Origin of the sequence: Xanthomonas dyei, assembly GCF_002939865.1 — a bacterium.
GTDB classification, from domain to species: domain Bacteria; phylum Pseudomonadota; class Gammaproteobacteria; order Xanthomonadales; family Xanthomonadaceae; genus Xanthomonas; species Xanthomonas dyei.
Genome location: NZ_MDEE01000006.1, coordinates 1 through 57232, shown reverse-complemented (window position 1 = coordinate 57232; position 57232 = coordinate 1). Strand labels below are relative to the sequence as shown.

The following is a 57232-nucleotide window of genomic DNA, read 5'->3' as shown; positions in this document are numbered from 1 at the left end:
AGCACCAGATTCAAGCGCCCCGGCAATGCGCGCCCGAGCGATTGCGCCGTCTTGCGCCCCATCAGGATCGGCTTGCCCATCGTCAGCGCCTTGAAGCGCTTGAGATCGTCCGGCAACTTCCACGGCAGATCGTTATCGCGTCCGATGGCGTTGTTGCGGTCGAAGGCGACGACCAGAATCAGCTTCATGTGTCTGGAGATAGCTCGTTATAGATTTTCATTGCCGCATGCCGAGCAAGCATCCCCAAGAAAAAAATCGCAATGTAGGCCAAGGCAATCGCGCCCAATGCTGGCTGCGATTGCTCGCTGAGCATTCTCGTCAAATCCAGTCGCTCACCTTTATACAAGGCAACTCCAAAGAAGCCGATGGGCGCAATGAGAACGATGCTTGTCAGATTGACGAAGAGACTTGCTTGCATCGTCATCAGCGAATCGGCAAGTTTCTCTCGTGCTTTGTTCGAATTTTTCGTCATGACGCTCCTCCTCTTTCGATGAAAATCAGCATGCGCAGCCTGTGTCTCATCGGTCGAGATCCGGCTTACACCGCCACCGGCGCCTTGATCGCCGGATGCGGGTCGTAGCCTTCGATGGCGATGTCCTCGAAGCGAAACGCAAACAGGTCTGTCACTTCGGGATTCAGGCGCAAGGTCGGCAATGCGCGCGGGGTGCGCGTCAGCTGCTCGCGCGCCTGTTCGACGTGATTCGAATACAGATGCGCATCGCCCAGCGTATGCACGAAATCGCCCACACCCAGGCCGGTGGCCTGCGCCACCAGATGAGTCAGCAGCGCATAGCTGGCGATATTGAACGGCACACCCAGGAAGATGTCGCCGCTACGCTGGTAGAGCTGGCAACTCAGTTTGCCGTCGACCACGTAGAACTGGAACAGGCTGTGGCACGGCATCAATGCCATCTGCGGCAGCTCGCCGACGTTCCAGGCGCTGATCACCAGCCGGCGCGAATCCGGGTTGCGTTTGATCTCATCGACCAGCCATTGCATCTGGTCGATCTCGACGCCGTCCGGGCCGGTCCAGCGCCGCCACTGCTTGCCGTAGACCGGGCCAAGGTCGCCATTGTCGTCGGCCCATTCGTCCCAGATGCGCACCTGGTTGTCTTTCAGATACCCGATGTTGGTATCGCCCTGCAAAAACCACAGCAGCTCGTGGATGATCGAGCGCAGATGCAACTTCTTGGTGGTGACCAGCGGAAAGCCGGCATTGAGATCGAAGCGCATCTGCCAGCCGAACACGCTGCGCGTACCGGTACCGGTGCGGTCGGACTTTTCGGCGCCGTGTTCCAGCACATGCTGCAGCAGATCCAGATACGGCTTCACTTCGCCGCCTCCACCGCTACGGCGGTGGGCACTACCGGCTGCAACACCGGCGCACGGCGCGACATCGCCAGCAAGACCAGGCCCACCGCAATCAACGGCAAGCTCAGAATCTGGCCCATCGTCAACCAGTTGAAGGCCAGATAGCCGATCGGCGCATCCGGCACACGCACGAATTCCACGATGAAGCGGAACACGCCATACAGCAGCGCAAACAGCCCCGACACCGCATAGCGCGCGCGCGGCTTCATCGAGAACGCCCACAACACGACAAACATCACCACGCCTTCCAGCGCGGCTTCGTACAGCTGCGACGGGTGACGGGCGAACCGATCCAATGCGCCGGCGGCGTATTGCGCGTGAATCTGCGCTGGTGCGATATCGGCCAGTTCCGGCGCATGCGGGAAGATCACGCCCCAGCCGGCCTGCGTGAACTTGCCCCACAACTCGCCGCCGACAAAATTGCCGAGCCTCCCGAAACCAAGGCCCAACGGCACCAACGGCGCGACAAAATCCATCACGTCGAAGAAGTGCAGGCGATGCTTGCGCGCCCACAGCCAGCAGGCGGTCAACACACCCAGCAGCCCGCCGTGGAAGCTCATGCCGCCTTCCCACACCTTGAACAGGATCAGCGGATTGGCCAGGAAGGTCTCGAACGCATAAAACAGCATGTAGCCGATGCGGCCGCCCAGCACCACGCCGAGCATGCCGTAGAACAGCAGGTCGGAAAAACCGTCCATGTCCACGCCGGGCAGACGGCCGCGCAGGATGCGCGAGCGGCCCAGCGCCCAGGCCGAGAAGAAAGCGGCCAGATACATCAAGCCGTACCAGTGCACCTGCACCGGGCCAAGCGAGAAGGCGATGGGGTCGATGGCGTGCAGATAGATCATGCGGACCGCGTATCACAAAAAAGCGAGGCGTCTATTCTGACACCTCGCACGCCTTCAGCCTAAGAGCTGGGGCCGATCGGGCAGCTCGTCTTCATTCTGCACGTCGGCGCCGCGCGGGAAATGCGCGACCAGCAGCTCGGTTACCGCCTCGATGCCGGCCAGCACCGCCGCCTCATCCTGGCGCTCGCGCAGGAACTGCTGCATACGCCGGCACACCTCCGCCCACTGCGCCTCCGGCACCTGGCTGCGCAAGCCGCGGTCGGCAACCACTTCGATGGCGTGGTCGGCCAGCAACAGATAGATCAGCACCCCGTTATTGGCTTCGGTGTCCCAGGTGCGCAGCTGCGCGAACGCCTGATCGGCGCGCTGGCGAGCGGTGTGGGCGCGCCACAGCGCCCCGAGCGGCAGGTCCGCCTCGACCGCCACCATGATCTGGCCGGTATGGCTGCGCTCGCTGGCGGCCACCGCCGCCGTGATCGCATCCATGCAACTGGTCGGAAACCTGCGCTGCGCCGACGGCGCGAAAAGATGCCTGAGCCACCGCATTACCAACTCCCCGAGGCGCCACCGCCTCCCGATGATCCACCGCCGCCGCCCCAGCCGCCACCGCCAAAACCACCACGGCCACCGCCCCCGAATACTCCGAATCCGCCACCGCCCCAGCCACCGCCGCCGACAAAGCGCCCCGGCGAGCCGGAGACCAGGCCCGCCAGCAGACCGATGACGGCTGCACCGGCGCTGGCGAACAGCAACGAGGTAAACAGCAAGGCGGCGCCCCCGGCCGCGACGCCGGTCAGCACGGCGCGCAGCGGACGCGGCAGGGCGCCGAGGATGCCGCGCGCCACCATCGCGACCACAAAGCCGATAAACAGCGCCATGATCCAGCCGCCCCCACCTGCCCCATTGCCGACGCCACCCTCGGCGTGCCCGCTGACCGGTTCCGGGAGAGCTTCTCCTTCGATCAGGCCCGCCAGCGTCGCGGTCGCATCGCGGATACCGCCGCCGTAGTCGCCCTCGCGGAACCTCGGCGCCAGGTACTCCTGGATGATCCGGTTGGCCACGATGTCGGGAATGGCGCCTTCCAGGCCATAACCGGGCTGGATGCGCACGCGGCGATCATCCTTGGCCACCAGCAGCAGCACGCCATCGTCCACGCCCTTGCGCCCGATCTTCCATTGATCGAACACGCGCTGGGTGTATTGCTCGATCGTCTCCGGCTGGGTGGTCGGCACGATCAGGATCTGCAGCTGCGCGCCCTTGCGTTGCTGCAATGCCAGCGCCTGCTGCTCAAGTTGCTGGAGCTGCGCCGCATCCAAGGTGCCGGTGACATCGACCACCGGCGAGCGCAGTGGAGGGATGGCTGCAGGATCCTGCGCCAGCACCGAGGCGGGCAGCAGCAGTAGCGCCATGATCCAAAACACCCACAGGTGCGTTTTCCGCATTACCAACTCCTTGATAAGTACCGACAGTGAATCAGCACTGACACTTAAAGCTTTGCTAATAAAACGTAGCGAGCAGTCGTCAGGTGGGTGTGGACGGCGCGCTCAGAACCGGCGTGGACGAGTGGACCATGGCGCACCGAGCACCGGCCGCGCCCGCCTGGCGGTGAGCACAGTCGTTGTGTTGGCCGCTCTTGGCTTTCCCTTCTCCCTGCGGGGAAGGTGCCCCGAAGGGATAAATGAAGGAACGAGCGAAGCTACGTGCAGTGTCGTTACACGACGGCTTCGTCCCTCACACCCACACCGCTCCTGAGGGAGAGGGACTTGATGCTCCGCATTTGAACGTTGGTTGATCACGCAGGCGATAGGTTGCTTGCCATCGCACACGTAGCGATTGCCTCGACATGCCGTGCAGCACACCGCGCAGTAGTTGAGCCTGCGCAGGTGCATGTATTTACTGAGCCGGCTGCTGCTGTGGCGGTTGTTGCTGCGGCGCTTGCTGATTGCCGAAGTCCACCTGCGGCGCGCGCGAAATCTGCGCTTCGTTTTCCACGCTGAAATTCGGCTTGGGCTGGTAGCCGAAGATCTTGGCGGTGATCACCTGCGGAAACGAGCGGATATAGGTGTTGTAGTCCTGCACGGTCTGGATGTAACGGCCGCGGGCCACGGTGATGCGATTTTCGGTGCCTTCCAGCTGCACCTGTAGATCGCGGAACGACTGGTCGGACTTGAGCTGTGGGTAGTTTTCGCTGACCACCAGCAACCGCGACAGCGCACTGCCCAGTTCGCCCTGCGCCTGCTGAAAACTCTTGAGCGAGGCTTCATCGTCGGCATTGACCTGGATCTGCCCGACGCGTGCGCGCGCATTGGTGACTTCGGTCAGCACCTGACGCTCCTGCTGCGCATAGCCCTGCACGGTGCGTACCAGGTTGGGAATCAGGTCGGCACGGCGCTGGTACTGGTTGAGGACTTCCGACCAACCGGCTTTGACGCCTTCTTCTTTTTGCTGGATCGCGTTGTACCCGCACCCCGACAGCGAGGCGGTCAGGAGCAGCAATACCAGAGCACGCATCAGGACAGACATGCAGGCGATTCCGTTGAAAGAGAGCCGCAGCATGCCACGCGCCAGGTCAAACCCGCATGCACATGCGCCTGCCAGGCGTGCGAGGGGTAGTGCGCCTCGAAACGACCGGCAGTCCCTGATGAGCAACCACGTCGATCTGCGGTCCGTGGCGACGGCGCTCGCACCCTGAGGCGAGCCCGTCGACGCATGGCGCCGCGTATTGACAGGCCATGCGTGCCGCGCGAGCTCGCGCCCCTCTCCACCCCGAGTGCACCAAGCGCAAGTTGCCAATCTCGTGTGTTTGCGCAACACGTGGCGCGCGCCTGATCGAGCAAGACATGTCAAGCCCTGCCGAACGTACCTGCGCGCTGTTGCCAAAGCAGGAGATCGCCCGGCGGCGGGCCGTCCGCATGTCTGCGCGATTGATCAGGATGTGATGCGCAACCGGCTGACCGTCAAGATCGCACCCGTCTCAAAACACCCGCGGCAACAGAATCAACCCCCAGCACAGCAGCACATTGATCAGCAGCAGAAACACCGCTGCCGATCCCATGTCCTTGGCGCGGCCGGCGAGCACGTGGTGCTCGGGGCCATAGCGTTCGATCACCGCTTCGATGGCCGAATTCAACAGCTCGGCGGCCAACACGATCAACAACGGCGCGATCAGCGCGATGCGTTCCAGCGGCGACTGACCGAGCCAGATGCCCAACGGAGCCATCACCACGGCCAGGCAGACTTCCAGCCGGAATGAGGATTCGTGCAGCCAGGCTGCACGTAAGCCCTGCCACGACCAGACCGCGGCCTTGAGCATGCGGCGCGGTCCGCGCGGCACGTGTCCCAATTGATCGGCCATGCGTCAGTGCTTCCGGCCGCGAGGGCGCGTCAGGGGACAAGAAGAACGCATGGCATGATCGCTGCTGGGGAAAGTGCGAATCTTGCACCGTGACGCTGCGCATCGCCAGCCACGGCGTGGTTTGCCCTCAGCTCGCAGACTGCTGCACCATGGGCAGCCCGCTCTCTCGCTGCAGGTTTCCGTATGACTCGACGCGTCTTGCGCACACTGCTGTGCACCCTCGCACTGCTCTCCGGCCAGGCCATCGCGCAGGCCCATCAGGCCCCACACGCCGCGCCTGCGGTGCCCGCACAGGTGTCCAACGCGGCCTGGGAAGACGACATGCAGCGCTTTGCGGCCAGCGATGCGCGCCAGCCGCCGCCCAGGCACGGCATCGTGTTTGTCGGCAGTTCGTCGATCCGCTTCTGGGACACGCTGGCGCAGGATTTCCCCGGCAAACCGGTGATCAATCGCGGCTTCGGCGGCTCGGAGGTGCGCGACAGCACCTGGTACGCCGACCGCATCGTGATTCCGTATGCGCCACGTCAGGTGCTGCTGTATGCCGGCGATAACGATCTCAACAGCGGCCGCACGCCCGAGCAGGTGCGCGATGACGTGGTGGCGTTCGTCGCCCGCATTCGGCGCGATCTGCCCAAGACGCGCATCAGTTATCTGTCGATCAAGCCCAGCCCCTCGCGTGCGCAGTTGCTGCCGTCGGTGATCGCCGCCAATCGCCTGATCAAGGACGCACTTGCGCCGCTGCCGCGCGTGGATTTTGTGGATGTCTACACGCCGATGCTCGATGCCAGTGGCAAGCCGCGCCCCGAACTGTTTCGCGAGGACATGCTGCATATGACTGCAGACGGCTATGCAATCTGGCGTAAGGCAGTGGCGCCGGTATTGGAGCAAAAATAAGGATCAACGGAGCGACTCGGTGGAACAGCCCATGCCGACGCTATCGAGCGGCGACAACGCGCCTGGCAAGCACCAACCGACCTACGCCACCACCACCGCCACCGAAGTCCCTAGACCTGCCTCGCTGTGCAGCTCGATCCGCCAACCGAAGCGGTCGCACAGCCGCCGCACGATCGACAGGCCCAGCCCGGTGCCTTGCGGGCGCGTAGGGTCTGCGCGGAAAAACGGCTCGAACGCGCGTGCACGTGCCTCCTCGCTCATGCCGATACCGGTATCACGCACCACGATGCGGTCCTGGCTGACTTCCACTTCGATGCTGCCGGTGTTGGTATAGGCGCAGGCGTTGCGCAATAGGTTGCTCAGTACCACCCGCATCACCCGCGGCGGCGCGAACATCTGCAGGCTGCCCTCGCCGACCATGCGCAAGGAAACCGGCTTGTCGCCGAGCAATTCGCGGGCGCTCTCGACCTCTTCGCTGGCTAGCTCAGCCGCGTCGAAGGTCTCGCTTTGCGGATCGATCTCCGCTTCGCGCGCCAGGATCAGGAACGCGTCGATTACCGCTTCCATGTCGCGGCCGGCACGCTGGATGCGGCGCAGGCTTCGCTGGGTACGCTGCGATAGCTCGTCGTCGGCCAGCGCCATGTCGCTGGCCACACGGATCACCGTCAACGGCGTGCGCAGTTCATGACTGGCATCGCGGGTGAAGTTGCGTTCGCGCGCGACGTGGTCGCTGACCCGCTGGCCGAGCACGTGCAATGCGGCGGCCAACTGCCGGGTCTCGCCTTGCAACTCTGCCGGCAACCGCTCCGGCGATAATTCGTCCACATCCGGGTTGCGCGGGTCCCAGTGCGACACGCGTCGCGCGAGCCAGCTGATCGGCGACACCAGGCGCTTGGACACGCGGTAGGTGAACCATGAAACGCCGTAAACGCCCAGCAGCACGATGATCGCCGGCACCACGCCGAACCACAGCGTCAGATGCGCGGCCCGCGAGCGCGGAAATACCAGATACAGGCGTCCTTCGGGGCGTTGGTCCACATAGACCAGCGCATCGGCAGCGGCCACCTCGCTGAACCCCGGCGACAGGGTTTGCAGCGCGCGCGGCGCCGCATCGGCGGCGGTGCCGGCAGGCGAGAAATACCCTTGAATATTGCGCGTATTCGGCGGCCGGTTGTCCGGCGCGCTCTTGTGCATGCGCCAGAAGTGCACGGCCTCATCGGCCAGCACGGTGCGCACCAGGCTGTACTTGATCACGAAGGAAATCAGATACCCGCCTAGCACGATCGCCAAGCTCGCCAGCGCGACCTGCAGCAGGAAGGCGAGACGTATTTTTCGCGGGAGCCCGTGTGGCATTGCTGCATCCAGGGGAGAGCGCCGGATTATAGGCAACGCTTCCGTGAGTCCGTCGTGCAGCCAGCCGGCCGCACGGGAGAACGAGCGGCGCGTGTGCGCCTACAGGATCGGCCGGCCGCCAGTCGGCAGCCGGCCGGCGACATCAGGCCATCGGTTGGGCGATGTCGGCAATGCGATAGCCGGCGCTCTGCACGGTGTGCAGCAGCGGGCGATCGAACGGCTTGTCGATGATCTTGCGCAGGTTGTACAGATGGCTGCGCAGGGTGTCCGAGTCCGGCAACCCATTGCCCCAGATTTCGCGTTCGATTTCCTGGCGTGTCACCACGCGCGGCGATTCGCGCATCAGGATGGTGAGCAGGCGCAGGCCGATCGGCGAGAGCTGCAGCTCGGTGCCGGCACGGGTGGCGCGCATGCTGACCGGGTCGAGCACCAGGTCGGCGACCTTGAGCACTTCCGAGCCCACCTGACGACGCTCGCGGCGGATCAGGGCACGCAGGCGCGCTTCCAGTTCCTGAATCGCGAAAGGCTTTGTCAGGTAATCGTCGGCGCCGAAACCCAGGCCGGTGAGCTTGTCGTCCAGCGTGTCGCGGGCGGTCAGCATCAGGACCGGAGTGGACTTGCGTGCGTCGTTACGCAGACGGCGGCACACTTCGATCCCGTCCAGGCGTGGCAGCATGAGGTCCAGCACGACCACGTCGTAGCTGTTCTCGGCGGCCAGACGGTAACCGTCCAGTCCGTCCTGCGCATAGTCGACCTCGAAGCCACGGCCTTCCAGGTACTCGCCGATCATTTCGGAGATATTGCGGTTGTCTTCGACGACCAGCACGAGGCCGGACGTTTCCTTGGTCTGACGCATGGACTTTCCTCGGTCTTCAGCTTTGTGAAACATGCCGGATCGGCGGTGGAAAGCACGTGAAGACCAAATAACGTTACATGACGCGCCTGGTTCAGCGCGCCAGCAACGGGCGCAGCGCGGGCCACACCGTTTCCAGCACCTTGGGCTGCGCCGCTGCGGTCGGGTGCAAGCCGTCGGCCTGCATCAAGCCAGGCTGCAATGCCACCTTCTCCAAGAAGAACGGCACCAACGCGGTGTTGTACTGTTTGGACAGGTCGGCGTAGGCGGCTTTCAGGCGCTCGCGGTAGGCCGGGCCGTAGTTCGGCGGCACATCGATGCCCAGCAACAGCACCTTGGCGCCGGCCTGCTGGCTGAGCTGGATCATCTTTTCCAGGTTGCCCTTGAGCTGGGCCGGGGTCAGCCCGCGCAGGGCATCGTTGCCACCCAATTCGATCACCACGACGCCGGGGTGGTGCTTTTGCAGCAGGCCAGGCAGCCGGGTCAGTGCGCCCGATGTGGTCTCGCCGCTGATGCTGGCATTGACGACCGGCGGTGGCGTCGCCATGTCACGTTTCAGGCGTTGGTCCAGCAAGGTGACCCAGCCGGACTGCACCGGGATGTTGTGCGCAGCGCTCAGGCTGTCGCCAACCACCAGGATCGGTGCGGTCGCAGCCGGACTTTTGGCAGAGGCAATTCCCGGCGCGAGCAGGGACAGTGTCAGCAGCCACAGGGCCAGCGCGCCATATCGCAGTGTTCTTTCACGCATTCGGAGATTCCTCATCGACAGTCTGGCCCCCCGCTCCAGCACCCGCACCGCCATCGACGTCCGCGAGGTCGGCAAATCCGTCAGTGGACCGGAGGGAACACTCCACATCCTCGACAACGTCAGCTTGACGGTCAGTGAAGGCGACAGCATCGCCATCGTTGGGGCGTCCGGTTCGGGCAAGACCACCCTGCTCGGCCTGCTCGCCGGGCTGGACCTGCCCACCCGCGGCAGCATTGCGCTGTCCGGCCAGAACCTGGGCCAGCTCGACGAAGAAGCGCGCGCGGCCCTGCGCGCGCGCGAGGTCGGCTTCGTGTTCCAGAGCTTCCAACTATTGCCGGCGCTCACCGCCGAAGAGAACATCGCGCTGCCACTGGAACTGGCCGGGCGCGAAGATCCGGCGCGGGTGCGCGAGGTGCTGGAGGCGGTGGGCCTGAGCGCACGTGCGCGGCATTATCCGCGCCAGCTGTCCGGCGGCGAGCAGCAACGTGTGGCGCTGGCGCGCGCGTTCGTGGCCAAGCCGCGCATCCTGTTTGCCGACGAGCCGACCGGTAGCCTGGACCAGACCACCGGCGCGCAGATCAGCGACCTGTTGTTCGCGCTCAACGCCACCAGCGACACCACCCTGGTACTGGTGACCCACGACATGACCCTGGCGCAGCGCTGCCATCACATCTACCGCATCGACAGCGGCCGCCTGCACGCGCAACCCGGTTCTGCCGCATGAACGTGCTGCGGCAGGCCGCGCGTGCGGTACGGCGGGAATTCCTGGCAGGCGACCTGCTGACCGTGTTCGCCGCGCTGGTGCTGGGCGTGGCGGTGATGACCGCAGTGGGCACCCTGGTGGACCGGGTGACCCTGGCACTGACCTCCAGCGCAGCCGAAGTGCTGGGCGGCGACCTGGGTGTCACCGGACGCCAGGAGATCCCGGCCGACTTCACCGACGAGGCGCAGCGACGTGGGCTGCAAAGCACGCGCATGGTCAGCTTCCCGAGCGTGTTGTTTCATGGCGAGGCCAGCCAGATGGCCAATATCCGCGGCGTGGGGCCCGGCTATCCACTGCGCGGTCAGTTGCTGGTCTCCAAAGGCGCTAGCGACCCGGAAGGCACCCCCGCCACCGCACCGCCGCCGGGCCAGGCCTATGCCGACCCGCGGCTGCTGGAAGCCCTCGGCCTGCGCGTAGGCGAACAGCTGGAGTTCGGCGCCGGCCATCTGACCATCACCGGCGTGCTGCGCGCCGAGCCGGACGCCTCCGGTGAGTTGATGCAGCTGTCGCCGCCGTTGCTGGTCAACCGCGCCGACATCGAGGGCGCCGGCCTGCTGGGCCCGGGCAGCCGTGCCTCCTATCGCTTGATGTTTGCCGGTGCGCCGAACGCGATCGCCGACCTGCGCGCCTGGCTCAAGCCGCGCGCCAGCGAATACCGCCTGGTCGGCATCGAAGACACCCAACGCGGCATGCGCGCCGCGTTCGATCGCGCCGGGCGTTTCCTGGCCCTGTCGGCGTTGCTGGCGGTATTGCTGTCCGGCGTGGCCACCGCACTGGCAGCCAATCGCTTTGCGATGCGCCGCATCGACACCGTGGCGGTGCTGCGCTGCCTGGGCGCAAAACAGCGCGACATCCTGGCGATGCTGTCGCTGCAGTTGCTGTTGACCGCCATCCCGGCCTGCCTGGTCGGCATTGGCTTGGGCATGCTGGCGCAGGAAGGCCTGGTGCAGGCGCTGGGCAGCCTGATCCCGAACCGGCTGCCGTTGCCGCAGGCCACCCCTGCGCTAGCGGGTGCGGGCATCGGCCTGGTGCTGTTGCTGGGCTTCGGCCTGCCGCCGCTGCTGCGGCTGCGTAACGTGCCGCCGATGCGCGTGCTCAACCGCAGCTTTGCCGCGGTGCCGCCGAGCTCCCTGCTGGTGTATGCGGCCGCGTTGGCCGCCACACTGGCGCTTACTGTCTATGCCACCGGCAACCTGGTGCTGGCCGGCTGGGTGTTGGGCGGCCTGGCCGCGCTGGCGGTGGTGGCGATGCTGCTGGGGCTGGGATTGCTGACGTTGCTACGGCCGATCCAGCACCGCCTGCGCGGGGCCTGGAAGCTGGGTCTGGCCTCGCTGACGCGCCGACGTGGGTTGAGCGTGGTGCAGTTGGTCGGTCTGTCGCTGTCGTTGTGCGCGCTGTTGCTGCTGGCGGTGGTCGGCCCGGGCCTGCTTGGCCAATGGCGCGACCGTTTGCCTGCGGACACGCCCAACTACTTCCTGATGAACATCCAGCCCGAGCAGACCGCGCCGGTGCTGCAGACCTTGCGCGGCCTGGGTGTGGACAACGCGGCGGTGGAGCCGTTTTCCACCGGGCGGCTGATCGCGATCAACGACAAGCCGCCTGTCCGCGGCGACCGCGACCCGCAGGACGATGGCGACGGCGACAACCGCCCGGTCAATTTTTCCTGGCGGCATGCATTTCCGCCGGCAAATACGCTGTTGCAGGGCAAGTTCTGGGCAGCCGAGAGCACCGCAGCGGAAGCCTCGGTGGAAGAAGGCTGGGCACAGCGCTATCAGCTCAAGCTCGGCGACCGCATCACCTTGTTGCTGGGCGAACAACAGCGCAGCTTCACCGTTACCAGCATCCGCAAGGCCGATTGGGATTCGTTCCGGGTCAACTTCTTCCTGCTGCTCAACCAGGGCGCGGTGGGCGATGCGCCGTACAACCTGATTTCTGCCTTCCATCTGCCGCCCGGTAGCGCACCCAAGCTGGCGTCGCTGAGCCGCGACTACCCCAATATTTCGGTCCTGGATATCGATGCCATTCTCGGCCGCGTGCGCGAGGTGATCGACCAGGTGGCGCAGGCCGTGCAACTGGTGATGGGCTTCAGCCTGCTGGCCGGCGTGCTGGTGCTGCTGGCCGCGTTGCAGGCCACCGCAGGCGAGCGCCGCTACGACAGTGCGGTGCTGCGCACCTTGGGTGCGCGGCGCGGGCAGCTGCGTGGCGCCGTGCTGGTGGAATTCGGCGCGTTGGGGCTGCTGGCCGCAGGCCTTGCGGTGACGGCCGCCGCCGTCATCGGCGCGGTGGTCGGGCAGCAGGCGTTCGACATCGCACTTGCGCCGGATTGGCCGCGGTTGTTGCTGGGTGGCGCGTTCGGGCTGGCGTTGAGCCTGCTGGCAGGCTGGTCGGGCACCCGGCGCATTCTGTCCACACCACCTGCGTTGGCGTTGCGCACCGAATAACGCCCGCCATAGAGGCGGCCAAGCGTTGGCTATCGGCTGAGTCGTCCGCCACCAGATGCGCTCCATGGCCCACTGTCATGGAGCGCTGCGCCTTACGACGCGATCGGCATCGCCGACGTCGCGCCGCATATACCTGCAGCGCATAAGCACCTTGCCAATCGTACGTTCGCAGCGGCGGCACGACTGCCTAGAGTGACCAGTCCGGTCGCCGTTCGGGCGGCCTTTAGCTGTCGTCGAGGTGCCACCGTCATGGCTAGCGTGAGTTCTGCAGCGCGCGTGCAATCGCCGCGCAACGATGCCGCCGCCGCGCAGGCGTCCGGCGTGCGAATCGTGCCGTTCGACGCGCCGCTGGGTGCGGAAGTCCTGGGGCTGGATCTGTCGCAGCCGCTGGATGCCGCAACTTTTGCGCGCATCCACGCCGCGCATCTGGAGCATCACGTGCTGGTGTTCCGCGATCAACGCATCACGCCTGCGCAGCAGGTGGATTTCAGCCGTCGTTTCGGGCCGTTGCAAATCCATGTGCTGCGCAACTTCCAGTTGCCCGGGCATCCGGAAGTGCTGGTGGTGTCCAACATCAAGGAGAACGGTGAGCCGATCGGGCTGGGCGATGCCGGGCATTACTGGCACTCGGATCTGTCTTACAAGGAAACGCCCAGCCTGGGCTCGCTGCTGCATGCGCAGGAACTGCCCAGCGAAGGCGGCGACACCTTGTTCGCCAATCAGCATCTGGCCTGGCAAACGCTGCCCGAGCCGCTCAAGCGGCGCGTGCAGGACCTGCGTGCCGAACATAGTTATCTCGCCAAATACGAAGCGCTGCGCGCACGCAACCCGTGGCGCCCGGCGCTGACGCCCGAGCAGATTGCCGAAGTGACGCCGGTGCAGCATCCCATCGTGCGCACGCACCCGGAAACCGGGCAAAAGGCGCTATTTGTCAGCGAACACTTCACCACCCGTATCGTCGGGCTGCACGACGACGAAAGTACTGCGTTGCTGCAGACATTGTTCGAACACAGTACCCGCGATGCCTTGGTGTACCGGCATCAATGGCAGGCGCACGACATGGTGTTCTGGGACAACCGCTCGGTCATGCATCTGGCTGCCGGCACACCCGACCACCTGCGCCGCCGGCTCAACCGCACCACCATCGAAGGCGATGCGCCGTTCTGAGCGTGCGCCTGTCCCCTCCTCCCCCTTTCGACTGGAGCGCCGCATGCGTTTGAACGTCACCTCTCACGCACCGTCGCAGCGCCGCACAGTCTCGAGGCGCGTCGCGGTGTTGCTGCTGGCAGCACTGCCGTTGCTGCTGAGCGCCACCGCGCAGGCAGAAGGAAAGCTACGCATCGCCAAGCAGTTCGGCATCGTCTACCTGCTGCTGGATGTGGCACAGGACCAGAAGCTGATCGAGCAACAAGGCAAGGCCGCTGGCGTGGACATCGATGTGCAGTTCCTGCAGTTGTCCGGCGGCGCGGCGGTCAACGATGCCTTGCTCACCGGTTCGATCGATATCGCAGGCGCAGGCGTCGGGCCGTTGTTCACCATCTGGGACCGTACGCGTGGCCGGCAGAATGTGCGTGGCGTGGCCTCGCTGGGCAATTTTCCGTACTACCTGATCAGCAATCACCCGCGCATCAAGAGCATCGGCGACTTCACGCCGCAGGACCGTATTGCGGTGCCGGCCACCGGCGTGTCGGTGCAATCGCGGTTTCTGCAACATGCCTCGCAACAACGCTGGGGCGACAAGGGCACCCATCAGCTGGATCCGTTGCAGGTGGCATTGCCGCACCCGGATGCCGCCGCAGCGATCATCCGTGGCCGCACCGAAATCACCGCGCATTTCGCCAGCCCGCCGTTTCAGGAACAGGAACTGGCGCGCAACCCGGCTGCCCATATCGTGACCAGCTCCTATGACATCGAAGGCGGCCCGTCGTCGGCCACGGTGTTGTACGCCACCGAAAAATTCCGCCGCGACAACCCCAAGACCTATCGCGCGTTTGTGGCCGCACTGGATCAGGCGGCGAAATTCGTCACCGCGCACCCGGAGCAGGCGGCGGATATCTTTTTGCGTCGCAATGGTTCAAGCATCGATCGCGCGCTGGTCCTGCAGATTCTCAAGGACCCCAAGGTGCAGTTCACCGTGGCGCCGCAGAACACGCTGAAGCTGGGCAAGTTCATGCAACACAGCGGTGCGATCAAGCAGGCGCCTGCCAAGGTGGGCGATTATTTCTTCGATGATCCGCTGATTGCAGGCGGGAGCTGAGCGATGAGCACACCCTTGCTGCAAGTGGATCATGTCAGCCTGGAGTATGCATCCGCGCAGCGCGTGGTGCGCGCAACGCATCGGGTGCGCTTCGATGTGCATGAAGCCGATCGTTTTGTGCTGCTTGGGCCGTCGGGATGCGGCAAGTCCACCTTGCTCAAGGCGGTGGCCGGCTTCGTCAGTCCGCGCGAAGGACAGATCCGTCTGGACGGGCGCACAGTGACCGGACCAGGGCCGGATCGAGTGGTGGTGTTCCAGGAGTTCGATCAACTGGCACCGTGGAAGACCGTGCGCGAGAACGTGATCTTCGGCCTGCGCGCAGCGCGCAAGCTCAGCCGCGCCGAAGCGCGCGAGCGTGCCGACGAAAGTCTGGCGCAGGTCGGGTTGAGCGCGTTTGCAGAGGCCTACCCGCACACCTTGTCCGGTGGCATGAAGCAACGCGTTGCCATTGCCCGCGCACTGGCGATGCGCCCGCGGGTGCTGTTGATGGACGAGCCATTCGCTGCGCTGGACGCGCTGACGCGCTCGCGCATGCAGGAGCAGGTGCTGGAACTGTGGGAACAATTGCGCTTCACGCTGTTGTTTGTCACCCACTCCATCGAGGAAGCGCTGGTGGTCGGCAACCGTGTGTTGCTGCTGTCGCCGCATCCCGGCCAGGTGCGCGCCGAACTCAACGCGCACGCGTTCGGGCCGCACAGCGCCGGGAGCGTGGCGTTTCAGCAAACCGCGCAGCGCATTCACCGCTTACTGTTCGACCTGCCCGACGCCACGCTCGACAACGACAAGGTGGCGCCGTTGCGTCGCCCGGCCATGCGTCAACGCGAGGCACTGCCATGAGCCGCAGCCCTGCCGCCAAGCTGCCACCGCTCCCGCCGGTGCGCGCCGAGTACGAACTGGCCGTCCAGCCGCTGGACCCCGCACTGATCGCCACGGCCGCGCCTGCGCGCTGGCATGCGCCGCCATGGCTGCGCAAGGCGCTGGTGCTGGCGGTGCTGGTGGCGGTATGGGAAATCGCCGCGCGGGTAGTCGGCGACGATCTGATGCTGCCCAGCGCATGGCAGACCGCACGCGCGTTTTTTGAGGGGCTGCTGTCGGGCGAATTGCTGCGCCGCGTGGGTGCCTCGCTAAAGGTGCTGGCGCAGGGGTATGTGCTCGGCGTGGTGCTGGCCTTCGTGCTCACCGCCCTGGCCGCCTCCACGCGCTGGGGCCGCGATGTGCTCGGCACGCTGACGGCGATGTTCAACCCGCTGCCAGCCATCGCGCTGTTGCCGCTGGCCTTGCTGTGGTTCGGGCTGGGCACCGGTAGCCTGGTGTTCGTGCTGGTGCATTCGGTGCTGTGGCCGCTGGCGCTGACCACCTACGCCGGCTTCCAGGCGGTGCCTGAGACCCTGCGCATGGCCGGCCGCAACTACGGCTTGCGTGGCCCACGCTACGTGGCGCAGTTGCTGATTCCGGCCGCGCTGCCGGCGATCCTGTCCGGCCTGAAGATCGGCTGGGCGTTCGCCTGGCGCACCCTGATCGCGGCCGAACTGGTGTTCGGCGCCACCTCCGGCCAGGGCGGCCTGGGCTGGTACATCTTCCAGAACCGCAACGAGCTGTACACCGACAAGGTATTCGCCGGCCTGGCCATGGTGATCGTACTGGGCCTGCTGGTGGAAGGCGTGGTGTTCCAGGCCATCGAACGTCTCACCGTGCGCCGCTGGGGGATGCAGCGCTAGCAGGGTGAGCGTGGGAGCCGCGACGTGAGGTCAGTCGTTTTGCATGGCCCTGTTGCAGACCAGCGTATCCCCCGGGCCTCCGACCACCTTAGCCTGCGCCCGGCGCATCGAAACGGTCGCGTGCGCTTAACGGCACTGGCTTATGCTGCCGGCCCCTTTCCTGCCGTCCGCCGTCATGCCTACCGCTTTCACTGCCTACCTGTACCCAATCCTGCTGTTACTCGCCAGCAACGTGTTCATGACCTTCGCCTGGTACGGGCATCTGAAGTACAAAAGCACGCCGCTGATGATCGCGATCCTGGTCAGCTGGGGCATCGCGTTTTTCGAATACTGCCTGCAGGTGCCGGGCAATCGCCTGGGCAGCGCGGTGTATTCGGCGCCGCAGCTCAAGGGCATGCAGGAAGTGATCACGCTGCTGGTGTTCGCCGGCTTCTCGACCTTCTACCTGGGCCAGTCGCTGAAGTGGAATCACTGGGCCGCATTCGGGCTGATCCTGGTGGCGGCATTTTTGATGTTCAAGGAATAACCGCGGTCTAGCCCGTAGGAGCGCACCTGGGCGCGACGGGCATTACCAGGAAGGCCGCGTCGCGCCCGGATGCGCTCCTACGACGTTCTTGTGCGTCATTCATCGGTTCGACACGAGGTGATCAGGTTGCTGGTGTTTGCCGGCTTCTCGACCTTACGTCGCTGAAGTGGAATCACTGGGCCGCATTCGGGCTGATCCTGGTAGCGGCATTTTTGATGTTCAAGGAATAACCGCGGTCTTGCCCGGAGGAGCGTACCCGGGCGCGACGGGCGTTACCGGGAAGGCCGCGTCGCGCCCGGATGCGCTCCTACGAGAGCCGGTGGTTAGTTCGCAGCCTCCACCCACTGCGCGAAGACCGCGTCGAGTTGCGCGTCCTTGACCGGCTTGCCCTTCTGCACGGTGTCGGCCTGTTCGAACATCGGCATGATCATCGCCATGCCATCGGGCCTGGTTTTCAGATGCAGGCCTGGCGGGGTATCAAGGAAGGTGGCCCAGCGCGTGCGCACCTTGGCCCAGTAGCCTTGCGTGGCTTTCCAGTAGGCGTAGGCCGGCGCAAAGTCGACCTCGGTGGTCTTCCGGTAATCGTTGAAGCCGAACTCGCGCGCGATGGCCTGCTGGCTTCCATCGGGATTGCGCACCACCTTGGTGTTGAACTGTTCGTGTGTCCAACCGTTGGGCGTGAGCGTATGGCGATTGATCACCGACAGCGCGTTGTAGTCGCTGCGCTTGGTGTATTCGCGGCGCGGCAACGGACGCCAACTCAGGTCGCTGGTCCAGGTGGGGTGACCGTCGGCGTAGTCCCAGCGCCCGGTGCCGCAATAACGCGGCGCATCGCTCACCTCGAACACGCATTGCGTCCATGCACCTGCAGTCTTCGTCGCCGACACAGCGCGCACCTGCCAGGTCTGATCGGAGCTGAATTCGAAACGCTGCGGCGCTTCGTAGACCCAATCCTGCCGCCAGTGCTTGGTCACATGCTTGGTCTTCTCGTCCACCAGCAGGTGCTGCAGCACGATCTTGCGTGGCGTGTCTTCCACCACAATCACCACCTCGTTGGCAGCGCTGCGCATCGCCGACGCGCGCTCGTAACCGGGCTTGAGCAACACGGTTTCGTCGAAGGCGAAATCCACCGCGTATTCGCCCTGCATCGCCAGGATGCTCTGGCGATCGCGATCGGGCTCTGCGGCCGCAGTGGCGACCACCGGTAACAGGCTCAGCATCGCTGCAGGAAAATACGGGAACAGTCGGCTCATCGGAACTCTCGGTCGTGGTCGTGGGAACGTCAGCGGCGCAGGCGCAGCAGCGACGTGGTCATCTCGGTGGGATCGGTACCGCGCGAGGTGGCCTGCGCAGCGCGCGAGGCGGCAGCGCGTGCGCAGCAGCAATCGTCCGCTGCCACACGCCCGTCGATGCCTTCTTCGCGGGCCAGGCGCGCGGCAACCTCGGCGCCCAGCGCAGACACGGTCGCAAGACTGGCAACCAGCGGCTGCTGGCGGTTGGCAGTGGACTGCAGGCGCAGCGCGCTCAAGCGCCAGCTCTCACCGCGCAGGCGTCCGGCCAGCCGACGCCATAAGCGTTCGCCGACACCCAGGCCGTGCGTCTCCGTCGGCAGTGGCGGCAAGCGCGAGACCAGGCGATCCCAACTCAAAAAATCGCTGTCCGGCAACAGATACAGCCGCCAGCAGCATTGGCCGTCGGCATCGAAAAACCAGATGCTTTCGCGCACGCCATCGCTGTCCACCTGGCGCGAGGCGGCGGCATCGACGGCGTGCTGCCAGCCATCGAGTTCATTGCCCAGCGCTGGACGATACAAACACAGCACCGTGCCCAGCGCCGACAACTGCGGTACGCGCGGCAATGCCGCGCGGCTGGCACCTGCACCCGAGGACAACGGCTGTGAGCGGGCGATAGGCATGGCGGCTACCAACTCACTGCCAGGCTGACCGACGCGGTGCGTCCGGCGCCGGTAAACCGATCCAGCACCGTGCTGCTGGCCAACGTGCCGTTGGGCAGCGCATTCCAGTCCACGTAGCGGCGGTCGGCCAGATTGAAAATGCCTGCAGTGACCTTGGCGCCGGGTGCGAATTCCCAATGGCCCATCACATCCAGCGTGGCGTAGCCGGCCGGCGTGTAATAGCTGTCCAGCTGCGGGCGGCGCTTGCGTGCGACAACGGTGCCGATCAATTCCGCACCCCAGCCATCGCTGTCGAAGGCGACGCCCAGCGTGCCGCGCAACGGGTCGACCGAATTCAGTGGTGTGTCGTCGGTGAGGTTGTCGCCTTGCGAATAGGCCACCGCGCTGTTCAACGACCAGCCTTGCCAGCCGGCCAGCGCGCCCAGATCCAGCCCGCCGCGCGCTTCGGCGCCCTTGATCACCACATCGTCGACATTGCGCGACTGGAACAGCAGTAAACCCTCCGCGTTGGTGCCGGCTGGTGCGTACGATTCGATGAAGTTGCGGTAGTCGGTGTAGTACACGCTCACCCCCAGATAGCCCACCGCATCGTTGAAGCGCAGCCCCAGCTCGCCGCCGCGACTGGTCTCCGATTTCAACTCCGGGTTGGCGATGGCGGTGTAGCGCGCCTGCAGATTGGTAAAGCCGATATTGACGTCGTTGTACGGCGGCGCGCGAAAGCCGTGCGCATAGTTGGCATACGCCGACCAGGCTGGCGAGAACCGCCACACCGCGCCGAATTTCGGCGACACCTGCGTCTGGTCGATGGTGGCCACCGCCACGCCGGGATTGTCTTCGCGGAAGATGTCGTCCAGCTGCGGCGCAAGACGGAAATAATCCACGCGCACGCCTGGGGTCAGCGACAACCTGCCATCCAGCAGATCGATTTCGTCCTGCGCATACAGACCGAGCTTGGTGGTTTCGCTCTTGGGGAAATCGCGCACCGGAAACACGTCCTGGCCAACGCGGCTGCTGACCGCGCCATTGGCCAAATTCACCGAATACCCGTCGCGCTTGGCGCGCGTGTCGGTCCAGGTGCCGTCCAGGCCGTAGGTGATGTCGTGGGTCAGCGCCACGGTTTCGATGCGCTTGTGCGCATTGACCAACAACCCGTACACGCGCTGGTCGAAAGTGTGTTCGTTGTGGCGGCGCGTATTGTTGCCACGTAATTCATCGGTGCGTTGCAGGCTCTCGCTGTCCTGGCGATAGAGCTGCCATTGCAGATCGTCGGCCAGCGCCGTGTCCAATGCATCCAGCTCATGCCGCAGCGACACCCGCGCACGGGTCTGATGATCGCGGCCGTCCTGCGACAGGATGCGCAGCGATGGCGTGGTCACACGCGGGTCGATGCCGCTCAGCGCTTCGATGCTGCCATAGTCCTCGTTGCCTTCGACGGTGAGCTTGAAACGTTGCTGCGCGTTCGGTGCGTAGACCAGTTTGGCCAGCACGCTGCGCCCGTCGATGGTCTGCGGATTGGCCGCAGTACGCGTGAAGTCGCGGCTCCGGTTATCGCCCTGGTTTTGCGCTTCCTGGCCCTGGCGATGCGCCACGGCGACCATGCCGCTCCAGCGCTCGCCGCCGAATGCGGCGGTCGCACCGGCAAACAAGCCATTCCAGTCGCCTTCGTAACCGAACTTCAGCCCGACATAGCTGCGCTTGTCGGCGCTCAGATAATCCGACGGGTCCTTGGTCACAAACGCCACCACGCCACCCAGCGCATCGGAGCCGTACAGCGAGCTGGCCGGCCCACGGACGACCTCCACCCGCTTGAGCGTTTCGAGGTCGACAAAATTGCGGTTGGCATTGAGATAGCTGCCGAAGGCGAAGGTGTCCGACACCGGCACGTTGTCCACCAGGATCGCGACGCGGTTGCCATCCAGCCCACGAATGCGGATGCCGCTGGCGCCGGCAAAGCGGCCGCTGTTGCTGGTCACCGACACCCCGGGCGTGTAGCGGAACAAATCCTTGAGCTCGCGCACCAGCTGGTTATCCAGTTGTTCGCGGTCGATCACATCCACCGTGCCCGGCACATCGATCAGTGCGCGCTGGGTACGCGTGGCGGTGACCTGCAGGCGATCGAAGTCGTGCACCTCACGCGCAGCATCGCCGCCGGCGTCCGAGTCGGCAGCATAGGCACACAACGGAACAGCAGGCAGCGCAAGCGAGAGCGCGACCACCAGCGGATGCAGGCGAATCATCTAGGAACCTTTGCGGGAGAACCCCGGCAGCGCACGCTGCGGCATGCCGCATGCGGCAACCGGGGGTGGAGAGGTCGGCGGTGGGCAGCGGCGGCATGCCCACATCGATCGTAGTGTGCGGCTGCCGGTCGGCACGGCCGCACTGCGCAGCGCAACATCGGCTGCGAAAACGCAATCACTGCGTGGCGCGATTGGAGCAGTTGCGCGGCGCGTCTGCCTCAAGGCCGCTGCCGGACGACCCGCATCGGGTCGCCCGCATCGGCTCGGCGCGACTTACTTGGTCAAAATGAGCTTGTCGTTGCTGGTATGGCGCAGGCGATAGACGCGGTCGCCATGCTGGATCAGCACTTCGCGGCGCCCCTTGAGCAGCGCCTGGCTGCTGATGAGGTCTTCGGCAGGCACAACACGCGGCACGGCGCGGTCGCGCAGGTTGACCGGTTCGGAGCGGAGCAGCACGGGATGAGCGGTCATGATCGGGTTCTCCATTCGGTTGGCCAAACAAATAATAACCATTCTCATTTAATGATCAAGAGCCATTCTCATTTGGATCGCTCGATCTTTGCATCGCTTCACAGTTATCGATTGACGCAACCAATCGTTTTTGCTGCACGACTCAGCGCGTCGCTGTGTCCACCCGCTCCCAGCCCGCCGCATCCACCTGCGCCAATGTGTCCAGCGCACCGAGATTTTCTTCCAACTGAGAGACCCGGCTTGCGCCCAGGATCACCGTGGACACGTGCGGGTTGCGCAGGCACCAGGCGATGGCCAGCCGTGCCGGGGACTGCCCGAGCTCGGCAGCCACCTCACAAAACGCGCGGGCCCGCTCGAGACGGCGCGATTCGGGCGTGCCCAGTACTTCGTCCTGCAGCCAGGCGTTCTCCGGCTGGCCCAGGCGGCTGTCGGCCTCCACGCCGCCATTGTATTTGCCGGTCAACAAGCCCGACGCCAGCGGCGACCAGATGGTGGTCCCCAGCCCGGCCTCGCACAGTGGCGCGTACTCGCGCTCCAGCCGCTGCCGATGCAGCAGGTTGTACTGCGGCTGCTCCATCGCCGGCGCATGCAGGTGTTCCTGCTCGGCGATCGCGATGGCCGCACGCAACTGCTCGGCGCTCCACTCGGAGGTGCCCCAGTACAGCACCTTGCCCTGGCGAATCAGCGCGTCCATCGCGCGCACGGTTTCCTGGATCGGCGTGTCCGGATCGGGCCGGTGGCAGAAATACAGATCCAGATAGTCCACGCGCAAGCGCTTGAGCGCCGCATGGCAGGCGTCGGTGACGTGCTTGCGCGAGAGCCCGCGCTGGGTCGGGCGCGGGCTGTCCACCGCACCGAAGAACACTTTGCTCGACACGCAGTAGCCATCGCGCGGCAGACGCAGATCGCCGATCACATCGCCCATCACCTCTTCGGCGCGGCCGCGTGCGTAGACCTCGGCGTTGTCGAAAAAATTGATGCCGTTGTCCCAAGCAGCGGCGATCAGGTTGCGCGCCTCGCCGCGCCCGATCTGCTTACCGAAGGTCACCCAGGCCCCGAACGACACGGCCGACAATTGCAGCCCGGTGGAACCCAGACGACGGTAAAGCATGGCGATCTCCTGCGACCTCCAGGGCACCTGCCCCGGACCGGTTTGCGCAGTTTACCGGGCCGGGCGCCTGCGCAAGCCTGTGCCGGCCTTCTGAATGCCGCTCGCCTTGCCCGCCGACACCCCCTGCTCTAGGCTTCATCGTTTTGCCGTTAGCAGCCCGGGGAATGGAATGGTCGAAGGTTTGGGAAGGATCGGTTTCGGCCTGTTCGGTCTGGCGGTGCTCATCGGCATCACCTGGCTGTTTTCGACCAACCGCCGCGCGATCGACTGGAAGCTGGTCGGCACCGGCCTGTTGCTGCAGATCTCGTTCGCCTCGCTGGTGCTGCTGGTCCCGGGCGGGCGCCACGTGTTCGACTCGCTAGGCAAGGGCTTTGTGAAGGTGCTGAGCTTCGTCAATGAAGGCTCCACCTTCATTTTCGGCAGCCTGATGAACATCGAAAGCTACGGCTTTATTTTCGCGTTTCAGGTACTGCCCACCATCATCTTTTTCTCCGCGCTGATGGGCGTGCTGTATCACCTGGGCGTGATGCAGGTGGTGGTGCGTGCGATGGCCTGGGCGATCACCAAGGTGATGCGCGTGTCTGGCGCAGAAACCACCAGCGTGTGCGCCAGCGTCTTCATCGGCCAGACCGAGGCGCCGCTGACGGTGCGCCCGTATATTCCCAAGATGACCCAGTCCGAATTGCTGACGATGATGATCGGCGGCATGGCGCATATCGCCGGCGGGGTGCTGGCCGCATACGTGGGCATGCTCGGCGGCAGCGATCCTGCGCAGCAGGCGTTTTACGCCAAGCATCTGCTGGCCGCCAGCATCATGGCCGCGCCGGCCACCCTGGTGGTCGCCAAGCTGCTGGTGCCGGAAACCGGCACGCCGCTGACCCGCGGCACGGTCAAGATGGAAGTGGAAAAAACCACCAGCAACATCATCGATGCGGCCGCGGCAGGCGCCGGCGATGGCTTGCGCCTGGCGCTGAACATCGGCGCGATGCTGCTGGCCTTCATTGCGCTGATCGCCTTGATCAACGCACCGCTGACCTGGCTGGGCGAGGTGACTGGCGCCGCTGCAGCGCTGGGCCGGCCGACCAACCTGTCGACGATCTTCGGTTACGTGCTGGCGCCGATCGCCTGGGTGATCGGCACGCCGTGGGTGGATACCACCACGGTCGGGTCGCTGATCGGCCAGAAAGTGGTGATCAACGAGTTTGTTGCCTACAGCGAGCTGTCACGGATCGTGAAGGGCGAAGTGCCTGGCGTGGGTCTGAGCGCCGAAGGCCGCCTGATTGCCACCTATGCCCTGTGCGGCTTTGCCAACTTCAGCTCGATCGCGATCCAGATCGGGGGCATCGGCGGGCTGGCGCCGGAACGTCGTCACGATCTGGCCAAATTCGGCCTGCGTGCGGTGCTCGGCGGTTCGATCGCCACCTTCATGACCGCTACCATTGCCGGCGTGCTCTCGCACTTCGGTTGAGGCGGCGCGGGTTCATCGGTGTCACGGTCTAATCGCCGAACGCCATGTTTCATTCGAGTCATTCACGCAAGCAGGTATTTATGAGTTCGGTCGTCGTTGTCGGGTCTTTCAATGTCGATCACGTGTGGCGCTGCGATGTGCTGCCGGCGCCGGGTGCCACCATCGCCGGCCGCTACAGCACCGGCCCGGGTGGCAAGGGGTTCAATCAGGCGGTTGCGGCCACACGTGCTGGCGCCAAGACGCATTTTTTGTGCGCGCTAGGCGACGATGCAGGCGGCGCGCTCGCGCGCGCGCTGGCCGCGCACGACGGCTTCACGCTGATCGCCGAACTGAGCAATGAACCCACCGGCACCGGCGGCATCTATGTCGATGGTCACGGCCGCAACACCATCGTGATCGGCGCCGGCGCCAACTCGGTGCTGAGCACCGGGTTCGTCAAGAACCAGCGCGCGCTGGTCGCCTCGGCACGCGTGCTGCTGGCGCAGCTGGAATCGCCGGCGGAAACCATCGAATCGGCGCTGGCCCTGGCTCACGAATGCGGTGTACTGACCGTGCTCAACGCCGCCCCGGCCAATGCACCGACCTCGATCAGCCTGCTCAAGCTGGCGGATGTGCTGACCCCGAACGAAACCGAATTCGCCGCCCTGCTCGGCCGCCACGTCGGCGAGCGCATCAACGCCGACGATGTGGCCGCATTGGATGGCAACACGCTGCATTCGCTGTGCCGCAAGCTGCTGCCGGGCGGCACCGTGGTGGTGACGCTGGGCGCGGTCGGCGCCTTCATCTCGCACGCCGAAGAACAGCTGCGCGGCGATAGCGCCGCGCATTACCGCGTGGGCGCAGAAAGTGCGCAGACGGTGGACACCACCGGTGCCGGCGACGCCTTCAACGGCGCGCTGGTGGCCTCGCTGGCGCAGTCGCCGGGTGCGAGCTTCATCACCCACGTGCGTTTTGCCACCCGCTACGCGGCGCGCTCCACCGAAGTGGAAGGCGCCGCTGCATCGATGCCGCAGTTGCTGCCGGACGCCGGCTAACCGCCTGCGCCGATGGTGGCATCGGTTTGCGTTCACTCGCCCCACCCCGCCACACCTGACCGCCCGTCACCGTGACCGGCCTGCATTACGACAAGGAGTGTTCGATGCGTCGTTGTTCCCTGATCCCGTTGGCTGCACTGTGCGCCCTGCTTGTCCCGCTGGCGGCCGCTGCACAGCGCTGCGACTGGAACGGCGCTGCCAGCGGTGCCGACCGCGCAGCGGTGACCATGTCTGCAGACAGCCTGCAACAGGCGATCGCACCGCACTACGACGATGCCGAGCAGGAAGACGGCGCCGCGCTGGCGCGCACGCTGCTGCAGCGTGCGCAGTCGCCGCAGCTGCCGGGCAAGCTGGACGGCCGCTGGAAGGTGCGCTCGATCCAGGTCGACCAGCGGTTCGCCTATGCCTACCCGTATTTCAAGGCCGAGATCAGCCGCGATGCCTGCGGCTATCGCTTCAGCAAGGTCAGCGGCTCGCAGCGCCGCAGCGGCACGCTGTATCCGCTGGCCAAGGACAGTCGCGAGTTCGCATTCCTTGGTGCCAGCACGGTCAACGACGAACCGGAAGGCCGCTACGCGCCAGGCAATATTTCCGACGGCACCAACGGCAACAGCGTCGGCCGGCTGGTCGCACTGGGGCCGGACGAACTGCTGCTGATCCTGGACGGCGGCGCCAAGGGCTTCGAGCTGTATCAGCTGATCCGCTGATCCTGGAATCTTCGGCCCGGCCGCGTCAGCGCGATTCGGCGGGCGCATGCGCTGGCTTGCTGCAGTCTAAGTCCGCGTTCGCTACTGCATGCGTCCTCCGGCAGCGCCCGAGTTGGCAGCAGCGGCAACCGCGGCGACAATGCGCGCATGCAGATCGGCCCTTACACCATCGCCCCCAAGGTGATCCTCGCCCCGATGGCGGGCGTTACCGACAAGCCGTTCCGGCTGTTATGCAAGCGGCTGGGCGCCGGACTGGCGGTGTCGGAGATGACCATCTCCGATCCGCGCTTCTGGGGCACGCGCAAGTCGCTGCACCGCATGGACCATGCCGGTGAGCCGGACCCGATCAGCGTGCAGATCGCCGGCACCGAGCCGCAGCAGCTGGCCGAGGCGGCGCGCTACAACGTGGACCATGGCGCGCAGCTGATCGACATCAATATGGGCTGCCCGGCCAAGAAGGTCTGCAATGCCTGGGCCGGCTCGGCGTTGATGCGCGACGAGGCGTTGGTGGCGCGGATTTTGCGCGCGGTGGTGCAGGCGGTGGATGTGCCGGTGACGCTGAAGATCCGAACCGGCTGGGATTGCGACCATCGCAACGGCCCGACCATCGCACGCATCGCGCAGGAGTGCGGCATCGCTGCGCTGGCGGTGCACGGGCGCACCCGCGACCAGCATTACACCGGCAGCGCCGAGTACGCGACGATCGCGCAGATCAAGGCCGCGCTGCAGATCCCGGTGATCGCCAACGGCGATATCGATTCGCCGCAGAAGGCGGCGCAAGTACTGCGCGAGACCGGCGTGGATGCGGTGATGATCGGCCGCGCCGCGCAGGGGCGGCCATGGATCTTCGGCGAGGTGGCGCATTACCTGGCCACCGGCTCGCTGTTGCCGGCGCCGACGCTGGCCTTCGTGCGCGACACCCTGCTCGACCATCTACACGCGCTGCACGCGTTTTACGGCCAACCGCAGGGCGTGCGCATCGCGCGCAAGCATCTGGGCTGGTACGCCAAGGATCACCCGCAAAGCGCCGACTTCCGCGCCGTGGTCAATCGCGCCGAAACGCCCGAAGCGCAGCTGGCGCTGACCCGCGATTACTTCGACGCCTTGATTGCCGGCGTCGCGCCGCCGCTGCCGAACGCCGCCTGAGGAGTCCCGGCTGCGCTCGAACGCGTGCGTGCGCAGCGTGCTGCCATCCGCTGCGCGCCATGGCGTGACGTGGCTAACCCACCTGGCGCGCAGGCGTCAGCTGGGTGTGGGCAGCGCGCTCACCCGGAATCCTAGGAGCGCCACATACGCACCGGGCACATGCAGCGCCCGCCTGCCGGCTGCACAGTCGTTTTGTGAGCGGCTCTTATTGCGTCGACGCTGCCGGCGTAGCCACCGGCGTGTCCACCTGCTCCAGATCGCCGGTCAGCGCCGTGCCGGCCGGTGCATGCCAGATGCGGTGCCACATCTGCGCCAGCACCGCACCGATCTGATCGCGTGCCACCGGTGCGCGATAGGCCGCCTGGACCTGGCGCGGAACGATGGGCTGCCATTGCCCGCCGTCGCGGTGCGCGACCACGAAGTTGAAGTTGTAGTCCGGCTCCAGGCCCATGCGCAGATCGCTGAGCATCAAATCGTCGTCGACCAGGCGCGCACGCATGAAGCCGCGATTGAACCAGGTCAGCCGGCGTACCGAATCGAATGCCGCTACTTCGCCCAGTGCCTGGGTATTGCTGGAAAAGCCACGGAACTGCATCGATCCGGTGTCGGCCACCAGCGAACGCTCGCCGATCACATAGCCATTCGGCGTCATCGCCACCACCCGCCATAGCAAGGTGTTAAGCGGCATCGGTACCGAGAAGCGTGGCGCGTCGGCCAGCCCCATCGCCGCCAGCGCGCGGTCGGCTTCCTGATCGACCAGATGCTTGGCGATCAGCGACCAGCCCAGATAGGCCGAACTCGCCACCAGCCCGATCACCAGCACGTGCTGCGCCAGCGGGCGCGCGCGGGCGAACCAGGCAACCGCGCAAGCCAGCAGCAGCCATAGCGTGTACGCCGGATCGATGATGAAGACGCTCGACCACATGGTCGGATGCGGCTGCAGCGGCCACCACAGCTGGGTGCCGTACACGGTGAAGGCGTCCAGCAGCGGATGGGTGATCAAGGCCAGCTGGATCGCCCAGAACCAGCGCGTGGGTGCGCTGGCCACGCGCCCGTTGCCGTAGCGCCGGAACAGCCACCAGATCAGCCAGCCGAGCAGCGGCAGCACGAACAGCGAATGGCTCACGCTGCGATGCACGGTCATCAGGGTGACCGGGTCGTCGGTCAGCGACAGCAACGCCAGCGCATCGAGGTCGGGCAAGGTGCCCAGGGCCGCGCCAGCCAACAAGGCAGCGCGCCGCTGCCCGGGCGGCGCGATGGCGGCGGCGATCGCGCCACCAAGAACGATCTGGGTCAGGGAATCCATCGCCCGATGCTAGCAGGCCCGACATGCACGGATCGGCATCGCCCAACGCGCTTTCAGTCGGCACACAGCTGCCTCTGCGCGGGCCTGCATCGAAGATGCGCGCCGGGGCGACCAGCATCGCATCGCAGCAGCCGGCACGCTGCGCAGCTGCAGCGGATTGACGGGCGCGAGCGCGGCCTTGACGAGCGGGCGCCGTGTGTGGGGAACGCTACGCATCTGTCGCGGCAGATGCGTAACAAGTCCCTCGACCTGCTGCATGGCGACGCCGCGCAAGTGCCCCTCCTGCAACCTGGAGCAGACCGACAAAGAGCTGTCTCGGCGTAACGGCCAGCGCGACAGCAGCCTGCGCAACAAGGACCTGGCGCGGATGGTCCACCGTTGGGAAGTGCCGCCCCCGGGCGGAGGCCGAGGCGGTCGAGTCCCTTGTCAGCCAGGGTTGCAGGCCGCACTGTGCGCGCTCAGGCAAGGAGTGCGGCAATGCCAGACAAACAGCACCAGTACCGCGTGAAGGTCACCTGGACCGGCAACCACGGCAGCGGCACCTCGGGGTATCGCGCCTACAGCCGCGACCACCGTATCGAGGCCAAGGGCAAGGCCAGTGTGATCGACGGCTCGCCAGACCCGGGCTTTCGCGGCGACCCGGCACGCTGGAACCCCGAAGACCTGCTGGTCGCCTCGCTGTCGGCCTGCCACAAGCTCTGGTATCTGGGGTTGTGCGCCGGTGCCGGCATCATCGTGCAGGCCTACGAGGACAACGCCGAAGGCGCCATGCTGGAGCAGGCCGATGGCGCCGGGCAGTTCACCTCGGTGGTGCTGCGCCCGTTGGTGACCCTGGCACCGGGCAGCGACCTCGATCAAGCCAGGGCGCTGCACCACACCGCGCATGAAAAGTGCTTCATCGCCCGCTCGATGAATTTCCCGGTCGGCCACGAACCCCAGCTGCAATTGGCCGAATCGACCTGAGCGGTGGGTTGCTCAAGGCTGTAGCGGTTCCTGTCGAGGGTAGATGCCCAACGCCGACCACAGCGTTTGCAGCGCGACACCGGTGCCGGCCAGATGTTCGAGCAGCTCGTGCAGTGGCAGACGCCCCCATTGCACGCCGTGCCGTCGCAGGGACGGCACTGGCCGGTGGGGATCGGCATGCCTGGCTCGCGCATTGCCGCCTTTGCGCGATGCAGACACCTCAGTGCCGGCTGCCGGGGCGTTTTGTCGGTCGCGCTTAACCCCAAGGCATCGCGTTCAGGCGCACAATGCAACGGACACACGGGGCGTGTATCATCCGCAGCCATCTTTTCATCCGAATTAAGGGATATAAGCCTGATGTCCAGCTACCTGTTCACCTCCGAATCGGTCTCCGAAGGCCATCCGGACAAGATCGCCGACCAGATCTCCGACGCCGTGCTCGACGCCATCCTGGCCCAGGACAAGCGTGCCCGCGTGGCCTGCGAGACCATGGTCAAGACCGGTGTTGCGATCGTTGCCGGCGAAGTGACCACCAGCGCCTGGATCGACCTGGAAGCGCTGACCCGCAAGGTGATCCTGGACATCGGCTACAACAGCTCCGACGTCGGCTTCGACGGCGAGACCTGTGGCGTGCTCAACCTGATCGGCAAGCAGTCGCCGGACATCAACCAGGGCGTGGACCGCAAGAAGCCCGAAGAACAGGGTGCTGGCGACCAGGGCCTGATGTTCGGCTATGCCACCAACGAGACCGACAGCTACATGCCGGCGGCGATCCACCTGGCGCACCGTCTGGTCGAGCAGCAGGCCAAGATCCGCAAGAAGAAGAACTCGGCGCTGTCCTGGCTGCGTCCGGATGCCAAGTCCCAGGTCACCCTGCGCTATGAAGACGGCGTGGCGACTGCGATCGACGCAGTGGTGCTGTCGACCCAGCACGACCCGGGCGTCAAGCAGAAAGACCTGATCGAAGCGGTGCGCGAGGAAATCCTCAAGCCGGTGCTGCCGGCCAAGTGGCTGCACAAGGGCACCAAGTTCCACATCAACCCGACCGGCAAGTTCGTGATCGGTGGCCCGGTGGGCGATTGCGGCCTGACCGGTCGCAAGATCATCGTCGACACCTACGGCGGCTGGGCCCGTCACGGCGGCGGCGCGTTCTCGGGCAAGGATCCGTCCAAGGTCGACCGTTCGGCCGCCTATGCCGCACGCTATGTGGCCAAGAACGTGGTGGCCGCCGGTCTGGCCGACCGTTGCGAAGTGCAGGTCTCCTACGCCATCGGCGTGGCCGAGCCGACCTCGATTTCGGTCACCACCTTCGGCACCGGCAAGATCGCCGACGAGCAGATCGAAAAGCTGATCCGCAAGCACTTCGACCTGCGTCCGTTCGGCATCCTCCAGATGCTCGACCTGATCCACCCGATGTACCAGCAGACCGCGTCTTACGGCCACTTCGGCCGCAAGCCGAAGGACTTCACCTACACCGACGGTGCGGGCGTGCAGCATTCCGCCACCTCGTTCTCGTGGGAAAAGACCGACCGCGCCGACGCCCTGCGCGCCGATGCGAAGCTGAAGTAAGCCGCCAAGCGCTTCGGAGCTTGAGTGTGTGTCGCAATGGGCCGCTGACGCGGCCCATTGCGTTTTAACGCCTGGCGCCAGCATCCGCCCATGCGGGGGCCCTCTCCCTGCGGGAGAGAGGTTGAGGTGAAGGTGCGGAGCCAAGCCGCGCTGCATGGCACGTGCATTAGACTGCGCGCCTACCCTCATCCGCCCCTGCGGGGCACCTTCTCCCGAGGGGAGAAGGGATCAAAGCCCCTCTTCCTGCGGGAGAGGGGTTGGGGTGAGGGTGCGAGGCGAAGCCCTCCTGTGCGGCATCGGTTGCTTCAGGCAGGAAGACGCGCTTCAAGCAGACGTCGCACTACCGCACCTACGGATCCAGCTTCAGCTGTTGCTCCAGCGCCTTTGCAAACGCCGGCAACGGGCATGCCATGCGCTGTTCGGAGGCGCAGACATCCAGGGTCAGCTCCTGTTGCAGCGGTGGGTGTGCCAGGTCCAGCGGTGCCAGGGTGCGCAGTTGATCCAGCGATTGCGCCAGGTAGCGGGCACGCACCACGCGCGTTCCGTCGGGTTGCCGCCACAGGCCGAGCAGCAACGCACCGCCCGGTGGTGGGTCGTCGGCGCCATAGCCGGGCAGATGGAAGTGCACGCCGAGCAGACTGCTCAGCGCGGCGATATGCGTGTCGCTGCCGACAAACAGCGACAGCGTGGGCGCGCGCGCATCGTCAAAGCGTTGCAGCACTTCGCGTGCCAGCGGGGCGCCGGAGCGCTGGGCCATGTAGTGCGGGCGCGCGTAGATATCGAACAGCAGCGCGTGCAGGCGCGAGACCTGCGCCAGGCGTTCGGGGGTGGCGCGGCCCCAGCCGACCTGCGACAGCGGCAGGCCGTCGGCGTACTGCAGCAACAGCACCTCGCCGGTGCCGGAGGTCAGATCGATCGGCCCGCCTAGGGCTAGTCCACGCCCATTGGCCGATGGCGCCAGCGTGGACGGCATGCGCGCAAAGTCGCAGGGCGTGCGCGTGCAGCCCAGGATCTGCTGCATCGCCTGCAACTCGACCGCATGGCCGTGCATCACTGCCGCAGGGCCGCCGGTCTGCTGCTGGATCGATGCCACTGCGGCTGCCGCATCGAATGGCACCGCGCCGGCTTCGATCGGCCGGAACAACGGGTCGTTGCTGCCCGCCTCGCGATGCCCGGCGACGATGCCGCAGCCGGGCGCCAGTGCATCGGCCAGCAAGGCACCGCTGTCGATGGTGCGCTGATCGGTATTGGCCCAGACCGACACACTCCCTGGCGCCGGGCATCCCGTGCGCGGCAGCAGGGCCTGCTGCGTCAACCATTGACGCAGATACGCGCCGCTCAATCGCACGGCCTTGCGCCCGCGCGGGGTGAGCAGGCTGGCCGGGGTGGACCACTGCGGCCAGGGTTGGTCGGCATACTGCGCCGCGGCCGCTTCGCCTTGCAGCGGCGCACGCACGCCGTGGCGGAACACCACGACCATGCGTTCCAGCTGCTCGCTCTGCCGATCTGCGGCGCTAGCGTGGCCGTGGACGCCAGTCTGCGATCGATCAGGCGCACTCCCTGGCGATGCGCTAAGCGACGGCGATGCGCAGCCACCCAACCCTGCCGCAAGCGCCAGCAACAAGCAGACACCTGTGATCGCAGGCGCGCGACCGCGACGCGGCCCCTGCGCTGCGCGCTGCGGAGGCGACGCGATCCCCATCGCATCGCCTCCGGCCTGTCCAGATGGCGCAGACATTGGCGGCGCCGTGTCGCCAGCCAACGTCACGCAGCGCAATGCGCCCTGCTTGGCGCTGTCGATCCGTCCCGCAGCGACGTTCTCGTGCCGCTGCACAGCCGCCGATACGCACCACCCTGCACGATCAGACTCAGAACACATATTTGGCGGTCACCAGGCTGGTCATACCCGAATCGACGATGTCGGAAATCGCCGTGGTGTCGTGCCCCACATGCGCCCAATAACTGTGCTGCTTGGTGAGGTTGGCAACCGACAGATCCACGCGCAGGTGATCGCTCGGCGCGTAGCCCAGATGCAGGTCCACGCGGGTGATCGGCTTGATCCACAGGTTGTCCCAGCGCGCGCCCTGGTTGAGATAGTCGTATACCGACACGTATTCGCCAGAGTAGTGGTAGCTCAGATTGACCGACCACGGCCCCTTTTCGTAGAAGACTTCGGCGTTGGCGAGCAGGTTCGGTGCATTCTGGATGCGTTCGTGCGCAAAGCCTGCTTCGCCCAGATCCACGCGCGTGGTCTGGCGGGTGACATTGGCGCCGATGCCGACGCCATCCAGCGGTGCGGGCAAGCCCTGGAAGGTCTGCCGCACGGCGGCTTCCATGCCCAGCACGCGGCCGTCGCCGCCGTTCTGCGGACGCACGAAGCGGGTGCTGGCACTGCCGCTTTCGCCGGCATTGGCCGCGTTGGAACCGCTCTCGTAGATGTAGTCGGTCAGGCGCTTGTAATAGCCGGCCAGCATCGCATGGCCGCCCGCGTCGTTCTGCCATTCGCCGGACAGATCCACGTTGAGCGACTTGATCGGTTTCAGATCCGGGTTGCCTTCGGTGATGATGGTCTGGCCGTCGCTTGAAATATCCGTGGAGCGGCCACCGCCCAGCTGCACGAACGCTGGACGGGTGTAACTGGTCCACACCGAGCCGCGATACACCGCGCTGTCGCCCGCGGGCCGGTAGTTCACGAACACGCTCGGCAAGACCACGTTGTAACGCGTGTGGTTGTTGGCGAATGCGCCGACCTGCTCGGCCCCGTTGACGGCCGCCGGCTGCGCCCAGAACGTATTGGTGATTGCGGTATGTTCGAAGCGCACCCCCGGCAGGATTTCCCAATCGCCGGTACGCAGTGTCGCCATCGCATAGGCTGCGCTGACTGCCTCGGTGGCGCGCATGGTGTTGCAGTTGAGGTTGTTGACCGCCAGCTGCCCGCAACTATCGAAGCTGGCCGGCGTCAGCGTGCGTGCGATCAGGTCGTTGAGCGCGGCGTTGCTCAAGCGCACCGTGGGCAGTGCGTATTGCCCCGGATACACCGCATCGTAGCGCTGCGCGATCAGCCCGGTGTCGCGCAACAAGGTGCCGTCGGTGTACTTGGCATTGGTCCAGTCGCGATCGGTGAAGCTGCGCGAGCTGTCGACATACTTCACGCCGAAGGCGATGCGGCTGAGCAGGCCGTCATCGAAATCGTAGCCCACATCGAACTTGCCGCCGCCCTTGTCCTGCCCGCTGTACTGTTTGGAAAGTTGACCGGTGCGGCGCGCGAACAGGCTTCCCACATCGGACGCCTGCGCCTGCATCGCCGGGGTCAGCAACGGGATCGGGAAGCCGTCGCCGTCGTAACTGATGAAGCGGTTGGCGCCGTAGGCGAAGTTGGTCGAAGTGTATTGATCGTTGCGTGCGGAAATTTCCACGTGATCCGGGCGATCGTTGTTGCCGGTGCCGTAGAAGATGTTCGGCGCGAACGTCCAATGCCCCAGTTGTTTTTCCGCACCCAGCTGGACGGTGGCAAGATCGGCTTCTTCCGGGTTGGTTTCGTACCAGTAGCGCACTGCCACGCGATTGATCTGCGGCTGATACACACCGCTGGTGCCGATCTGGGTGAAGCTGACATTGGCCGGCACGAACTGCGTGTAACCGGTGTTCTGCTCGGTCTTGGCGAAGGCGTAGGTCATGCGCGCATACAGATGCAGGCTGGGGTCCACACGCCAATCGAAGGCGGCATTGCCACCGTAGCGGCGGGTGTCGCCTTGCGAATACCCGATGTTGATGCCCGTGCTCTGCAGCACCTGTTGCGGGTCGCTCCCTGCGGCCAGATTGCCGCTGGCATCGGCACGCGCGAATTCCCAGGACCCATCGTTGCGCGCCGCCGAGGCGCCGGCCACTTCGCTGTTGACGAAATGACGCTCGTCGTAATACGCGCTGACCGCTACACCGAACTGCCCGGCATCGCCAAAACGTGCATGCCAGTCGCCGGCGGCGCCGCTTCCCAGTCCGGAATCGCCGTAATCGCGCGCACGGCTTTCCATGCGTCCGCTCAAGGTCACGCTGCCGCCCTGCCGATCGGACGAGTCGAAGGCGCTGGGCGTGCGGTAGTCGATGGTGCCGCCGATCGCATCGCCATCCATGTCGGCGGTGGAGGTCTTGTTCAACACGATGGTCTGCAGACCCGATGGCGGCAACAGACTCAATTGCACGCCACGGCTATACGGCATGCCCTGTGCCACGTTGATGCCATTGATCAGGTTGACGTTGTATTCGGCATTGAGACCGCGCACCGATGAAAACATGCCTTCGCCACGCGCCGCGCCATCGATGCCGCCGAAATACGACTGCCCGGTGTTGATCACATTGACGCCCGGCATCAGACCCAATGCTTCGGCCACGTTGTGCACCGCCGTGGTCTTCAGATCGTCGGCGGACAACACATTGACGGTGTTGGTTGCGGCCATCTGCATGTCGGTCGCGTTGTAACGGGTGGCGGCGACGGTGACCTTGTCCAACGTGGCCATTTCGCCTTGCGCAGGGGTTGCGGCAGCCTGTGCGGATTGCGCGGCAGCATGGCCGCAAAAAATCGACAACGACACGCACAAGGCCTGCGACAAGCGCGAAGGACGCAGCAACGAACAACGAGCGATCATGATCAAATCCGATGGGTGCAGCAACGCGCCATGGACTCAAGCCACGGCGGCGCCACCACGATGTGTGAGAGAGCGACGTGGCCTGTGGCAGCGGACCTGCGTCACACCTGCAAGCAGGCGCCGCGCATGGTGGTGACGGCATATTTCAAAACCATGACGCACGCTACAGACATGACAAATGCGCGCAGCAAGCGCGCAAGTCGGCATAGTCGCTGGCGTATGGAAGCGCGGATCGCTGCCGGCATGCGCATACGGCTACTGGCGCGGGTGCACAGCCATCTTCGTAAAACGCGACATGACAGCGCATGCTGCCGAGGCGTCATGAATTGTCAGCGACGCCTGGCGCAGCAAGGCGCCTGCCGTGTTTGCAGACAGCGCCCGAAACGCGGTTGAAGGTGTCTGTGGGCAAAAGCGATCACGTCACGTGCTGGGTCGCGGCCGACACGACGATGACGTTACGACCACCCTGCGCGGCAGTGCGCGAAACCAGCATCGAGTGGCCGATGCCGATGCCGATGCAACGCGCACGTCTAGCCGATATCGCTTACCTGATGCTGCAAGCCTCATTCACGAGCGTAAGAAGATTTCGACCCGCCGATTGAGCTGACGCCCCCCAGGATTGTCCTGCCCGTTGACGGTGTTGGGCGCCACCGGTTGCGATTCGCCATAGCCCTTTGCGCCGGCGCCCTGTGCGGCGCCGCGCGTGCGCAACGCGGCCAGTACCGCATTGGCCCGGCGCTCGGACAGCGCCTGGTTGTAGGCGTCATCACCCTTGGCATCGGTGTGCCCGCGCACTTCCATCTCTTGGGTCGTCACCTTGCCGAGCGCGGCGGCCAGCGTGTCGAGCACGCGCGCGGCATCGGGCCGGATATCGGACTTGTCGAAGTCGAACAGGATGCGGTCGTTCAAGGTGATCAGATAGCCGCACGCTGCGCCGGGCGGGGCGAACTTTTGCAGCGGCGGAAAGCGGCCGGCCGGCGGTACTTTCGGCAGCGGCGGCATGCGCACTTCGCGCGGCGGGGTGCCGACCGTGCCGGTGCCGTCGCCGCGGTTCTGCACCAGACCATCCGGTCCGTTCCAGGTGCCGGAGCCATCGGCGTTGATGGTGACAAGGCCACGCGGGCCATTCCAGGTACCGCTGCCATCGCCGTGATTGTCGATCAGGCCGCTCTTGTCGCTGTTCCAGGTGCCTGCGCCCTTGCCATTCAAGCTGATCAAGCCGGCCGGGCCGTTGTAGGTGCCGCCGCCGTTGGACTGCACGTCGATGATGGCGTCGTCGCCACCCTGCCCGGACGCGTTGATGGTGCCGCTGCCATCGGCATTGACATTGACCAGTCCGCCATCGAAGTTGGCGGTACCACTGCCGTCGGCCTCGAGGTTGAACAGGCCGCCGTCGCCGTTGCGCAGCAGGTTGCCGTTGGCGTCGACGCTGGTGATGCCGGCATCGTTGATCAGCGTGCCGCCATCGCCGCAGCGCGCAGGTGCGACGCTGATGCCTTCGATCGGGTCGAGGATGTCCTGCAGCGAAGCCTCCAGCGCGCGTTGCGCCGGAGTCACGCCGACGATCTCGGGGATGACGATGGTGGGGATGGCCGGAAACTCCGGCACGCTGTCATCCGCTGCTGCCGGCGCATCCGGCGCGCTCTTGGCCTGCGTCGACTGAGCTGCCGCTGGCGCAGGATCGGCAGCAGCGGCTGCATCCTTCGGACCTTCGCCACGGCCGCAACCGACCAATAACAGGGGCACCCACAGCACTGCCGACAGCTTGCGCATCGCCGCTTCCTTGTTCGAGCATGTACGAGATGTGCCTGATAGCACGAGCACGGTCAACAAGACGCCAAGGCTGGTACGGACGCTTGCCGAGGTAGCGGCGGCGCCAACGGCGAGTGCTTGCGCACGATTGCTGCGCCAGCGAAGAGAGACCGACCGGGCAGTGGCACGGCAGCGCGACAAGCCACAAGCGACGAGCGACGAGCGACGAGCGACGACACAAGGATGTTGTCAGCGGGCTATCTGCTGGATGCAAGGCGGGCCGCAACCATCAAGCGTCAGTTGCGTCCGTCGCGCCCGTCACCAGGCACGGCGCGCGCATCTGCACTGCTGCTCCACTGCGTTTATCGGCGACTACCCGCAACGTGCAGCGATCACGCGTGTCGCAGCCTTACAACATCGCAGGTGTCGCCGCAGGCACGGACGATGAAACCTGCGCAGGCGCCTCGCCGGCCTCGGCCTGCAATTGCGCATGCAGGATGCGGCGAATCTCCAGAATCGCCTGCGGGGTTTCCTGCACGCTGTGCCAGGAAGTCACCACCAATTCGGACGCAGCGCCGTCCAGATGCGCGCTGCGATAGGGCACCAGTCCATCGTCGGACTCGGCCAGCGGCACCTGCGGTTTTTCGCGGCCGATGATGGTGTGGTACCGCACCTGTGGCGAGATCGGCAGATCCATCGTGGCGCGCACGAACGGGTCGGTATCGCGCAGGTTGTCGATGCTGGTGGGCGGCAGCAGGCGCCCCGTGTGCCGGTGCTCGCCGCCGTGCTCCGCACGCTCGCTGTTGGCCAGATCCTGCAGCACACCACCGAAGTGATCCAGCAAGGCAACCGGCAGCCGCACCAGCCGGCGGACGAAGCGTCCAAGCCCACCCTCGGCCAGTGGCGTGCCGCGATGCGGTGCAGCGATGAAGATGGCGCGATCGATCTGCGGCATCGGCGAAAAATGCAGCAACGGCGACAACTTCGCGCGCACCCGTGCGCCACGCTCGCCTTCCAGCCGATAGTCCTGCAGCAGTGCGTTCCACAGCTGGTCGCCGGACGCAGACACCAACAGGCGCCCGATCACCCCGCCCATGCTGTGGCCGATCAACACCATGTCCTGCAAGGCGATCGCCGTGCCGGACGGGTCGAAGTGGCGCAGGCTGCGCTCTACCAACGCCTGGATTTCCGCACGATTGACCGCAATCGGCGCGTTGGTCGGGTAATACACCTGCCAGATCTGATAGCGCTGACGCAGGGTTTCATCGCCCATCACTTCATTGGCTACGTTGACCCACGCTTCCGGGCTGCTGGCCAGCCCATGCAGCATCAGCAGCACGCGGCGATTGGGGTCGTAGGGCTGCATCAGATACAGATGCGGGCGGTCGATGCCGCGCGCGCTGCCAAGCATCGAACGCAGCGATTGCGCCGCGAAGCCCGACTTGGCCAGCCAAAGCCCGTAGGCAGCGGTGAAGTTGGCCGCCAGCGGTACATGCTGACCATGCAACACCACTTCATTCTGGCGATACGGGTCGTACGGCACCACGGTCACCGCATCGGTCCGCAGCACTGCATCCAGGGTGTCGCCATCGAAGCGCAACAGCAGCGTTGCCGGTGCGTACGGCATCTCGCTGAAGGTCGGCATGGGGCATTCGGGCGGCGCACTTGCAGCGGCTACTTGCTGCAAGGCCAGCCCGGCCGGGTCGCCGACGACCTGGGGGTCCACTTCGGCCACCAGTTCGGCACCGAAGCCATCGCGTCGGTAGGTGCTGCGCAATCCATTGAAGCGCAGCGCCGAAGCGGCAAAGATCGCACGCGGCGTATTGCCGCCACCGGGCAACCGGTACGCGGACATATCGACGGCCACCTGCCAACGGCCCACCTGCGTCGGTGTGGGCACGGTGTCGCCGGCCTGCTGGGCGCGCGCAAACAAACGTTCGACCACCTGTTGCACGGCGTAGTTGTAGTAGTCGCGCACCTGCGTCTGGCGGTTTTCGAATGCGCGCGCACTCGGCACACGCGCAGTAAAGAACAGATAGGCATAGGCGTGCCGCGCGGCTTCCAGCCAGGCCTGCATCGCTGCGTCGCTCATCTGCGCCGGGTGGCGGCCGCTCAGGTCGATCGCGTGCGCGGTCCACAATTCGGCTTGCGTGGCAAGGCGGCGCTCATCGCCGATACCCGCCACATTCGTGAGCTGCTGCACGCAAGGCAGCGGCTGCGTGCGGCAGGCCTTGGGTTGCAGCCCGGCCACCTGCAAGGTCTCGCTGCCGGCCTGACTGAGCGCGCCGGTGCTGAGCACATCGCCACGCGTCTGCGCGATGTAGTCGCCGCTGTTGCGCGATTGCACCGTGACCATCGCGCAGCCGCTCAGCCACGTACACGCGAGGAGCGCCGCCAACCCCATGGCGGCGCGACGCAGACGCCTGTGCAGCATCACCGCGCTGCACTCGTCGACGCGCCGGGCGCTGGCGCCTGCGGCATGCCGGCGCGGATGCGTTCGGAGAAATCCGCTGCGGTGTCGGCGGCGATGGCACGCGCGGTGAAATGCCCGCGTTGCTTCAACGTCGCAAAGTCATAGCCCGGCATCAGGCCATGATGGTCGTACGCATATTCATCGGCGTAGCCGGACAGCAGCAAGCGGTGATCCAGCGGCAAGGTCGGCTGCAGCTGGCGCACCAGGGCGAACACGATCGTGGTGCAATTGCTGGTCAGCGTGTTGTAGAAGGCCGGCTTGCGATTCAAATCGTTGGCCAGCCCCACGTAGCCCATGAACATGCGGCGCAGGCCGGCCTTTGGAATGGCCAGGCGATACAGATACATGTCTTCGCCGCGCGCATTGGTGCGCACGCGCAGGATGTCGCGCTCGTCGGCGGCCACCAGGGTTTCTTCGAAGCTGCGAAAGAACCCGCCCACCGCAGAGAACGATTCGCCGCGTTCCTTACGGATTTCCAGCGAAAACACCACGTGCGAACCATCGTCGAAGCCGAACGACACCAGCGTGTGCGCAATCGCCGGGCCCATCCAGTACGACAACGCCAGGTCGGCGCTGACCAGGCGATCCAGATCGTACTGGCGGGTTTCCCAGCGCGGGACGTAGTTGGTTTCGCTACGCCAATCGAAATTACGCACGTTGTGCAGGGTGACGATGTTGCCGTGCACCTCCGGTTGCAGACGCTGGGCGACATCGTCGGCCCAGTCGCGGTCCTGGCTGGGCTGCATGAAGCCCCACGACACCGCCAGCACCACGAACGCGGCACCGAAGATACCCACCAGCGCCCAGTTCTCGCGGCCACGGCGCAAACCCCACAACGCAGCCAGCGCCATCGCGCACCACGATGCCACCCAACCGCCACGCACGACGGCATTTCCGGTGAGCGCGAAATAGATCGCCAGGCCGCCCCACAGCGCCGCCAGTACCAGCGCCACGCGCAGCGCCCAGCGGCCGATCACCGCGCGGGTAGCCGGTGTCATCGAGTGCCGCCTTCCGGCACGTGCATGCCCAGCGCGTGCATCAGCAGGTCTGCCGAGCGATGGGCAAGACGTTTGCGCTCGGCTTCGTCGTGACCGCGCAGGCAACTGCCCAGCATGTCGATCACCAGCAGCAGTTGCTCGTCGTCGACATCGGCCCGGCACAGGCGGGCGTCGCGGGCGCGCTGCACGAACGGCAAAAAGATCGCCACCGCGCGCCGGTCGGCCGCTTCCACCGCCGGGTGTGCACGTTCCATCGAGCGCCAGAAATCCACCAGCGGCGCAGACTGGGCGATGTGCTCGGCCACGTCGTGCAGCAACACGGCCAACCCATCCGGGCGGTCGGCCAGATCGGCGGCCAGCCGCTCCAGGCCATCCAGCCCGCGCGCCATCAAGGCGGTCATCAGTGCCTCGCGGTCCGGGAAATTGCGATACAGGGTGGCGCGGCCAAGGCCGGCACGCTCCACCACCAGTTCCAACGGGGCATTGACGCCGTGTTCGCTGAACACTTCGTCGGCGGCATCGAGAATCTGCCGGCGGCGCAGCGCGGCATCAGGGCGGGGAGTCGTCATCCCGGCATTATCGGACAGATTTGTCCGTTAACGCCAGAGTCCGCTTGACGATTCCGCCCCCTCTCCGACCAACGGTCGGATCAGCCGGTGTTCTGCACGCCTTGCGAGACGCCGTTGACGCAGGCGACCAGCGCGCGCAGCAAGTCGTCGTCTTCGCCATCGGTGGCACGCCAACGTTGCAGCAGGTCGACCTGCAACACGCTGATCGGGTCGATGTAGGGGTTGCGCAGGCGGATCGACAACGCCAGCCGCGGGTCGTGCTGCAGCAACGATTGCTGTTGCAGCAGCGCCTTGACCCAGCGCTTGGTCAGCGCCAGTTCGTCGCGAATCTGCGCGAAAAACCGCGTATGCAGGTCACCCGATAGACGCGAGAACAGTTCGGCGATGTTGAGGTCGCCCTTGGACAGCACCATGGCGATGTCGTCCAGGAAGGTGCGGAAGAACGGCCAGTCCTGCGCCATCTCGCGCAAGCTGTCTTCATGCCCGGCATCCACCGCCGCCTGCAAGCCGCTGCCCACGCCGTACCAACCCGGAATCACCGCACGCGCCTGGCTCCAGGCAAACACCCACGGAATCGCGCGCAGATTCGACAATGCCGCGTCCTGGCCCAGCCGGCGCGATGGACGCGAGCCCAGCGTCATGCGTTCGATCACATCGATCGGCGTGGCCAGGCGGAAGTACTGCATGAAATCCGGCGCACCGACGAAGGCGCGATACGCCACCGTGCTGCGTTCGGCAACCAGATCCATCACCGGCCGCCAGTTGTCCTCGCGCGGCTCGGGTGCGCGCGGACGCAGGCTGGACAGCAATACCGCGCCGGTCATCTGCTCCAGCGAGCGCAATGCCAGCGCACGAATGCCGTACTTGCGATGGATCACCTCGCCCTGCTCGGTGACGCGCAAACGACCATCGACGCTGCCGCGCGGCGCGGCATCCAGCGCACGGCTGGTCTTGCCGCCGCCACGGGCGATCGAGCCGCCGCGGCCATGGAAAAATGTGAGCCGCACGCCGAGCTCGGCGGCTGCTTCCAGCAGCTCGACCTGCGCGCGCTGCAGACCCCAGCGCGAAGCCGCGATGCCGCCGTCCTTGCCGCTGTCCGAATAGCCCAGCATCACCATCTGCGTGTCGCCACGCGCGGCCAAATGCTGGCGATACACCGGGTCGGCCAACAGGTCCTGCACGGTGCCGGTGCCGCCACGCAGATCGTCCACGGTTTCGAACAGCGGCACGATATCCAGCGGCACCGCACCGGCGTCATCGACCAGGCCACCACGCCGCGCCAAGGCGAGCACGGTGAGCACATCGGCGCGGTTATGCGCCATCGAGATGATGTAACTGCCCAGCGCATCGGCACCGTGGCGCGTGCGTGCATCGGCAAGTGCGGCGAACACCGCATCCAGCCGCGCGTTGCCTTCATCGTCTACTTGCGGCAATGCCTGTTCGCCGGACGCGTATGGGCCCAGCAGCGCGGCGCGCTGTGTAGAGTCCTGCGCGTCCCAGTCATCCTGGCCCAAGGCATCGGCCACCGCGCGCGCATGCACGCTCGATTCCTGACGCACATCCAGCCGCGCCAGATGGAACCCGAAGCTGCGCACGCGCCACAACAGCCGGCGCACCGCAAACCACCCGGCGTGCAGACCCTTGTTGGCCTGCAGGCTGTCCAGGATCAGTTGCAGATCGTGTTCCAGCTCCGATGGTGCGCTGTAGGCGCCATCGGCATCGTCCAGCGTGGCCTGCAGCCGTGCGCGCATCAGGTCGTTGAGCAGCCGGTACGGCATGTCGCCGTGGCGTGGGCGCGAGCGCGCAGCCGCGTCCGGCAGCAAGGCGCGGTAACGCTCCAGTTGCGCGTTCAACGCCGGGCTCACCGCCACCAACGTGGTCGACTGGCTGAGCAGGCTGGCCAGTTGCCAGAGTTCTTTCTGGTAACGGTCCAGCACCGCGCGGCGCTGCGCATCCAGCGTCCCGGCGATGGTGGTGGCATCCACATTGGGATTGCCGTCCATGTCCCCGCCCACCCAGGTGCCGAAGCGCAGCAGGCGCGGCAGGGTCGGCACGCTGCCGTAGGTTTCTTCGATGGCGTGTTCGAGGGTTTCGTACATCACCGGGATAACGCGATAGAGCACCTGGGTGAGATAGAACCCAACGTGCTCGCGTTCGTCGTCCACGGTGGGACGCACCGGCGAGGAGTCGGCGGTCTGCCACGAAGCGGTCAGGGCCATGCGGAAACGCGCCGCATCGCTGGCGCGCTCGTTGGGCGTGCGCATGCCGTCGAGGTTGTCGACCAGGCTGGCGACCATCAGCTGTTCTTTTTCCAGCAGCGCGCGGCGTACCGCTTCGGTCGGGTGCGCGGTGAACACCGGCTCCACGTCGATGCGCGGTAGCCACTCGCTGAGTTCTTCCAGCGTCACGCCCTGCGCCTTGAGCCGGCGCAGGGCATCGTGCAGGCCATCGGGCTGCGGCGTATCGATGCCGCTGCGCTGGTACTCGCGGCGGCGGCGGATGCGATGCACGCGCTCGGCGATGTTGACCACCTGAAAATACGTGCTGAAGGCCCGTACCAGCGACTCGGCATCGCGCGGCTCACGGCCGGTCAGCTGCTCGCTCAGCGTGGAGGGCGGCGCATCGCTCTCGCGCCGCGCAATGGCGGTGGTACGGACGCGTTCGATTTCATCGAGGAATTCCGCAGACACCTGCTCGGCGAGCAGATCGCCAACCAGTGCACCCAGGCGACGCACATCGTCGCGCAAGGGAAGATCGGGGGTAGCGAACACAAGACTGCTGCGGTACTCGTTCATCGGAAACGCACACCCTCATCAAAGCGCAAAGTCGTCGAAGACTAACCCAAAAGGATTAGAGGGTTGCGACAAGCGCGACGGTTTCAGCACGAACTATCGCACCCAGGCACGACGACTTGCGTACGGCCGCGATGAGGCGTGATCGACCCACTCTACGATCGCGCACGCCAACGCATGCATGCAGCGCCCCTCCGCACTGCACGCCACACGCATCCTGCGAACACATAGGCAACCACCCTCGTAGGAGCGCACCCGGGCGCGACGAGGCTTGACCGCCGCACTCTACGATCGCGCACGCCGACGCAAGCCTGCAGCGACCCTCCGCATTGCACGCCACACGCATCGTGCGACCACATGGGCAACCGCCCTCGTAGGAGCGCACCTGGGCGCGACAAGGCTTGATCGGTAACACCTCATCGCGCGCAGCTCCGCAGCACCAGCGCCTCTCGATCAACGAGTACCCGGAGCGCCGGTCTCTTTCACCGGCTCGCCAAGATTGCTGTTCAACCACTGTTCGCTCTCGGCCAGCATCTGCAGGATCGATTGCCGCGCGCGATACGCATGCGATTCGTTGGGCAGCAGTACCAGCTTCGCGGTGCCGCCAAGGCCCTTGATCGCGGCGAACAGGCGCTCGCTCTGGATCGGGAAGGTACCGGTGTTGTTGTCGTCCTGGCCGTGGATCAGCAGCAGCGGGTCCTTAATCTTGTCGGCGTAGTTGAACGGCGACATCGCCTGATACACCGATTGCGCCTGCCAGTAGTTGCGTTCTTCGGCCTGGAAACCGAACGGGGTGAGCGTGCGGTTGTACGCGCCGCTGCGGGCGATGCCGGCTTTGAACAGGCGCGTATGCGCGAGCAGATTCGCGGTCATGAAGGCGCCATACGAATGCCCACCGATGGCGATGCGCGCGCGGTCGGTGACCCCGCGCCGCACCACTTCATCCACCGCCGCCTGCGCATCGGCGATCAGCTGCGGCACGTAAGTGTCGTTGGGTTCGGCATCGCCTTCGCCGACGATCGGCATGGTCGGGTTGTTGAGCACCACATAGCCGATCGCCAGAAATGCCTGCGGGCCCCAGTAGCTGATCGCATTGAAACGATACGGCGAGTCGGTGACCTGGCTGGCGGTGTCGGCGCTTTTGAACTCGCCCGGGTAGGCCCACATCAGCAGCGGCCGCGGGCCGTCGCGTTTGGGGTCGTAACCGGGCGGCAGCAACAGTGTGGCGGTGAGGTCCACGCCATCGGCACGCTTGTAGCGGATCTGCTCCTTCTGCACGCCACGCAACTGCGGCAATGGATGTGCGAACTGCGTCAACGCACGCGGTGCAGGCGCCGCATCGCCCAGTGCCTGCACGAAGTAGTTGGCCGGTTCTTCAGGCGATTCGCGGCTGAGCAGCAGTTGCGTGCCTTGCGCATCCAGCAGCGCCAGGGGCGCGGAATAGGTGGGCGCCTGCGAATGGAACAACCGCGTGGCGCGCTTGCTGTGCAGATCGAAGCGATCCACAAACGGGCGGTCGCCTTCCGGCGAGGCGCCCTTGCCGAGCAGGAACAGGCTATTGCCGTCGGCACTGGTCTGCAGCAGCGGACGGCCCTTGCCGTCGGCCACCGTCGCCGGGGTTCCCGGGTCGTTGTAGCGGTCCTGCGAGGAGCGGTCCCACAGCAGCTCGGGCGCTTGCTTGGGCTGATCGGGGGCGATACGCCATTGTTTGATGCGGCGGGTCTTCCACCAGCTTTCGCTCAGGATCGCCAGATCGCCACGGCCCCACTGGATGCCGTCGAATCGGCTTCCCAGCTGCGCCAGCGTCACCGGCGCACGCGTGAACGGCGCGGCCTGCATCCGCACCGCATCGCGGATCTTGCTCTCGCGTGCCGGGTCGCCGCCGTCCTGTGCCTCGGCCCACACCAGCGTGGCCGGCGCATCGGCGCGCCAGGCGATATCGCGCACGCCGGTGGGCACCGCGTCGTTGCCGGTCGGCAGGCCTTCCACCAAGGGCAACTGGGCGATCTGGCGCACCAGCCTGCCCTGCAGATCCAGCACCTCGATCCGTCGGGCGAAGTTGTCGACCGGCACCAGGTACGAGAACGGCCGCTCGCTGCGTTCGCTCAGGATGTAACGGCCATCCGGCGATACCGAGAGGTTGAGGTAGATACCGGGCGCGGCAATCGGGCGCACCTGCCCGCTCACCGTGACGATGATCGGCTGGCCGGTCGCGTAGTACTCGAACACGCGCGCATCGGCCTCGTTGCGCAGCAGGTCCTGATAGGTCGGCAGCGAGCGTACTCCGGCCGCGGCGCTGGTCTGCTGGATCGCCGGGCCGTCCGGTGTCGCATCGCGCGCCGGCGGTGCACCCTGCCCGTCCACTTGCCGTTGCAGCAGCAACCCGCTGCCATCGGGCAACCAGCGCAACGCGTCGTTGACGCTGGTGTTCAAGCCGGCCACCAGACGCCGCGCCTGCCCGGCGGCCACGTCCACCAGCCACAGCTCGTTGGCGCCGCTGGCGGCATCTTCGCGCCGGAACGCCAGGTAGCGCTGATCCGGCGACCAGCTCTGGTCCGCCAGCGACAACGGCGACGGCAGCCCGGCAATCTGGCGCTCGCTGCCGTCGGCCACCGCCAGCAGCCACAGCTTGCTGGCGAAGGAGAAGCGGCTGGCCGCGTGGGTCTTGGGGTGGATGCGCACGCCGGCCAGCTTGAGTTCGGGCTGGGCCACCTCGGCGATATCCGGCAACGCCGGCAACTGCAGCATCGCGGCCAGGTCGCGCTTGGGCGACAACTGCAGCAGCGGCGCGCGCGGCGCGTCCACCACCGCCTGCAGCGCCGGGGACGGCAGCCGATAACCGCTGCTGGCCGCTGCCGCCGGCGGGGATGCCGGCACGCCGGCCGCCGAGGCCAGCAGCGGCGCACCCAGGACCGTCAGCAACAGCGCACGCGCCAGTGCCCGGCCGGTCACCACAGCATCGAGCGGATGGCCGCCGGGCCTGGCAAGCGGCGACGCATCGAGCGCCGGCATACCGCGCCCTTCATCGCCGTGCCGGCACCCGTGGTGCGCTTTCCGTTTGGCCTGCATGTCCGTTCCCCGCTCTGGATCGACTCCGGACCATAGCAGCCGCTCGTCGGCTGCTCCCCCTGCCGTTGGTTGGGGTGAGCGGCAATTCATGCCGGACGGGGGTGCTGCCGATATAATCTGACCCTCGTCGAGGGGCGCTGCGACCGCTATGGCAGATCGATCTGCCAACTGCACCAACCGTGCAGACACATACGGCCAGGCTCGACAGGGATTTCTCGTTCAACGGCGCCCGGAATTGCAGACATTCGCCTGCCTACCGGAGCAATTGCATGAACGCTGTCGCAAAAACCGCTGCAAACGACGACTTCAAGGTCGCCGACCTCTCGCTGGCCGATTGGGGTCGCAAGGAGCTGGACATCGCCGAGCACGAGATGCCGGGCCTGATGTCGATCCGCCGCAAGCACGCACAGAGCAAGCCGCTGAAGAATGTGCGCATCACCGGCTCGCTGCACATGACCATCCAGACCGCGGTGCTGATCGAAACGCTCAAGGACATCGGCGCCAACGTGCGCTGGGCCTCGTGCAACATCTTCTCCACCCAGGATCACGCCGCCGCCGCCATCGCGGTCAGCGGTACGCCGGTGTTCGCCTGGAAGGGCGAGACGCTGGAAGAGTACTGGGACTGCACCCTGGACGCGCTGACCTTCACCCTGCCCGACGGCACCCTGACCGGCCCGGAGCTGGTGGTGGACGACGGCGGCGACGTCACCCTGCTGATCCACAAGGGCTATGAGCTCGAAAACGGCAGCACCTGGGTCGACGAGCCGGCGTCCTCGCACGAAGAAAGCGTGATCAAGGCGCTGCTCAAGCGCGTGGCCGTCGAGCGCCCGGGTTACTGGGCTCGCGTGGTCAAGGACTGGAAGGGCGTCTCCGAAGAGACCACCACCGGCGTGCACCGCCTGTACCAGATCGCCGAAGCCGGCAAGCTGCTGATCCCGGCCATCAACGTCAACGACTCGGTCACCAAGAGCAAGTTCGACAACCTCTACGGCTGCCGCGAGTCGCTGGCCGATGGCCTGAAGCGCGCGATGGACGTGATGCTGGCCGGCAAGGTCGCCGTGGTCTGCGGCTACGGCGACGTGGGCAAGGGCAGCGCCGCCTCGCTGCGTAACTATGGCGCCCGCGTCATCGTCACCGAGATCGACCCGATCTGCGCCCTGCAGGCATCGATGGAAGGCTACGAGGTCAACACCATCGAATCCACCCTGGGCCGCGGCGACATCTATGTCACCACCACCGGCAACAAGGACATCATCACCGTCGAGCACCTGCAGGCGATGAAGGACCAGGCCATCGTGTGCAACATCGGCCACTTCGACAACGAGATCCAGGTCGATGCGCTGAATGCACTCAAGGGCGTGGAGAAGATCAACATCAAGCCGCAGGTGGACAAGTACGTGTTCCCCAACGGCAACGCGATCTTCCTGCTGGCCGACGGCCGCCTGGTGAACCTGGGCTGCGCCACCGGCCACCCGAGCTTCGTGATGTCCAACTCGTTCGCCAACCAGACCCTGGCGCAGATCGACCTGTGGGAAAAGCGCGATACCTACGAGAAGAAGGTCTACATCCTGCCCAAGCACCTGGACGAGGAAGTGGCCCGCCTGCACCTGGAAAAGATCGGCGTCAAGCTGACCACCTTGACCAAGGATCAGGCCGATTATCTCGGCGTGGACGTGGCCGGCCCGTACAAGCCGGACCATTACCGCTACTGAGTGATGGGGCGAGTGATCGCCCTTGCAACGATTTGAAACAGACGGGCGCCGCAAGGCGCCCGTTTTCGTTTGCGATGACCTAATCGGGCGTTCGATCGCGGCCACATTGCCCGCCACACTCGGCAAACGAATCCCTTGGGCATGGGACGCTTGCGCCAGCAGCAGGCCATGCCTGGGCACGACAACAGCCTGTCGCATGCCGCCCATCGAACGTGCCGAACCTGTCCATCTGCAGCAGAGCCGATATCGCGCCTTGCACAAATGGAGCTGCTTCGTTGAAAACATCCACCCAATACGTCGAGGCCATCATCGAAGACAGCATCCGCTGTTGTGTGTCCGCCGGGCCCGCTACCCAAGCAACTTCTCGTTGCAGGAATCCAGACAGGCCATGGCATCTGTATGACCTATGACACGCAGGGCGCACTGTGCGAAGCACCGACATATCTTCAATCGCTGCAATTATCTTTCGCCGACGCGCTCGGTGGCTGGACGCCGGCTGGCGTGTTCGCTCATCTACGTGACGAAAGACAGCTTCACGTGCCGATACGCACACGCACCTGGGGTGGTCAGGACCAACCGGAAATCGGGATTGGCTAGACCATGAGCAACACACATGCGTCCAGCGCCCGCAAAACATCATGCTCCCATCCACTGGTCAGCCATGCCGTTGCGGCAGCATGCGTGCCAACCGCTCTGCCGTGATCTCAAGAACTGCGGTATCGGCGAGGTTGATAGACACTCGATAGGTCTGCACAAGCGCAGTTTCGCGTCATGCGCGATTGAACCGATCGGCCAAGATGCACGGCCGAAGGACCTTGCTTCATGTCTCATGGTGCGCGGTTGCGCACGTGCGCCGATGGCTAACAACTTTCCAAACTCCGCTCACTAGTCTCGCGCTGCCACGTTAGTGCCTCGCGCAGCGTGCATTCGTGCCTTCTTCAGCGTGATGACTCAATCAAGAGAACTTTTCATGAAAAACACCATGGTCGCGTTAGTCCTTTCGGTCCTGGCGTTGACAGCCGTGTCCGACGTCTCTGCACAGACCGCTCCCGGCGACGGATCGGGCTGGTTCGTCAACGGAGGCGTTGGCCGCACCTCGCTCAAGAGCGGGCCGTACGATGGCAGCGATACCGGTTACAACGTTTCCGCCGGCTATCGCTGGAACATGCTGTTTCCTTGGCTTTCCATTGGCCTGGAAGCTGGCTACAACGATCTTGGCAATATCCAGGCCAAGAATCTGTTCAACAGTGGCGCAGTCGTGGAAGACGAGAGCCAACTGCGAGGGTGGACGGTCGGTGTGAATCAGCACTTCGCACTGGGCGACAAATGGTATGCCAGCATGCGCGGCGGGCTGTATGGCTGGAAGGGTCAAGGTTTGAGCAATGACACCGTGTCGGACCGCTCCGACCTGGACAAGCTATCGTGGTATGCAGGTGCCGGCGTTGGCTACAACCTGGGCGAGCATTTCAGCGTTGGCGTCAATTACGACCATTACAACGCCAAGAAATTCGACGTGGACCTGAGCACCGACAGGGCCTCAATGAATGCCGAGTACCGGTTCTAGAAAAGCGCCGAACGACAAACAACGACTGTCGTCCTGACACAAACACACACAGCTCGGCGCCGCCCTTGAATACGCCCTGCGCAGGCGGCAATGCGGCGCCGCACAGCAGATACACGCCTGGACTCCCGGTCAGTCGACCTTTCATGCCGCGCGGGAAACCGCGCGGCGCAAGTCAAGGTAGGCGCTCGCTAGGGCCTCCAATTCGCATTGCGCTCCCAGAACGCCACGCTGCGTCGATACGCGTCGCGATCCAGCGGCACGCCCGAGCCGCCCTCTTCCACGCCTAGCGCATTGCGCAACATGGTGATCGGCGTCATCGGGATTTCGTCCGGCTCGGCGGTGTAGAGGCAACCGACCACGCCCCAGTCCGCATCGATGGGTGCGCCTTCCTTGGCCAGCTGATCGCGGCTGTACAGGATCGGCAGCATGTACTGCGCGACCGGCGGCTCGACGCCTTCGAACCAGCGCACCAACACCGGCAATTCCTGCGTGTTGCGCGCTTCGTAACCGGAGCGCAGCAGGTGACGGTTTTCTGCGCTGATCGGTACCGTCAGGCAACGGGTGCTGGTCCAGTTGCGGTGCACATGCAGCTGGCAAAACGCCGCGTAGCCTTCGATCACGCGCAGCGGTGGCGTGTCGTTGAGATGCTGGATGAACTGCTCGGCGGTACAGTCCTGGATCGCATTGCGACGGCCATCGCGCGGAAACAAACGGGGGCGGGCAAACGGCGTGAGAACGATCGACATGGCAACGGGGCCGGCGGCAAAGAGCGCCAGGGTAACGCGCAGTGCTGCGCGCGACCACTTACCAGATCAGATCGTCAGGCACCTTGAACTGGCTGTAATAGTCATCGTCGCTATCGCCCGATGGCGGCGCGGGGCTGCGGGCGTGATCCAGCACCACAGTGCCTGGATCGCGGCTGTAGACCTTGTCGGCAGCCACGCGCGGAATCAGCTCGAAACCGTCGCCGTGCCGCACGATCACCAATGCGCTACTGGCCAATTGGCTGCGCAACGCGGGACTAACCAGCACGCTGCGGATGACGCTGCCATCGTTGAAGCGATAGTCGATCTCGCCTTCGCGCTTGACCTTGCTGGTCTCCACGATCTGGCGCACCTGCGCCAGCACTTCCTGCTTGCGCAGCTGCGCGTTGCGTTCTTCGGCCAGCGCCCGATCGCGCTCGGCACGCTCGGCCTGCAAGCGCGCCGCATCCACCTTGTCGGCATCGGCAGGGGTGACCGCTCCACCCTTGGCGTGCCGTTGCTTGACCTGCTCGCGCGCAACCTTGTCCACCTGGGCTTTTTTGACCAGGCCAGCCTTGAGCAGCTGTTCTTGCAGTGGATTACGCATGGGCGACATCGACAGTGGACTAGCGGCTAGTTTAACGCGACCGGCGCCAGGCACCTGCGTGGCCGGTCCGGCCCGTCGCTATCCCCCGCCGCGAGGCGCCCGACAGGTGCGCGACCGGCTAAACAGCGCTTATGATGTACCACTTCCATATAGTTCAAGGACGAATGATGATCATCTGGGGATCGGGCGGCGACGTCATCGCACTCGGCGCCGCCGACGGCGCGCATTGCGACCAATGCGCGCAACAGCGCAGTTTTCGCAATGTCCTGCATTACCGCTATGCGCACCTTTGGTACATCTTCAGCTGGGTCACCAAGAAGCAGTACCTGCGCGTGTGCGACGGCTGCAACCACAGCACCCTGCTGGACACCAAAACCTTCGAAGCGTCCCAGGGCAAGCCGCCGATTCCTGCCTACCGCAGGTTTGGCGGGCTGGTGCTGCTCGGGTTGATTGCGATCCTGGTGGTTTTTGGCGCCTACAGCGCCTCGCAGACATCCAAGCAGGACAACGCGCTGCTGGCGCAGCCTGCGGCGGGCGACTTGTACACCGTGGACCTGCAGACGGTGGTGCCCGGCGCCTACGATGGACACGCCTACGGTGTGGTGCGGGTGCAGAGCGTCAGTGGCGAAACCATCACCCTGGCCCTGCCGCAAAAGGGCTTCAGCAAGTGGAAGGGCGCCGAGCGCGATGCGGGCGGCAGCGCCGCCAAGCAGCCGGCGTATTACACCGACGAACACATCGAGCTACCGCTGAGCAAACTGCAGGATTTGCACACACGCGATGAGCTCCGCCACGTGTATCGCTGAGTACCCTTCGCCAGCCGGTGCAGCATGTACTGCACCGGCGCACTGCGCTGCAATACATGGTGTTTACGACGTTTCTGCCCAGTGTTGTTGCGTAGACCGCTCAAGGCAGCTTCAAATACGTTGCAACGTCGAGCGCAATCACGCTGCCTAGCGAACACCGCTAGCACTGACTGCAGCATCCCACGACTGCGATGGCCATCGTCGATGGCAATACGTCGCTAACCACCCGCGTTAGCCGCGCAGACACCCCAGCGTGATGCAACGCGCACCAGCCGCAGCGGAAGGGGCGCGTTTGTGCGACCAACCACGCTGTCGCTGTCGAACCCTGCGCGCAGTTTGGCGGTTCGCTGCATTGAATACGTATGCACACCAGCGATGTTGCGGCGCGATGCGCGCTTAGCATCACCGCGCGCTGCACGCCGTGCGCGCGCTTTCCGGAACAGGGGCCGGAGGCCTTGATGTGGGCATCGCGGACTGCGCGGATGCTCGCGCTTACCGACTGGAGAACCATCCGATGCGCAATACGCCTGCTCATGCTCCACCCTCGCTCATGCAGCGATGCGGCCGCCTGCTGCTGACAGCGCTGGTCTTGCTGCTGACCACCGCCAATGTGCAGGCCGATGTCATCCTGCATGCCTTCAACTGGCCATACGCCACCGTGGAAGCACGCGCCAAACAGATCGCCGATGCCGGCTATCGCAAGGTGCTGGTGGCCCCGGCCTATCGTTCGCAAGGCAGCGCGTGGTGGGCGCGCTATCAACCGCAGGATCTGCGCGTGATCGACGGCCCGCTGGGCGACACCGCTGCGTTTTCGCGCATTGTGCAGGCGCTGGCCAACAATGGCGTGGAAACCTATGCCGACGTGGTGCTCAACCACATGGCCAACGAAGCGGCGACGCGCTCGGACCTCAACTACCCCGGCAGTGCGGTGTTGTCGCAGTACGCAGCCAACCCGGGACGTTACGATGCGCTGCGCCTGTTCGGCACCTTGCAGTCGAACTTTCTGAGCGCCAGCGACTTTGGCCCGGCGCAGTGCATCACCAACTACAACGACGCCTTCCAGGTGCGCAATTACCGCATCTGCGGCGGCGGCAGCGACCCGGGCTTGCCGGATCTGGTCGGTAACGACTGGGTGGTGCAACAGCAGCGCGCCTATCTGCAGGCACTCAAGGGCCTGGGCGTGACCGGCTTCCGCGTGGATGCGGCCAAGCACATGACCTTCGATCATCTGAACCGCGTGTTCGATGCCGGCATCCGCTCCGGCGTCTATGTGTTCGGCGAAGTGATCACCGGCGGCGGCACCGGCAATGGCGATTACGATCAGTTTCTGGCGCCATATCTGCAATCCACGCCGCATGCAGCCTACGACTTTCCGTTGTTCAACGCAGTGCGCAATGCATTCGCGGTCGGTGCCAGCATGCAGCAGCTGGTGGACCCGGCCAGCAGCGGCCAGGCATTGCCGGGCAATCGCGCGGTGACTTTCGCCATCACTCACGACATTCCCAACAACGACGGCTTCCGTTACGCCATTCTCGACCCGGTCGACGAAACCCTGGCCTATGCGTATCTGATCGGCCGAAACGGCGGCATGCCGATGGTCTACACCGACAACAACGAGAGCGGCGACAACCGTTGGGTCAACGCCTACCAGCGCGACGACCTGCGCCGCATGATCGGCTTCCACAATGGCGTGCAGGGCACCGATATGCAGGTGTTGTCGTCCAGTTCCTGCCACATCCTGTTCCGTCGCGGCAGCCTGGGCATCGTGGGCATCAACAAATGCGGCAACCCGGTCACCACCACCGTCGGCATGAACAACAGCGTGCTTTACTGGAATGCAGACTACGTGGACGCGCTGGGCTCGGGCAACGTGGTGCGCATCACCAGCGGCTCCTACACGTTTACCCTGCCGGCACGCGGCACGCGGATGTGGCGGCGCTAATCCCGACCGCAGAAATGCGCCGACCGGCGTTGCCTGCATGAGCAGGTGATGTACATCGCACCTGCGCACCAGTAAGTAACCAGATATCGCAAGCAGGCGACCAATAGGAACGCTGCGTGATCGCCACGTGTTGTTGAACGCATCAACCAACCCCTGCGCCGCATTCCGCGTGCGCAGGGGTTGTGCGTTTGCAGGCAGCACGACCGCTTCGCATCGCGCAACGGCACTGCGCGCATGTCGCCGCGCTCGATGACGCGCAGGCATGACGCAACCGGTGCGATCGACACATTCTTGCTCAGCAGATGAATCGATCGATAAAAACAGCGTGCGCGTTGCAACGGAACGCCCGGCTCGCCGGACCTACTGGCAATCGGATGCATGCTGCCCACTTGCCCACATGGCATGCAGCCGGTTGACCGCGAGCCGATGGCCTTGCCGCATGAGCAATGATCGACACAACGTCGCAAGTAACCGTCACATGGGCCGACGGCGCGAGGCACCGACGGATACGCGGCCTATGCCGCATCCATCAGCGGTCGCCTGGCAGCTGTGCAGGCGCCGTGTCGGCAACTCGTGTTGCAACGCTACCGGACTCACCGATCAGTGGTGCATTACCGGAGCCCAGCCCATGCCTTTGTACTTCGTCCGTCATGGCGAGTCGCTCGCAAACGAACAGAACTATTTTGCAGGCGCGCAGAACTCGCCACTCACCTCGCTGGGCCGTCGTCAGGCGCACCAGGCAGCCGACGACGTTCGTCAACGCGGGCTGCACTTCGATCAGGTCCACGTGTCCACGCTCGAACGCGCGCAGGTAACCGCGGCCATCATCCTGGAAGGCGTCACCGGGACACCGCAGGTGATCACCAGCGCTGCATTGGTAGAGCGCGACTTCGGCATCTTCGCCGGCAAAAACAAAACGCTGATCAAGAAGTCGATCGGCCACCGCCTCTACGACGCCTGCTTCCACGATGCCGACGGCGCGCCACCCGATGGCGAACACTGGATGGACATGTATGCCCGCTGCAAACATTATTACGATACCGTGCTTGCGCCATTGGACAGGCAAGGCAAGCAGGTGCTGGTGGTGGCGCACAAATACATCGTCGAGGTGTTTGCGCTGATCGCCTCCGGCCTGCCACCTGCCGACTACATCGACTTCCGGCTGCCCAACTCCCGGCCGCTGTCGTGGGACGAGCTCAAGCAGATGACTGCGCGCAGTTCCTCACGCATGAACTATCTGGGCGAGCAAGCCGAAATCCATCTCCTGCAATGGATGTTACTGGCCGCGCTAGGCGGATTCGCGCTGTCGTGCGCAGGCGTGCGAGTGCCACATATTGCCAGCACTACGGCCATCGTCGTCTTGCTGGCAGTCAATGCGTTTTTCCTGTCGGTACGCATCGAGGCCGGCGCCTTGCGGTTGACGCGAGGGCCGGAGAACATTGCGCTGTGCGTGATCAGCGTGGCACGCGCGCTCTGCGCCATGCTGTTGCTCACACAGTTCCAGAACGAATGGATCCATGTGATCGGCCTGCTATTGATCGTGCCGCCAGCGTTGTCGGTGCCGACCTTCTCGCTGGCGCGCGGCGGCGATTACTTCTTTGCAGCGCGCTATACGTTGGTGTTGTCGGTGCTGCTGCCGCTGCTGTTGCTGGTGTTGGTTGTGGATCACCGCGAGCTGCTGGGCAACGCGCATGCGCTGGAGCGGTTCTTCGTGGTGCTGCTGCTTGCCTTGGCGCTGCCCTCGCTGGCCGCACAGGGATGGCGGCGGGCGCGCCCGATCGCGGCCGGCAAGCTCGCAACCAACTGGGGCTGGGTGGGCGCATTGACGATGGTGCCGATGGCCTTGCTGGTCGGGCTGCGCACCGAAGGAACCGCACTTGTGCACGCATTGATGGATGGCGGCTGGTACGCCTGGGGAGCATTGCTGCTGCCGTTTACGCTATTGCTGGCGTGCCGCGTGGGCAGTGCCATGTACTTGCGCGCGCACCAGCGCGTGACCGGCAAGCAGATCGACGCCGGCATTGCGGCGGATATTCACCTGCTGCAGACCTCGCCCAATATCTTCCTGTGGCTCAGTCTGTTGTTACCTGGCACGTTTACGCATGCGCCCACGCTGGTCGCAGGCACCTTGCTGGGTTTCTTCGCGTTTGCGTTGCTCGATGAGACGTGGGTGGTCAGGCGCTTCCGCGCGCAGATCACCCCAGCGCTGCGCAAGCCGGCGAGTGCACCCATCGCGGTGGCGGGTGTCCGCAATGCCGATAACGTCGAGCAAGACGACGTGGCGCTGGAAAGCCGTTGATCGGCACTGGCAGCAGCGGCGCTGCCCCTGCGCGTGTGGCGCGATGGCATTGAAGTCACCGTGCAAATACCCGACCCCGACAAAACAACACCGACCAACGGCCGGTGTTGTTCATCCTTAGGGAAGGTCTGAACAACGAGGCCTAAGAGGGCAGAATGTCCGCATCGTTCCGGAGAATCGCGTTTGGATCTTCGGAGTTTCGCCATTTC

46 protein-coding genes, 1 other RNA gene, 1 pseudogene and 1 riboswitch (1 of these 49 cut by a window edge) are annotated in these 57232 nt (G+C 65.2%); of the genes and pseudogenes, 20 read left to right on the top strand and 28 right to left on the bottom strand.

The genetic code is table 11. The features are described from left to right. The 9 genes from XdyCFBP7245_RS06480 to XdyCFBP7245_RS06440 all read right to left on the bottom strand — a co-directional run. Positions 1–188 carry the start of a dihydrofolate reductase gene (locus XdyCFBP7245_RS06480; RefSeq protein ID WP_104614916.1) on the bottom strand. 307 nt of this gene lie to the left of the window's left edge, so the window shows 188 of its 495 coding nt (coding positions 1–188); its start codon is at positions 186–188; its stop codon lies beyond the left edge, outside the window. After that, the gene (locus tag XdyCFBP7245_RS06475; protein WP_104614915.1) at positions 185–472 is read right to left on the bottom strand and encodes a hypothetical protein; all 288 of its coding nucleotides are present in this window, start codon (positions 470–472) and stop codon (positions 185–187) included. Before XdyCFBP7245_RS06475 ends, XdyCFBP7245_RS06480 begins: the two co-directional genes overlap by 4 nt. 65 nt (positions 473–537) lie before the next feature. After that, positions 538–1332, bottom strand: coding sequence for a thymidylate synthase (locus XdyCFBP7245_RS06470; protein WP_104614914.1), 795 nt, complete (start codon positions 1330–1332; stop codon positions 538–540). Next, on the bottom strand, positions 1329–2219 hold the full coding sequence (lgt, locus tag XdyCFBP7245_RS06465; protein ID WP_104614913.1) for a prolipoprotein diacylglyceryl transferase: 891 nt from the start codon (positions 2217–2219) through the stop codon (positions 1329–1331). The genes XdyCFBP7245_RS06470 and lgt overlap by 4 nt, the downstream gene beginning before the upstream one ends. A 54-nt stretch (positions 2220–2273) precedes the next feature. Then, positions 2274–2765, bottom strand: a complete 492-nt coding sequence (locus XdyCFBP7245_RS06460; RefSeq protein ID WP_104614912.1) for a TPM domain-containing protein — start codon at positions 2763–2765, stop codon at positions 2274–2276. Then, positions 2765–3661 (bottom strand): TPM domain-containing protein, encoded by an 897-nt coding sequence (locus XdyCFBP7245_RS06455; protein ID WP_104614911.1) that lies wholly within the window; start codon positions 3659–3661, stop codon positions 2765–2767. The genes XdyCFBP7245_RS06460 and XdyCFBP7245_RS06455 overlap by 1 nt, the downstream gene beginning before the upstream one ends. Before the next feature lie 53 nt (positions 3662–3714). Further along, a non-coding RNA gene (locus XdyCFBP7245_RS06450) (sX9 sRNA) lies at positions 3715–3791 on the bottom strand. 321 nt (positions 3792–4112) lie between these two features. Beyond that, positions 4113–4742 (bottom strand): LemA family protein, encoded by a 630-nt coding sequence (locus XdyCFBP7245_RS06445; RefSeq protein ID WP_104614910.1) that lies wholly within the window; start codon positions 4740–4742, stop codon positions 4113–4115. Positions 4743–5193: 451 nt separating this feature from the next. Further along, positions 5194–5574 (bottom strand): diacylglycerol kinase, encoded by a 381-nt coding sequence (locus XdyCFBP7245_RS06440; RefSeq protein WP_104614909.1) that lies wholly within the window; start codon positions 5572–5574, stop codon positions 5194–5196. 183 nt (positions 5575–5757) lie between these two features. On the opposite strand from XdyCFBP7245_RS06440, the gene XdyCFBP7245_RS06435 reads away from it, so the two are divergent. Continuing rightward, positions 5758–6468, top strand: a complete 711-nt coding sequence (locus tag XdyCFBP7245_RS06435; protein WP_104614908.1) for an SGNH/GDSL hydrolase family protein — start codon at positions 5758–5760, stop codon at positions 6466–6468. A gap of 81 nt (positions 6469–6549) precedes the next feature. On the opposite strand, the gene XdyCFBP7245_RS06430 is transcribed toward XdyCFBP7245_RS06435, so the two are convergent. From XdyCFBP7245_RS06430 to XdyCFBP7245_RS06420, 3 genes are all read right to left on the bottom strand, one after another. Continuing rightward, the gene (locus XdyCFBP7245_RS06430; protein ID WP_104614907.1) at positions 6550–7821 is read right to left on the bottom strand and encodes a sensor histidine kinase; all 1272 of its coding nucleotides are present in this window, start codon (positions 7819–7821) and stop codon (positions 6550–6552) included. A gap of 142 nt (positions 7822–7963) precedes the next feature. After that, positions 7964–8677 carry a response regulator transcription factor gene (locus XdyCFBP7245_RS06425; protein ID WP_002811889.1) on the bottom strand — a complete coding sequence of 238 codons (714 nt, stop codon included), beginning with the start codon at positions 8675–8677 and terminating at the stop codon, positions 7964–7966. 91 nt (positions 8678–8768) lie between these two features. After that, positions 8769–9437, bottom strand: a complete 669-nt coding sequence (locus XdyCFBP7245_RS06420; RefSeq protein WP_193553181.1) for an arylesterase — start codon at positions 9435–9437, stop codon at positions 8769–8771. A 109-nt stretch (positions 9438–9546) separates the two neighbouring features. Between XdyCFBP7245_RS06420 and XdyCFBP7245_RS06415 the strand changes: the two genes are divergently transcribed. From XdyCFBP7245_RS06415 to XdyCFBP7245_RS24880, 8 genes and pseudogenes are all read left to right on the top strand, one after another. Continuing rightward, positions 9547–10146, top strand: a complete 600-nt coding sequence (locus XdyCFBP7245_RS06415; protein WP_104614905.1) for an ABC transporter ATP-binding protein — start codon at positions 9547–9549, stop codon at positions 10144–10146. Next, positions 10143–12626: an ABC transporter permease gene (locus XdyCFBP7245_RS06410; RefSeq protein ID WP_104614904.1), complete on the top strand. Its 2484-nt coding sequence runs from the start codon at positions 10143–10145 to the stop codon at positions 12624–12626. The genes XdyCFBP7245_RS06415 and XdyCFBP7245_RS06410 overlap by 4 nt, the downstream gene beginning before the upstream one ends. 249 nt (positions 12627–12875) lie before the next feature. Continuing rightward, on the top strand, positions 12876–13793 hold the full coding sequence (locus XdyCFBP7245_RS06405) for a TauD/TfdA dioxygenase family protein (RefSeq protein WP_104614903.1): 918 nt from the start codon (positions 12876–12878) through the stop codon (positions 13791–13793). A 43-nt stretch (positions 13794–13836) separates the two neighbouring features. Beyond that, a complete protein-coding gene (locus XdyCFBP7245_RS06400) occupies positions 13837–14883 on the top strand; it encodes an ABC transporter substrate-binding protein (protein WP_104614902.1) in 1047 nt (348 codons plus the stop codon). A 3-nt stretch (positions 14884–14886) separates the two neighbouring features. Beyond that, positions 14887–15720, top strand: coding sequence for an ABC transporter ATP-binding protein (locus XdyCFBP7245_RS06395; RefSeq protein WP_104614901.1), 834 nt, complete (start codon positions 14887–14889; stop codon positions 15718–15720). Further along, complete coding sequence (locus tag XdyCFBP7245_RS06390; protein ID WP_104614900.1) at positions 15717–16601, top strand: ABC transporter permease; 885 nt, start codon at positions 15717–15719, stop codon at positions 16599–16601. Before XdyCFBP7245_RS06395 ends, XdyCFBP7245_RS06390 begins: the two co-directional genes overlap by 4 nt. Before the next feature lie 175 nt (positions 16602–16776). Continuing rightward, positions 16777–17127 (top strand): DMT family protein, encoded by a 351-nt coding sequence (locus XdyCFBP7245_RS06385; protein ID WP_104614992.1) that lies wholly within the window; start codon positions 16777–16779, stop codon positions 17125–17127. A gap of 114 nt (positions 17128–17241) precedes the next feature. After that, positions 17242–17357, top strand: a pseudogene (locus XdyCFBP7245_RS24880) (DMT family protein); the annotation flags it as partial. A 93-nt stretch (positions 17358–17450) separates the two neighbouring features. On the opposite strand, the gene XdyCFBP7245_RS06380 reads toward XdyCFBP7245_RS24880, so the two are convergent. From XdyCFBP7245_RS06380 to XdyCFBP7245_RS06360, 5 genes are all read right to left on the bottom strand, one after another. After that, a complete protein-coding gene (locus XdyCFBP7245_RS06380) occupies positions 17451–18380 on the bottom strand; it encodes a DUF6607 family protein (RefSeq protein ID WP_104614899.1) in 930 nt (309 codons plus the stop codon). 29 nt (positions 18381–18409) lie between these two features. Then, positions 18410–19042, bottom strand: a complete 633-nt coding sequence (locus XdyCFBP7245_RS06375; RefSeq protein ID WP_104614898.1) for a ChuX/HutX family heme-like substrate-binding protein — start codon at positions 19040–19042, stop codon at positions 18410–18412. A 5-nt stretch (positions 19043–19047) separates the two neighbouring features. Next, on the bottom strand, positions 19048–21279 hold the full coding sequence (locus XdyCFBP7245_RS06370; protein WP_104614897.1) for a TonB-dependent hemoglobin/transferrin/lactoferrin family receptor: 2232 nt from the start codon (positions 21277–21279) through the stop codon (positions 19048–19050). Between the two features lie 273 nt (positions 21280–21552). Further along, positions 21553–21792 carry a hemin uptake protein HemP gene (hemP, locus tag XdyCFBP7245_RS06365; protein WP_211287654.1) on the bottom strand — a complete coding sequence of 80 codons (240 nt, stop codon included), beginning with the start codon at positions 21790–21792 and terminating at the stop codon, positions 21553–21555. A 100-nt stretch (positions 21793–21892) separates the two neighbouring features. Then, the gene (locus XdyCFBP7245_RS06360) at positions 21893–22861 is read right to left on the bottom strand and encodes a potassium channel beta subunit family protein (RefSeq protein ID WP_104614895.1); all 969 of its coding nucleotides are present in this window, start codon (positions 22859–22861) and stop codon (positions 21893–21895) included. A 169-nt stretch (positions 22862–23030) separates the two neighbouring features. Here XdyCFBP7245_RS06360 and XdyCFBP7245_RS06355 point away from each other — a divergent pair, with 169 nt between their 5' ends. The 4 genes from XdyCFBP7245_RS06355 (at position 23031) to dusB (ending at position 27216) form a co-directional block, all read left to right on the top strand. After that, positions 23031–24329, top strand: coding sequence for a NupC/NupG family nucleoside CNT transporter (locus XdyCFBP7245_RS06355; RefSeq protein ID WP_104614894.1), 1299 nt, complete (start codon positions 23031–23033; stop codon positions 24327–24329). An 80-nt stretch (positions 24330–24409) separates the two neighbouring features. Beyond that, positions 24410–25363, top strand: coding sequence for a ribokinase (locus XdyCFBP7245_RS06350; RefSeq protein WP_104614893.1), 954 nt, complete (start codon positions 24410–24412; stop codon positions 25361–25363). Between the two features lie 104 nt (positions 25364–25467). After that, positions 25468–26070, top strand: a complete 603-nt coding sequence (locus tag XdyCFBP7245_RS06345) for a DUF4893 domain-containing protein (protein WP_104614892.1) — start codon at positions 25468–25470, stop codon at positions 26068–26070. 147 nt (positions 26071–26217) lie between these two features. Continuing rightward, a complete protein-coding gene (gene dusB / locus XdyCFBP7245_RS06340; protein ID WP_104614891.1) occupies positions 26218–27216 on the top strand; it encodes a tRNA dihydrouridine synthase DusB in 999 nt (332 codons plus the stop codon). Between the two features lie 205 nt (positions 27217–27421). Here the strand turns inward: dusB and XdyCFBP7245_RS06335 are convergent, their stop codons facing one another. Next, positions 27422–28522, bottom strand: a complete 1101-nt coding sequence (locus tag XdyCFBP7245_RS06335) for a metal-dependent hydrolase (protein ID WP_104614890.1) — start codon at positions 28520–28522, stop codon at positions 27422–27424. A gap of 477 nt (positions 28523–28999) precedes the next feature. On the opposite strand from XdyCFBP7245_RS06335, the gene XdyCFBP7245_RS06330 reads away from it, so the two are divergent. Continuing rightward, positions 29000–29485 carry an OsmC family protein gene (locus XdyCFBP7245_RS06330; protein WP_104614889.1) on the top strand — a complete coding sequence of 162 codons (486 nt, stop codon included), beginning with the start codon at positions 29000–29002 and terminating at the stop codon, positions 29483–29485. Positions 29486–29842: 357 nt separating this feature from the next. Further along, the gene (gene metK, locus XdyCFBP7245_RS06325; RefSeq protein WP_104614888.1) at positions 29843–31054 is read left to right on the top strand and encodes a methionine adenosyltransferase; all 1212 of its coding nucleotides are present in this window, start codon (positions 29843–29845) and stop codon (positions 31052–31054) included. Between the two features lie 349 nt (positions 31055–31403). On the opposite strand, the gene XdyCFBP7245_RS06320 is transcribed toward metK, so the two are convergent. The 8 genes from XdyCFBP7245_RS06320 to XdyCFBP7245_RS06285 form a co-directional block, all read right to left on the bottom strand. Next, complete coding sequence (locus XdyCFBP7245_RS06320) at positions 31404–32933, bottom strand: histidine-type phosphatase (protein ID WP_386261519.1); 1530 nt, start codon at positions 32931–32933, stop codon at positions 31404–31406. After that, positions 32923–35697, bottom strand: coding sequence for a TonB-dependent receptor (locus tag XdyCFBP7245_RS06315; RefSeq protein WP_104614991.1), 2775 nt, complete (start codon positions 35695–35697; stop codon positions 32923–32925). Before XdyCFBP7245_RS06315 ends, XdyCFBP7245_RS06320 begins: the two co-directional genes overlap by 11 nt. A 567-nt stretch (positions 35698–36264) precedes the next feature. Then, complete coding sequence (locus XdyCFBP7245_RS06310) at positions 36265–37470, bottom strand: OmpA family protein (protein WP_104614886.1); 1206 nt, start codon at positions 37468–37470, stop codon at positions 36265–36267. A 388-nt stretch (positions 37471–37858) separates the two neighbouring features. Further along, complete coding sequence (locus tag XdyCFBP7245_RS06305; protein WP_104614885.1) at positions 37859–39883, bottom strand: esterase/lipase family protein; 2025 nt, start codon at positions 39881–39883, stop codon at positions 37859–37861. Further along, entirely contained in the window at positions 39883–40920 is a 1038-nt protein-coding gene (locus XdyCFBP7245_RS06300; protein WP_104614884.1) for a DUF4105 domain-containing protein, read from the bottom strand. Before XdyCFBP7245_RS06300 ends, XdyCFBP7245_RS06305 begins: the two co-directional genes overlap by 1 nt. Next, positions 40917–41489 (bottom strand): TetR/AcrR family transcriptional regulator, encoded by a 573-nt coding sequence (locus tag XdyCFBP7245_RS06295; protein ID WP_104614883.1) that lies wholly within the window; start codon positions 41487–41489, stop codon positions 40917–40919. The genes XdyCFBP7245_RS06300 and XdyCFBP7245_RS06295 overlap by 4 nt, the downstream gene beginning before the upstream one ends. An 80-nt stretch (positions 41490–41569) precedes the next feature. Then, positions 41570–44284, bottom strand: a complete 2715-nt coding sequence (ppc, locus tag XdyCFBP7245_RS06290) for a phosphoenolpyruvate carboxylase (RefSeq protein WP_104614882.1) — start codon at positions 44282–44284, stop codon at positions 41570–41572. 450 nt (positions 44285–44734) lie between these two features. Then, complete coding sequence (locus XdyCFBP7245_RS06285) at positions 44735–47293, bottom strand: S9 family peptidase (protein WP_244907775.1); 2559 nt, start codon at positions 47291–47293, stop codon at positions 44735–44737. A gap of 180 nt (positions 47294–47473) precedes the next feature. After that, a riboswitch (S-adenosyl-L-homocysteine riboswitch) is annotated at positions 47474–47588 on the top strand. A 31-nt stretch (positions 47589–47619) separates the two neighbouring features. Between XdyCFBP7245_RS06285 and ahcY the strand changes: the two genes are divergently transcribed. Both ahcY and XdyCFBP7245_RS06275 read left to right on the top strand, forming a co-directional pair. Then, entirely contained in the window at positions 47620–49062 is a 1443-nt protein-coding gene (ahcY, locus tag XdyCFBP7245_RS06280; protein ID WP_104614881.1) for an adenosylhomocysteinase, read from the top strand. 970 nt (positions 49063–50032) lie between these two features. After that, positions 50033–50626, top strand: coding sequence for a porin family protein (locus XdyCFBP7245_RS06275; RefSeq protein ID WP_104614880.1), 594 nt, complete (start codon positions 50033–50035; stop codon positions 50624–50626). A 188-nt stretch (positions 50627–50814) separates the two neighbouring features. Here XdyCFBP7245_RS06275 and XdyCFBP7245_RS06270 read toward each other — a convergent pair whose 3' ends face one another. Then, positions 50815–51372 (bottom strand): DUF3228 family protein, encoded by a 558-nt coding sequence (locus tag XdyCFBP7245_RS06270; RefSeq protein WP_104614879.1) that lies wholly within the window; start codon positions 51370–51372, stop codon positions 50815–50817. Between the two features lie 58 nt (positions 51373–51430). Then, positions 51431–51976 carry a DUF2058 domain-containing protein gene (locus XdyCFBP7245_RS06265; protein ID WP_104614878.1) on the bottom strand — a complete coding sequence of 182 codons (546 nt, stop codon included), beginning with the start codon at positions 51974–51976 and terminating at the stop codon, positions 51431–51433. A gap of 167 nt (positions 51977–52143) precedes the next feature. On the opposite strand from XdyCFBP7245_RS06265, the gene XdyCFBP7245_RS06260 reads away from it, so the two are divergent. From XdyCFBP7245_RS06260 to XdyCFBP7245_RS24445, 3 genes are all read left to right on the top strand, one after another. Further along, positions 52144–52782 carry a hypothetical protein gene (locus XdyCFBP7245_RS06260; RefSeq protein WP_244907774.1) on the top strand — a complete coding sequence of 213 codons (639 nt, stop codon included), beginning with the start codon at positions 52144–52146 and terminating at the stop codon, positions 52780–52782. A gap of 571 nt (positions 52783–53353) precedes the next feature. After that, a complete protein-coding gene (locus XdyCFBP7245_RS06255; protein ID WP_170068554.1) occupies positions 53354–54724 on the top strand; it encodes an alpha-amylase family protein in 1371 nt (456 codons plus the stop codon). 628 nt (positions 54725–55352) lie between these two features. Then, a complete protein-coding gene (locus XdyCFBP7245_RS24445) occupies positions 55353–57023 on the top strand; it encodes a histidine phosphatase family protein (protein ID WP_244907773.1) in 1671 nt (556 codons plus the stop codon). Positions 57024–57232 lie beyond the last annotated feature (209 nt).

Coding starts and splice junctions, on each gene's coding strand:
- XdyCFBP7245_RS06475 (WP_104614915.1), bottom strand. CDS start 472: ATGACGAAAAATTCGAACAAAGCACGAGAGAAACTTGCCGATTCGCTG.
- lgt (WP_104614913.1), bottom strand. CDS start 2,219: ATGATCTATCTGCACGCCATCGACCCCATCGCCTTCTCGCTTGGCCCG.
- XdyCFBP7245_RS06460 (WP_104614912.1), bottom strand. CDS start 2,765: ATGCGGTGGCTCAGGCATCTTTTCGCGCCGTCGGCGCAGCGCAGGTTT.
- XdyCFBP7245_RS06455 (WP_104614911.1), bottom strand. CDS start 3,661: ATGCGGAAAACGCACCTGTGGGTGTTTTGGATCATGGCGCTACTGCTG.
- XdyCFBP7245_RS06445 (WP_104614910.1), bottom strand. CDS start 4,742: ATGTCTGTCCTGATGCGTGCTCTGGTATTGCTGCTCCTGACCGCCTCG.
- XdyCFBP7245_RS06440 (WP_104614909.1), bottom strand. CDS start 5,574: ATGGCCGATCAATTGGGACACGTGCCGCGCGGACCGCGCCGCATGCTC.
- XdyCFBP7245_RS06435 (WP_104614908.1), top strand. CDS start 5,758: ATGACTCGACGCGTCTTGCGCACACTGCTGTGCACCCTCGCACTGCTC.
- XdyCFBP7245_RS06430 (WP_104614907.1), bottom strand. CDS start 7,821: ATGCCACACGGGCTCCCGCGAAAAATACGTCTCGCCTTCCTGCTGCAG.
- XdyCFBP7245_RS06425 (WP_002811889.1), bottom strand. CDS start 8,677: ATGCGTCAGACCAAGGAAACGTCCGGCCTCGTGCTGGTCGTCGAAGAC.
- XdyCFBP7245_RS06420 (WP_193553181.1), bottom strand. CDS start 9,437: ATGAGGAATCTCCGAATGCGTGAAAGAACACTGCGATATGGCGCGCTG.
- XdyCFBP7245_RS06410 (WP_104614904.1), top strand. CDS start 10,143: ATGAACGTGCTGCGGCAGGCCGCGCGTGCGGTACGGCGGGAATTCCTG.
- XdyCFBP7245_RS06405 (WP_104614903.1), top strand. CDS start 12,876: ATGGCTAGCGTGAGTTCTGCAGCGCGCGTGCAATCGCCGCGCAACGAT.
- XdyCFBP7245_RS06400 (WP_104614902.1), top strand. CDS start 13,837: ATGCGTTTGAACGTCACCTCTCACGCACCGTCGCAGCGCCGCACAGTC.
- XdyCFBP7245_RS06395 (WP_104614901.1), top strand. CDS start 14,887: ATGAGCACACCCTTGCTGCAAGTGGATCATGTCAGCCTGGAGTATGCA.
- XdyCFBP7245_RS06390 (WP_104614900.1), top strand. CDS start 15,717: ATGAGCCGCAGCCCTGCCGCCAAGCTGCCACCGCTCCCGCCGGTGCGC.
- XdyCFBP7245_RS06385 (WP_104614992.1), top strand. CDS start 16,777: ATGCCTACCGCTTTCACTGCCTACCTGTACCCAATCCTGCTGTTACTC.
- XdyCFBP7245_RS06380 (WP_104614899.1), bottom strand. CDS start 18,380: ATGAGCCGACTGTTCCCGTATTTTCCTGCAGCGATGCTGAGCCTGTTA.
- XdyCFBP7245_RS06375 (WP_104614898.1), bottom strand. CDS start 19,042: ATGCCTATCGCCCGCTCACAGCCGTTGTCCTCGGGTGCAGGTGCCAGC.
- XdyCFBP7245_RS06370 (WP_104614897.1), bottom strand. CDS start 21,279: ATGATTCGCCTGCATCCGCTGGTGGTCGCGCTCTCGCTTGCGCTGCCT.
- hemP (WP_211287654.1), bottom strand. CDS start 21,792: ATGGTTATTATTTGTTTGGCCAACCGAATGGAGAACCCGATCATGACC.
- XdyCFBP7245_RS06360 (WP_104614895.1), bottom strand. CDS start 22,861: ATGCTTTACCGTCGTCTGGGTTCCACCGGGCTGCAATTGTCGGCCGTG.
- XdyCFBP7245_RS06355 (WP_104614894.1), top strand. CDS start 23,031: ATGGTCGAAGGTTTGGGAAGGATCGGTTTCGGCCTGTTCGGTCTGGCG.
- XdyCFBP7245_RS06350 (WP_104614893.1), top strand. CDS start 24,410: ATGAGTTCGGTCGTCGTTGTCGGGTCTTTCAATGTCGATCACGTGTGG.
- XdyCFBP7245_RS06345 (WP_104614892.1), top strand. CDS start 25,468: ATGCGTCGTTGTTCCCTGATCCCGTTGGCTGCACTGTGCGCCCTGCTT.
- dusB (WP_104614891.1), top strand. CDS start 26,218: ATGCAGATCGGCCCTTACACCATCGCCCCCAAGGTGATCCTCGCCCCG.
- XdyCFBP7245_RS06335 (WP_104614890.1), bottom strand. CDS start 28,522: ATGGATTCCCTGACCCAGATCGTTCTTGGTGGCGCGATCGCCGCCGCC.
- XdyCFBP7245_RS06330 (WP_104614889.1), top strand. CDS start 29,000: ATGCCAGACAAACAGCACCAGTACCGCGTGAAGGTCACCTGGACCGGC.
- metK (WP_104614888.1), top strand. CDS start 29,843: ATGTCCAGCTACCTGTTCACCTCCGAATCGGTCTCCGAAGGCCATCCG.
- XdyCFBP7245_RS06320 (WP_386261519.1), bottom strand. CDS start 32,933: ATGTGTTCTGAGTCTGATCGTGCAGGGTGGTGCGTATCGGCGGCTGTG.
- XdyCFBP7245_RS06315 (WP_104614991.1), bottom strand. CDS start 35,697: ATGATCGCTCGTTGTTCGTTGCTGCGTCCTTCGCGCTTGTCGCAGGCC.
- XdyCFBP7245_RS06310 (WP_104614886.1), bottom strand. CDS start 37,470: ATGCGCAAGCTGTCGGCAGTGCTGTGGGTGCCCCTGTTATTGGTCGGT.
- XdyCFBP7245_RS06305 (WP_104614885.1), bottom strand. CDS start 39,883: ATGCTGCACAGGCGTCTGCGTCGCGCCGCCATGGGGTTGGCGGCGCTC.
- XdyCFBP7245_RS06300 (WP_104614884.1), bottom strand. CDS start 40,920: ATGACACCGGCTACCCGCGCGGTGATCGGCCGCTGGGCGCTGCGCGTG.
- XdyCFBP7245_RS06295 (WP_104614883.1), bottom strand. CDS start 41,489: ATGACGACTCCCCGCCCTGATGCCGCGCTGCGCCGCCGGCAGATTCTC.
- ppc (WP_104614882.1), bottom strand. CDS start 44,284: ATGAACGAGTACCGCAGCAGTCTTGTGTTCGCTACCCCCGATCTTCCC.
- XdyCFBP7245_RS06285 (WP_244907775.1), bottom strand. CDS start 47,293: ATGCCGGCGCTCGATGCGTCGCCGCTTGCCAGGCCCGGCGGCCATCCG.
- ahcY (WP_104614881.1), top strand. CDS start 47,620: ATGAACGCTGTCGCAAAAACCGCTGCAAACGACGACTTCAAGGTCGCC.
- XdyCFBP7245_RS06275 (WP_104614880.1), top strand. CDS start 50,033: ATGAAAAACACCATGGTCGCGTTAGTCCTTTCGGTCCTGGCGTTGACA.
- XdyCFBP7245_RS06270 (WP_104614879.1), bottom strand. CDS start 51,372: ATGTCGATCGTTCTCACGCCGTTTGCCCGCCCCCGTTTGTTTCCGCGC.
- XdyCFBP7245_RS06265 (WP_104614878.1), bottom strand. CDS start 51,976: ATGCGTAATCCACTGCAAGAACAGCTGCTCAAGGCTGGCCTGGTCAAA.
- XdyCFBP7245_RS06260 (WP_244907774.1), top strand. CDS start 52,144: ATGATCATCTGGGGATCGGGCGGCGACGTCATCGCACTCGGCGCCGCC.
- XdyCFBP7245_RS24445 (WP_244907773.1), top strand. CDS start 55,353: ATGCCTTTGTACTTCGTCCGTCATGGCGAGTCGCTCGCAAACGAACAG.